Source organism: Pantoea sp. X-Soil-TKNS-1207 (genome assembly GCF_059730485.1).
On sequence record NZ_AP035958.1, the window covers coordinates 2,981,288 to 3,038,958 of the forward strand.

At 57.2% G+C, this 57,671-nt stretch carries 52 protein-coding genes (2 of these 52 running past the window's edge); 13 read left to right on the forward strand and 39 right to left on the reverse strand.

Translation table 11 applies throughout. From position 1 onward, the window contains the following. The 13 genes from nuoM to lrhA form a co-directional block, all read right to left on the reverse strand. Positions 1–842 carry the 5' portion of an NADH-quinone oxidoreductase subunit M gene (gene nuoM, locus AC6I8V_RS13885; RefSeq protein ID WP_497842843.1) on the reverse strand. The gene continues 679 nt to the left of window position 1, outside the view, so 842 of the gene's 1,521 nt are visible here — the first part of the coding sequence; the start codon lies at positions 840–842; its stop codon lies off the left edge, out of view. Between the two features lie 88 nt (positions 843–930). Further along, a complete protein-coding gene (nuoL, locus tag AC6I8V_RS13890) occupies positions 931–2,766 on the reverse strand; it encodes an NADH-quinone oxidoreductase subunit L (RefSeq protein WP_497842844.1) in 1,836 nt (611 codons plus the stop codon). Next, entirely contained in the window at positions 2,763–3,065 is a 303-nt protein-coding gene (gene nuoK, locus AC6I8V_RS13895) for an NADH-quinone oxidoreductase subunit NuoK (RefSeq protein WP_013509877.1), read from the reverse strand. The genes nuoL and nuoK overlap by 4 nt, the downstream gene beginning before the upstream one ends. Next, the gene (gene nuoJ / locus AC6I8V_RS13900) at positions 3,062–3,613 is read right to left on the reverse strand and encodes an NADH-quinone oxidoreductase subunit J (protein WP_497842845.1); all 552 of its coding nucleotides are present in this window, start codon (positions 3,611–3,613) and stop codon (positions 3,062–3,064) included. Before nuoJ ends, nuoK begins: the two co-directional genes overlap by 4 nt. Before the next feature lie 10 nt (positions 3,614–3,623). Beyond that, complete coding sequence (gene nuoI / locus AC6I8V_RS13905) at positions 3,624–4,166, reverse strand: NADH-quinone oxidoreductase subunit NuoI (RefSeq protein WP_497842846.1); 543 nt, start codon at positions 4,164–4,166, stop codon at positions 3,624–3,626. Between the two features lie 11 nt (positions 4,167–4,177). Further along, a complete protein-coding gene (gene nuoH / locus AC6I8V_RS13910) occupies positions 4,178–5,155 on the reverse strand; it encodes an NADH-quinone oxidoreductase subunit NuoH (protein ID WP_497842847.1) in 978 nt (325 codons plus the stop codon). After that, positions 5,152–7,875 (reverse strand): NADH-quinone oxidoreductase subunit NuoG, encoded by a 2,724-nt coding sequence (nuoG, locus tag AC6I8V_RS13915; protein ID WP_497842848.1) that lies wholly within the window; start codon positions 7,873–7,875, stop codon positions 5,152–5,154. Before nuoG ends, nuoH begins: the two co-directional genes overlap by 4 nt. 106 nt (positions 7,876–7,981) lie before the next feature. Further along, positions 7,982–9,322, reverse strand: coding sequence for an NADH-quinone oxidoreductase subunit NuoF (nuoF, locus tag AC6I8V_RS13920; protein WP_497845844.1), 1,341 nt, complete (start codon positions 9,320–9,322; stop codon positions 7,982–7,984). A 2-nt stretch (positions 9,323–9,324) separates the two neighbouring features. Further along, the gene (nuoE, locus tag AC6I8V_RS13925) at positions 9,325–9,840 is read right to left on the reverse strand and encodes an NADH-quinone oxidoreductase subunit NuoE (RefSeq protein WP_497842849.1); all 516 of its coding nucleotides are present in this window, start codon (positions 9,838–9,840) and stop codon (positions 9,325–9,327) included. A 2-nt stretch (positions 9,841–9,842) separates the two neighbouring features. Continuing rightward, on the reverse strand, positions 9,843–11,642 hold the full coding sequence (gene nuoC / locus AC6I8V_RS13930; RefSeq protein WP_497842850.1) for an NADH-quinone oxidoreductase subunit C/D: 1,800 nt from the start codon (positions 11,640–11,642) through the stop codon (positions 9,843–9,845). Positions 11,643–11,758: 116 nt separating this feature from the next. Further along, positions 11,759–12,436, reverse strand: a complete 678-nt coding sequence (locus AC6I8V_RS13935; protein WP_497842852.1) for a NuoB/complex I 20 kDa subunit family protein — start codon at positions 12,434–12,436, stop codon at positions 11,759–11,761. Between the two features lie 15 nt (positions 12,437–12,451). Continuing rightward, positions 12,452–12,895 (reverse strand): NADH-quinone oxidoreductase subunit A, encoded by a 444-nt coding sequence (locus AC6I8V_RS13940; RefSeq protein WP_497842853.1) that lies wholly within the window; start codon positions 12,893–12,895, stop codon positions 12,452–12,454. A 661-nt stretch (positions 12,896–13,556) separates the two neighbouring features. Beyond that, the gene (gene lrhA / locus AC6I8V_RS13945) at positions 13,557–14,480 is read right to left on the reverse strand and encodes a transcriptional regulator LrhA (protein WP_007889314.1); all 924 of its coding nucleotides are present in this window, start codon (positions 14,478–14,480) and stop codon (positions 13,557–13,559) included. 968 nt (positions 14,481–15,448) lie between these two features. Here lrhA and AC6I8V_RS13950 point away from each other — a divergent pair. Both AC6I8V_RS13950 and yfbR read left to right on the forward strand, forming a co-directional pair. Continuing rightward, positions 15,449–16,666 carry a pyridoxal phosphate-dependent aminotransferase gene (locus AC6I8V_RS13950; RefSeq protein ID WP_497842854.1) on the forward strand — a complete coding sequence of 406 codons (1,218 nt, stop codon included), beginning with the start codon at positions 15,449–15,451 and terminating at the stop codon, positions 16,664–16,666. A gap of 69 nt (positions 16,667–16,735) precedes the next feature. Beyond that, positions 16,736–17,335 carry a 5'-deoxynucleotidase gene (gene yfbR, locus AC6I8V_RS13955; protein WP_497842855.1) on the forward strand — a complete coding sequence of 200 codons (600 nt, stop codon included), beginning with the start codon at positions 16,736–16,738 and terminating at the stop codon, positions 17,333–17,335. A 45-nt stretch (positions 17,336–17,380) separates the two neighbouring features. Here the strand turns inward: yfbR and AC6I8V_RS13960 are convergent, their stop codons facing one another. From AC6I8V_RS13960 to yfbV, 3 genes are all read right to left on the reverse strand, one after another. Beyond that, the gene (locus AC6I8V_RS13960; RefSeq protein ID WP_497842856.1) at positions 17,381–18,040 is read right to left on the reverse strand and encodes a sugar phosphatase; all 660 of its coding nucleotides are present in this window, start codon (positions 18,038–18,040) and stop codon (positions 17,381–17,383) included. A gap of 14 nt (positions 18,041–18,054) precedes the next feature. Beyond that, a complete protein-coding gene (locus AC6I8V_RS13965) occupies positions 18,055–18,549 on the reverse strand; it encodes a YfbU family protein (RefSeq protein ID WP_497842857.1) in 495 nt (164 codons plus the stop codon). Positions 18,550–18,700: 151 nt separating this feature from the next. Further along, positions 18,701–19,153 carry a terminus macrodomain insulation protein YfbV gene (gene yfbV / locus AC6I8V_RS13970; RefSeq protein WP_497842858.1) on the reverse strand — a complete coding sequence of 151 codons (453 nt, stop codon included), beginning with the start codon at positions 19,151–19,153 and terminating at the stop codon, positions 18,701–18,703. 339 nt (positions 19,154–19,492) lie between these two features. Here yfbV and ackA point away from each other — a divergent pair, with 339 nt between their 5' ends. Further along, positions 19,493–20,695, forward strand: coding sequence for an acetate kinase (gene ackA / locus AC6I8V_RS13975; RefSeq protein WP_497842859.1), 1,203 nt, complete (start codon positions 19,493–19,495; stop codon positions 20,693–20,695). A 70-nt stretch (positions 20,696–20,765) separates the two neighbouring features. After that, complete coding sequence (pta, locus tag AC6I8V_RS13980) at positions 20,766–22,910, forward strand: phosphate acetyltransferase (protein WP_497842860.1); 2,145 nt, start codon at positions 20,766–20,768, stop codon at positions 22,908–22,910. 145 nt (positions 22,911–23,055) lie between these two features. Here the strand turns inward: pta and AC6I8V_RS13985 are convergent, their stop codons facing one another. Next, on the reverse strand, positions 23,056–24,141 hold the full coding sequence (locus AC6I8V_RS13985; RefSeq protein ID WP_497842861.1) for an ABC transporter ATP-binding protein: 1,086 nt from the start codon (positions 24,139–24,141) through the stop codon (positions 23,056–23,058). A 66-nt stretch (positions 24,142–24,207) separates the two neighbouring features. Between AC6I8V_RS13985 and AC6I8V_RS13990 the strand changes: the two genes are divergently transcribed. After that, positions 24,208–24,339: a hypothetical protein gene (locus AC6I8V_RS13990; RefSeq protein ID WP_497842862.1), complete on the forward strand. Its 132-nt coding sequence runs from the start codon at positions 24,208–24,210 to the stop codon at positions 24,337–24,339. An 80-nt stretch (positions 24,340–24,419) separates the two neighbouring features. Here AC6I8V_RS13990 and pdxR read toward each other — a convergent pair whose 3' ends face one another. Further along, on the reverse strand, positions 24,420–25,919 hold the full coding sequence (pdxR, locus tag AC6I8V_RS13995; RefSeq protein ID WP_497842863.1) for a MocR-like pyridoxine biosynthesis transcription factor PdxR: 1,500 nt from the start codon (positions 25,917–25,919) through the stop codon (positions 24,420–24,422). 122 nt (positions 25,920–26,041) lie between these two features. Between pdxR and AC6I8V_RS14000 the strand changes: the two genes are divergently transcribed. The 4 genes from AC6I8V_RS14000 (at position 26,042) to AC6I8V_RS14015 (ending at position 30,659) form a co-directional block, all read left to right on the forward strand. Further along, positions 26,042–27,301 (forward strand): 4-aminobutyrate--2-oxoglutarate transaminase, encoded by a 1,260-nt coding sequence (locus AC6I8V_RS14000; RefSeq protein ID WP_497842864.1) that lies wholly within the window; start codon positions 26,042–26,044, stop codon positions 27,299–27,301. Positions 27,302–27,418: 117 nt separating this feature from the next. Beyond that, positions 27,419–28,444: an ABC transporter substrate-binding protein gene (locus AC6I8V_RS14005; RefSeq protein WP_497842865.1), complete on the forward strand. Its 1,026-nt coding sequence runs from the start codon at positions 27,419–27,421 to the stop codon at positions 28,442–28,444. A gap of 106 nt (positions 28,445–28,550) precedes the next feature. Next, on the forward strand, positions 28,551–29,819 hold the full coding sequence (locus AC6I8V_RS14010) for an ABC transporter permease (RefSeq protein ID WP_497842866.1): 1,269 nt from the start codon (positions 28,551–28,553) through the stop codon (positions 29,817–29,819). A 12-nt stretch (positions 29,820–29,831) separates the two neighbouring features. After that, entirely contained in the window at positions 29,832–30,659 is an 828-nt protein-coding gene (locus tag AC6I8V_RS14015; RefSeq protein ID WP_497842867.1) for an ABC transporter permease, read from the forward strand. 30 nt (positions 30,660–30,689) lie between these two features. On the opposite strand, the gene yfcD is transcribed toward AC6I8V_RS14015, so the two are convergent. Together yfcD and yfcF are read right to left on the reverse strand one after the other, a co-directional pair. Then, positions 30,690–31,232 (reverse strand): NUDIX hydrolase YfcD, encoded by a 543-nt coding sequence (gene yfcD / locus AC6I8V_RS14020; RefSeq protein ID WP_497842868.1) that lies wholly within the window; start codon positions 31,230–31,232, stop codon positions 30,690–30,692. Between the two features lie 110 nt (positions 31,233–31,342). Beyond that, positions 31,343–31,984 carry a glutathione transferase gene (gene yfcF / locus AC6I8V_RS14025; RefSeq protein WP_497842869.1) on the reverse strand — a complete coding sequence of 214 codons (642 nt, stop codon included), beginning with the start codon at positions 31,982–31,984 and terminating at the stop codon, positions 31,343–31,345. Positions 31,985–32,188: 204 nt separating this feature from the next. On the opposite strand from yfcF, the gene AC6I8V_RS14030 reads away from it, so the two are divergent. After that, the gene (locus AC6I8V_RS14030) at positions 32,189–33,085 is read left to right on the forward strand and encodes a TIGR01777 family oxidoreductase (RefSeq protein WP_497842870.1); all 897 of its coding nucleotides are present in this window, start codon (positions 32,189–32,191) and stop codon (positions 33,083–33,085) included. Between the two features lie 30 nt (positions 33,086–33,115). Here the strand turns inward: AC6I8V_RS14030 and AC6I8V_RS14035 are convergent, their stop codons facing one another. From AC6I8V_RS14035 to dalD, 3 genes are read right to left on the reverse strand one after another with little or no spacing between them, the layout of a single operon-like run. Next, a complete protein-coding gene (locus AC6I8V_RS14035) occupies positions 33,116–34,396 on the reverse strand; it encodes an MFS transporter (RefSeq protein ID WP_497842871.1) in 1,281 nt (426 codons plus the stop codon). 21 nt (positions 34,397–34,417) lie between these two features. Continuing rightward, positions 34,418–35,887 (reverse strand): xylulokinase, encoded by a 1,470-nt coding sequence (xylB, locus tag AC6I8V_RS14040; RefSeq protein WP_497842872.1) that lies wholly within the window; start codon positions 35,885–35,887, stop codon positions 34,418–34,420. Positions 35,888–35,897: 10 nt separating this feature from the next. After that, positions 35,898–37,292, reverse strand: coding sequence for a D-arabinitol 4-dehydrogenase (dalD, locus tag AC6I8V_RS14045; protein ID WP_497842873.1), 1,395 nt, complete (start codon positions 37,290–37,292; stop codon positions 35,898–35,900). A gap of 195 nt (positions 37,293–37,487) precedes the next feature. Between dalD and AC6I8V_RS14050 the strand changes: the two genes are divergently transcribed. Next, on the forward strand, positions 37,488–38,435 hold the full coding sequence (locus tag AC6I8V_RS14050; protein WP_497842874.1) for a sugar-binding transcriptional regulator: 948 nt from the start codon (positions 37,488–37,490) through the stop codon (positions 38,433–38,435). A 44-nt stretch (positions 38,436–38,479) separates the two neighbouring features. Here the strand turns inward: AC6I8V_RS14050 and hisP are convergent, their stop codons facing one another. The 16 genes from hisP to AC6I8V_RS14130 all read right to left on the reverse strand — a co-directional run bounded on the left by hisP (position 38,480) and on the right by AC6I8V_RS14130 (position 55,507). Then, positions 38,480–39,253 (reverse strand): histidine ABC transporter ATP-binding protein HisP, encoded by a 774-nt coding sequence (gene hisP, locus AC6I8V_RS14055; RefSeq protein ID WP_497842875.1) that lies wholly within the window; start codon positions 39,251–39,253, stop codon positions 38,480–38,482. An 8-nt stretch (positions 39,254–39,261) separates the two neighbouring features. Beyond that, the gene (locus tag AC6I8V_RS14060) at positions 39,262–39,978 is read right to left on the reverse strand and encodes an ABC transporter permease (RefSeq protein WP_497842876.1); all 717 of its coding nucleotides are present in this window, start codon (positions 39,976–39,978) and stop codon (positions 39,262–39,264) included. Next, complete coding sequence (locus AC6I8V_RS14065; RefSeq protein WP_497842877.1) at positions 39,975–40,661, reverse strand: histidine ABC transporter permease HisQ; 687 nt, start codon at positions 40,659–40,661, stop codon at positions 39,975–39,977. The genes AC6I8V_RS14060 and AC6I8V_RS14065 overlap by 4 nt, the downstream gene beginning before the upstream one ends. Before the next feature lie 73 nt (positions 40,662–40,734). Then, complete coding sequence (gene argT / locus AC6I8V_RS14070) at positions 40,735–41,517, reverse strand: lysine/arginine/ornithine ABC transporter substrate-binding protein ArgT (protein ID WP_497842878.1); 783 nt, start codon at positions 41,515–41,517, stop codon at positions 40,735–40,737. A 274-nt stretch (positions 41,518–41,791) separates the two neighbouring features. Continuing rightward, the gene (locus tag AC6I8V_RS14075; protein ID WP_497842879.1) at positions 41,792–42,361 is read right to left on the reverse strand and encodes a UbiX family flavin prenyltransferase; all 570 of its coding nucleotides are present in this window, start codon (positions 42,359–42,361) and stop codon (positions 41,792–41,794) included. A gap of 133 nt (positions 42,362–42,494) precedes the next feature. Then, on the reverse strand, positions 42,495–44,888 hold the full coding sequence (locus tag AC6I8V_RS14080; protein WP_497842880.1) for an inverse autotransporter beta domain-containing protein: 2,394 nt from the start codon (positions 44,886–44,888) through the stop codon (positions 42,495–42,497). 660 nt (positions 44,889–45,548) lie between these two features. Further along, the gene (purF, locus tag AC6I8V_RS14085; RefSeq protein WP_497842881.1) at positions 45,549–47,066 is read right to left on the reverse strand and encodes an amidophosphoribosyltransferase; all 1,518 of its coding nucleotides are present in this window, start codon (positions 47,064–47,066) and stop codon (positions 45,549–45,551) included. Positions 47,067–47,102: 36 nt separating this feature from the next. After that, positions 47,103–47,588: a colicin V production protein gene (gene cvpA, locus AC6I8V_RS14090; protein WP_497842882.1), complete on the reverse strand. Its 486-nt coding sequence runs from the start codon at positions 47,586–47,588 to the stop codon at positions 47,103–47,105. 240 nt (positions 47,589–47,828) lie between these two features. Next, complete coding sequence (gene dedD, locus AC6I8V_RS14095; protein ID WP_497842883.1) at positions 47,829–48,569, reverse strand: cell division protein DedD; 741 nt, start codon at positions 48,567–48,569, stop codon at positions 47,829–47,831. Continuing rightward, positions 48,559–49,827, reverse strand: coding sequence for a bifunctional tetrahydrofolate synthase/dihydrofolate synthase (folC, locus tag AC6I8V_RS14100; RefSeq protein WP_497842884.1), 1,269 nt, complete (start codon positions 49,825–49,827; stop codon positions 48,559–48,561). The genes dedD and folC overlap by 11 nt, the downstream gene beginning before the upstream one ends. Positions 49,828–49,891: 64 nt before the next feature. Beyond that, positions 49,892–50,803 carry an acetyl-CoA carboxylase, carboxyltransferase subunit beta gene (accD, locus tag AC6I8V_RS14105; protein ID WP_497842885.1) on the reverse strand — a complete coding sequence of 304 codons (912 nt, stop codon included), beginning with the start codon at positions 50,801–50,803 and terminating at the stop codon, positions 49,892–49,894. A 132-nt stretch (positions 50,804–50,935) separates the two neighbouring features. Next, positions 50,936–51,598 (reverse strand): DedA family protein, encoded by a 663-nt coding sequence (locus AC6I8V_RS14110; protein ID WP_497842886.1) that lies wholly within the window; start codon positions 51,596–51,598, stop codon positions 50,936–50,938. Positions 51,599–51,627: 29 nt separating this feature from the next. Then, positions 51,628–52,434, reverse strand: a complete 807-nt coding sequence (gene truA / locus AC6I8V_RS14115) for a tRNA pseudouridine(38-40) synthase TruA (protein ID WP_497842887.1) — start codon at positions 52,432–52,434, stop codon at positions 51,628–51,630. Further along, positions 52,434–53,444 (reverse strand): aspartate-semialdehyde dehydrogenase, encoded by a 1,011-nt coding sequence (locus AC6I8V_RS14120; RefSeq protein WP_497842888.1) that lies wholly within the window; start codon positions 53,442–53,444, stop codon positions 52,434–52,436. The genes truA and AC6I8V_RS14120 overlap by 1 nt, the downstream gene beginning before the upstream one ends. A gap of 85 nt (positions 53,445–53,529) precedes the next feature. After that, the gene (gene pdxB / locus AC6I8V_RS14125; protein WP_497842889.1) at positions 53,530–54,669 is read right to left on the reverse strand and encodes a 4-phosphoerythronate dehydrogenase PdxB; all 1,140 of its coding nucleotides are present in this window, start codon (positions 54,667–54,669) and stop codon (positions 53,530–53,532) included. Positions 54,670–54,727: 58 nt separating this feature from the next. Further along, positions 54,728–55,507: a helix-turn-helix domain-containing protein gene (locus AC6I8V_RS14130; protein ID WP_497842890.1), complete on the reverse strand. Its 780-nt coding sequence runs from the start codon at positions 55,505–55,507 to the stop codon at positions 54,728–54,730. A gap of 95 nt (positions 55,508–55,602) precedes the next feature. Between AC6I8V_RS14130 and AC6I8V_RS14135 the strand changes: the two genes are divergently transcribed. Further along, the gene (locus tag AC6I8V_RS14135; protein WP_497842891.1) at positions 55,603–56,508 is read left to right on the forward strand and encodes a DMT family transporter; all 906 of its coding nucleotides are present in this window, start codon (positions 55,603–55,605) and stop codon (positions 56,506–56,508) included. Between the two features lie 138 nt (positions 56,509–56,646). Continuing rightward, positions 56,647–57,671, forward strand: partial view of a flagella biosynthesis regulator Flk gene (gene flk, locus AC6I8V_RS14140; RefSeq protein WP_497842892.1) — the 5' portion only. It continues 7 nt past the right edge of the window; the window shows 1,025 of its 1,032 coding nt (coding positions 1–1,025); it begins with the start codon at positions 56,647–56,649; its stop codon lies off the right edge, out of view.

Genomic DNA, 57,671 nt, shown 5'->3' on the forward strand with positions numbered 1-57,671 from the left:
TGGGGGAACAGCGGCAGGCTGAAGCGCAGCAGACCATAGGCCGCGGTTTTCAGCAGGATCCCGGCGAGGTCAACGGAACCTGCGGTCGGTGCCTGACTGTGCGCGTCCGGCAACCAGCCATGCAACGGCACTACCGGCATTTTCACCGCGAAGGCGATGAAGAAGCCCAGCATCAGCAGATATTCCACGGTATGGGACATCGGCGTTTTCAGCAGTTCTTCATAGCTGAATGTCCAGACCCCGGTGGCGTTGTAGTGCACGAACACCAGCGCCAGGATGGCAATCAGCATCACCAGACCTGAAGCCTGGGTATAAATAAAGAACTTGGTCGCCGCGGTAATACGGGTTTTACCGTCCGACGCTTTGTGACCCCAGAGCGCGATGAGGAAGTACATCGGCACCAGCATCAGTTCCCAGAAGAAGAAGAACAGGAACATATCGATGGAGAGGAACACGCCAATCACGCCACCGAGGATCCACATCAGGTTGAGGTGGAAAAAGCCCTGATACTTCTCGATTTCATTCCAGGAGCAGAGCACCGCCATCAGACCGAGCAGACCGGTCAGCACCACCATCAGCAGTGACAGACCGTCAATCGCCAGATGGAAATTGATGCCGAAGCGCGGTATCCAGGCTAACGAGAAGCTCGATTGCCACTGCGGCATTCCCGCTGCCTGCGTTAATGAATAGCCTCCCTGCAACCACAGCTGCAGCGAAAGCGCCAGCGTCAGCCCCATGGTGATCAGGGCTATCCAGCGCGGCACTTTCGCGCCAAGGCGCTCAGCCAGCCAGCACAACAAGCCACCGACGAAGGGGATTATAATTAGCCAAGGTAATAACACGGCGTACTTCCCTTTTTGCTGCCTGACTTCAGGCAATTTTTAGACATTCTTTATTGGAGTGAGCCACGCTCACCCCGCTCATCACTCTTTAGACCACCAGCATCAGCGCCAGCACCACCACGGCACCGACACTCATGGACGCCACGTACCAGCGCAGATAACCGTTTTCGCTGACCACCAGGCCTTTGTTGCCAATGCGCGAAATCAGGGCTGGCAGGTTCATCAGCGAATTCAGCGGATCACGATGCAGCAGCCAGGCGATACCGAGGTACGGCTTAACGAACACTTTGTCGTACAGCCAGTCGAAGCCCCAGGCCGCGAACCACCAGGTACCGAAGAAACGACCCGGTGCGCTGTTAGCAACGCTGGTCACCAGCTGACGTTTGCCCAGCCACAGCGCGGCGGCGATCAGGATGCCGACGATGGCAACCACGCCAGAGGTGATTTCAAGCGCCGTTTTGCCGCCTTCGCCAAACTCGTTCTGCGGCAGTACGCCCGCCAGCGGTGGCGTAATCAGCGCACCGACGAAGGTCGACAGCACCAGCAGCACAATCAGCGGCAGATGATGAGTAATGCCTTTACCGGCATGTGCATGAATTTTCTCTTCACCGTGGAACACGATGAAAATCATGCGGAAGGTATAGATAGAGGTCAGGAACGCCCCTACCAGACCGGCGACCATCAGATTGATGTGTCCATTCGCCAGCGCGCCGAACAGGATGGCATCTTTACTGTAGAAGCCTGCGGTAATCAGCGGCAGCGCAGCCAGCGCGGCGCCACCGACCAGGAAGCAGACATACACCAGCGGGATGCTCTTACGCAGACCACCCATTTTGAAGATGTTTTGCTCGTGGTGGCAGGCCAGAATCACCGAACCGGATGAGAGGAACAGCAGCGCTTTGAAGAACGCATGGGTCATCAGGTGGAAAATCGCCGCATCCCACGCCTGAACACCGAGCGCCAGGAACATGTAGCCGATCTGACTCATGGTGGAGTAAGCCAGCACACGTTTGATGTCGGTCTGCACCAGCGCGGCGAAGCCCGCCAGCACCAGGGTAATGGCACCAACGATGCCTACCAGATGCAGCACTTCCGGCGTCAGCAGGAACAGGCCGTGGGTACGGGCGATCAGATAGACACCCGCGGTCACCATGGTGGCGGCGTGGATCAGCGCTGAAACCGGCGTCGGACCGGCCATCGCATCCGCCAGCCACGTCTGCAACGGCAGCTGAGCCGATTTACCAACCGCGCCACCCAGCAGCATCAGGGTTGCCCATTGCAGCATATGGTTGTCGGCGGTGAAGTGCGCCGGCGCCAGTTCCACCAGCTCGCGGAAGTTCAGCGTGCCGAGTTCGTTGTAGAGAATGAACAGCGCGAAAGCGAGGAACACATCACCCACACGGGTAATGATAAACGCTTTCATCGCCGCTTTGCCGTTCTCCGGGTTGCTGAAGTAGAAACCGATCAGCAGGTATGAACACAGCCCCACCCCTTCCCAGCCGAGATACATCAGCATCAGGTTATCGGCCAGCACCAGAACCACCATGCTGGCGATAAACAGGTTGGTGTAAGCGAAGAAGCGTGAGTAGCCCTCTTCACCGCGCATGTACCAGGAGGCGAACATGTGGATGAAGAAACCCACGCCCGTGACTACCGAAAGCATGGTCAGCGACAGGCCATCCAGCACCAGGTTGACCTTGATGTCGAAGTTGCCGACGTGCATCCAGGTCCATAACGCCTGGGTAAACGGCTGCTGTCCCTGGCTGAAGAAGTCAACGCCAACATAGATAGTGGTCAGGGCCGCCAGACCGACTGAACCCATGCCCACTGCGGCTGACAGGTTCTCCGACCAGCGACCACGGGAAAATGCCAACAGCACAAAGCCAATCAGCGGAAATAAAACGGTTAAGTAGAGAAGATTCATCCGCGCATCTCGCTCACAGTGTCAATGTTCAGCGTCTGACGACGACGATAGAGCTGGAGCAGCAGCGCCAGACCGATACTCGCTTCCGCCGCCGCGAGGCTGATCGCCAGGATATACATCACCTGGCCGTCCGCTTGTCCCCAGTAGCTGCCTGCCACCACCAGCGCCAGCGCTGCGGCGTTGATCATGATCTCCAGACCAATCAGCATAAACAGCAGGTTACGGCGCAGTACCAGTGAGGTCAGGCCAAGAACAAACAGCACAGCAGCCAGAATCAGGCCGTGTTGTAACGGGATCATGCGTGCTCCTCCTTATTCGCTTGCGTCTCAGCCGGGCGATTGCTTAACACCTCGCCCTGACGCTCCTCACGTCCGATATGGAAGGCCACCACCAGGCCAGCCAGCAGCAGCATTGACGCCAGCTCCACCGCCAGAACATAGGGACCAAACAGGCTGATACCCACCGCTTTAGCGTCGATAACCGTGCCATCGATACCCTGATCGTGCGCGGTGCTGATGGCATAAATCATCACCACCAGCAGCAGCAGGGAAACGATGCCAGGACCAATCCACAGCGACGGCTTCAGCCACTCGCGTTCCTGATCCTGCTGAGATTTACCCAGGTTCAGCATCATCACCACGAACACGAACAGCACCATAATGGCGCCAGCGTAGACGATGATTTCCAGCGCACCGGCAAAGTAGGCGCCCATCGAGAAGAACACGCCAGCAATCGACAGCAGCGAAACAATCAGGTACAGCAGCGCATGTACCGGATTGGTGTGAGTGATAACGCGTAGCGTCGTCAGCACCGCCACCAGTCCGCAAAGATAAAACGCAAATTCCATACCTGGCTCCTTAAGGTAACAGGCCTTTGACGTCGATAGGTTTGGCTTCGTTTTCCGCGTCGCCTTTACCCTTGCCGTCAATTGCCATACCCGCCATGCGGTAGAAGTTGTACTCCGGATATTTACCCGGACCGGAGATCAACAGATCCTGTTTTTCGTACACCAGATCCTGACGCTTAAACTCACCCAGTTCGAAATCCGGGGTCAGCTGGATAGCGGTAGTCGGACAGGCTTCTTCGCACAGGCCACAGAAAATGCAGCGTGAAAAGTTGATGCGGAAGAATTCCGGATACCAGCGACCATCCTTCGTCTCGGCTTTTTGCAGCGAAATACAGCCGACAGGACAGGCTACCGCACACAGGTTACAGGCAACGCAGCGCTCCTCGCCGTCCGGATCGCGCGTCAGCACGATGCGGCCACGGTAGCGCGGCGGCAGATACACCGGTTCTTCCGGGTACATCTGGGTTTCGCGTTTGGCGAAGGCATGCATGCCTATCATCCAGATACTGCGCACTGTCGTGCCGAAGCCAACGACAATATCTTTTAAAGTCATCTCAAAACCCCTTACTGCGCGGTGTACAGAATCACTGCCGCAGTCGCCAGCAGGTTCAACAGCGTCAACGGCAGACACACTTTCCAGCCGAACGACAGCACCTGGTCATAGCGTGGACGCGGAAGCGCAGCACGAATCAGAATAAACATCGTCATGAAAAACGCGGTTTTAATGGCGAACCAGATAAACGGCGGCAGGAATGGACCCTGCCAGCCACCGAAGAACAGCGTGACAATCAGCGCTGATACGGTGGTGATCGCCACGTATTCACCCACGAAGAACAGACCGAATTTCATACCGGCATATTCGATGTGGTAACCATCGGCCAGCTCCTGCTCCGCTTCCGGCTGGTCAAACGGGTGACGGTGACACACCGCGACGCCCGCGATACAGAAAGTGATGAAGCCGAAGAACTGCGGAATGATGTTCCACAGGTGCGCCTGACTTTCGACGATGGCATTCAGGTTGAATGAACCCGCCTGCGCCACCACGCCCATCAGCGACAGGCCGAGGAACACTTCGTAGCTCAGGGTCTGTGCCGAAGCACGCATCGCACCGAGCAGCGAGTATTTGTTGTTACTCGACCAGCCCGCGAACAGCACCGCATACACCGCCAGACCGGCCATCATCAGGAAGAACAGCAGACCGATATTCAGGTCTGTCACCATCCAGGTCGGAGAAACCGGCACGATAGCGAAGGCCAGCAGCAGTGAAACAAATGCAATCACCGGTGCCAGGGTAAAGATGAAGCGGTCGGTAAAGGGCGGAACCCAGTCCTCTTTAAAGAACATTTTGATCATGTCCGCTGCTAATTGCAGCGAACCGCCCCAACCCACGCGGTTTGGTCCGTAACGGTTCTGCCAGAGGCCGAGCAGACGGCGCTCGGCAAAACTCATAAAGGCACCGCAGGCCACCACCACCAGCAGGATGACGATGGCTTTGACGATGCTAATCAGGATCTCAATAACGTCCGGTGTCAGCCAGCTCATTGCGCCGCCTCCTGCAGTTTGTCAATTTGCGCACCTGAGAGGAACGGCGGCACACCCGGCATACCGAGCGGCAGACCGATCTGACCGGCCTGCAACGAGGCAGAGAAGCGCACCGGCAGATGCAGGGTTTCACCGGCACACACCAGCTCAACGGCAGCACCGTTATTCACGCCCAGTTTCTCGGCATCGGCGGGGTTAATCACCAGCGTCGCTGGCGCCATACGCTTCTGGAACACCGGCGAGCGCTGGGTCATCTCCTCACTACCGAACAGCTGATAGTAAGGGGCGACGCGCCACTGGCTGCCGCCGACGAAGCTGTCAGGGATGGTGCTAAACCACGGCAGCGAACCGTCAACGGCTTCAAACAGACGCACGCCCGGATCGCCATTGCGCAGCTTGCCGCCCACTTCGGCCTGGAACTTGTTCCATGCCTGCGGGGAGTTCCAGCCTGGCGCCCAGGCAAACGGAATCTGCGAACGCGCTGCGCCCGGCTGGTTGTTACCTTCCATCGAGAAGGCGAACATGGTGTCCTGATCCTGCGGCTGACGCGGTTCGTGCACGCTGATATTGGCGCGCGCAGCGGTACGGCCGCTGGCACGATGCGGAGAACGCGCCAGTTTCTGTCCACGGATACGGAAGCTGGCGTCTGGCGCCGCGTCTTTGATCCCTTTCAGCTGCGGGAGTGCCGCAACCACGGCATCGATCACATGGTCCAGTTGGGTCCAGTCGATGTGACGGCTTTCGACGGTGCTGTGCAGCGAATGCAGCCAGCGCCAGCTCTCCAGCATCACAATGCTGTTGTCGTAGTAAGCCGGATCGAACACCTGGAAGAAACGCTGTGCGCGGCCTTCGTGGTTGATCGAGGTGCCGTCGCTTTCGGCAAAGCTGGCGGTGGAGAACACCAGATTGGCTTTTTCCAGCGTGGCCGTGCGTTGATGGTCAACGACGATCACGTTAGCGGCTTTGGCCAGCGCAGCATCTACGGTCGCTTTCGGCGCATGACGGTAGAGGTCGTTTTCCATTACCACCAGCGTATCGGCGTCGCCGTTGCTCAGCTGCTCCAGCGCGCTATCCAGCGATGCGCCGCCCATCAGGCCAAGGCCGATGCTGTTGGCGGCGGAAGCCAGCAGCGTGATGCCGACATCGGCACCGCGCGCTTTCAGCGCTTTGGCAACGTTGGCGGCCGCTGCAATCATCTCCGTGCTACCTGAGTGGGTACCGGAGATAATCAGCGGTTTCTTCGCCCCTGCCAGCGCCTGGACAACCACGTCCAGTTTGCCATTCAGGCTGCTGTCAAAGTTGCTGACGGCGGGTGCGGTTTCGTCCAGCGCATTGGCGATGGCAAAACCGAGACGCGCCTGGTCTTCCACCGGCGCGCGGTAGCTCCATGCGGCGATATCATCCAGACGGGTTTCATCAACGTTCGTCACGAACAGCGGATGTTTGGCGTGCTGACCGATATTGAGGATCGCCGCAATCTGCCAGTCGGCCACTTTCTGCGCCGCCGCCATTTCACGCGCTTTGCCTTTCACGGCCTGACGCACCGAGAGTGCCACACGGGCGCCGACCTGGGTCAGATCTTCACCCAGTACCAGCACCGCATCGTAGCTTTCGATTTCACGCAGTGACGGAGTGTAGATGCCGCCTTCGCGCAGCACCTGCAACATCAGCTCAAGACGCGCCTGCTCACCTGCGGGCATACCGGTGGAGAAGTTTTCTGCGCCAACCAGTTCGCGCAGCGCAAAGTTGCTTTCAATGCTGGCGCGCGGCGAGCCGATACCGATCACTTTTTTCGCCTGACGTAACACGTCGGCGGCGGCGTTTACCGCCTGCTCGGCATTCAGCGTGACCCAGTCATTACCGCGCAGTTGCACCGGATGGTGCGGACGATCTTTGCGGTTGACGTAGCCGTAGCCAAAGCGGCCACGGTCACACAGGAAATAGTGGTTCACCGTGCCGTTGTAACGGTTTTCGATACGACGCAGTTCGCCATAACGCTCGCCGGGGCTGGTGTTACAGCCGACGCTGCATTGCTGGCAGATGCTCGGAGCAAACTGCATGTCCCATTTACGGTTGTAACGCTCGGAGTGCGTTTTATCGGTAAATACGCCGGTCGGACAGATTTCGACCAGGTTACCGGAGAATTCGCTTTCCAGCGTGCCATCTTCCGGGCGACCGAAATAGACGTTGTCATGCGCGCCGTAAACACCGAGGTCTTTACCGTCTGCGTAATCTTTGTAGTAACGCACGCAACGGTAACAGGCGATGCAACGGTTCATCTCATGAGAAATGAACGGACCGAGATCCTGGTTCTGGTGAGTACGTTTGGTGAAGCGATAGCGACGGAAGCTGTGGCCCGTCATTACCGTCATATCCTGAAGGTGACAGTTACCGCCCTCTTCACACACCGGACAGTCGTGCGGGTGGTTGGTCATCAGCCATTCCACCACGCTTTCGCGAAACTCTTTCGCTTCGCCATCGTCGATGGAGATAAAGGTGCCGTCAGAGGCCGGTGTCATGCAGGACATAACAAGGCGACCGCGGGTATCTTCGGCATTCTGGAATTGCTTCACCGCACACTGGCGGCAGGCACCCACGCTTCCCAGCGCCGGATGCCAGCAAAAATAAGGAATATCAAGCCCCAGGGAGAGACAAGCCTGTAGCAGGTTGTCCGACCCATTCACTTCATACTCTTTACCGTCTACATGGATTGTAGCCATAGTGAATATGCTTCCGTAAGGCCCGTCCTGGGACGAGCGTTAAACATCTCTTTCTTCCCCGGCGCGATACTCTCGCCCCTGAGGTAATCCGTGTTACGGCGGTTGATTACCAGCGCGCTTTCAGCAGGTTCGGCTGGATACCGCCGATGGCACGGGTATTGCCAAACACCTGCGGCGCAATGCCAGCTTCAAACTCTTCACGGAAATATTTAATGGCGCTTTGCAGTGGCTCGACCGCACCTGGCGCATGCGCACAGAAGGTTTTACCTGGGCCAAGCTGGCGGCAAAGCTGTTGCAGGGTTTCGATATCACCCGGCTGACCTTGCTTTTGCTCCAGCGCGCGCAGGATCTTCACGCTCCACGGCAGACCATCGCGGCACGGCGTACACCAGCCGCAGGATTCGCGGGCGAAGAACTCTTCCAGATTGCGCACCAGCGACACCATGTTGATCTCATGGTCAACCGCCATCGCCAGCGCCGTACCCAGACGACTGCCGGCTTTACCAATGCTGGCAAACTCCATCGGCAGGTCGAGGTGTTGATCGGTCAGGAAGTCAGTACCTGCGCCGCCAGGCTGCCAGGCTTTGAATTTCAGGCCATCGCGCATACCACCAGCGTAATCTTCCAGAATTTCACGCGCGGTGATGCCAAACGGCAGCTCCCAGACGCCTGGATTTTTCACGCGGCCGGAGAAGCCCATCATCTTGGTGCCGGTATCGTCACTTTTAGAGATGTTCTTGTACCAGTCCACGCCGTTCAGGAAGATGGCCGGAACGTTCGACAGGGTTTCCACGTTGTTCACACAGGTCGGTTTGCCCCATACACCGGCACTGGCCGGGAACGGAGGCTTGGAGCGCGGGTTAGCGCGGCGTCCTTCCAGTGAGTTGATCAGCGCGGTCTCTTCACCACAGATATAGCGCCCGGCTCCGGTATGCACGATCAGTTCGAAATCAAACCCGGTGCCGAGAATGTTTTTACCGAGGAAACCGGCTTCCGTTGCTTCGGCAATCGCGCGGCGCAGATGCACTGCGGCTTCGATGTACTCGCCACGCAGGAAGATATAGCCACGGTAGGCTTTCAGCGCAAAGGCGCTGATCAGCATACCTTCCACCAGCTGATGCGGCAGTTGCTCCATCAGCAGACGGTCTTTATAGGTGCCCGGCTCCATTTCATCCGCGTTACACAGCAGGTAACGGATGTTCATGGATTCGTCTTTCGGCATCAGGCTCCACTTCAGGCCGGTGTTAAAGCCTGCACCGCCACGCCCTTTCAGACCGGAGTCTTTCACGGCCGCAACGATTTCGTCCTGGCTCATGCCTTTCAGCGCTTTCTCAGCACCGACGTAACCGTTTTTACTGCGATACTCATCGATCCATACCGGCTGCTTGTCGTCACGCAGACGCCAGGTCAGTGGATGGGTTTCGGCAGTACGAATGATCTGTTTGATGGTCATTGATACTGCTCCAGTAAAGTGGCGATACCTTCCGGCGTCAGATGAACGTGCGTGTCTTCATCCACCATCATGGTCGGGCCTTTATCGCAGTTACCCAGGCAGCAGGTCGGCAGCAGCGTAAAGCGGCCATCCGGCGTGGTCTGGCCCGGTTTGATATGCAGATTTTGCTCCAGCGCGGCCTGAATCCCCTGATAACCGGTGATATGGCACACCACGCTGTCGCAATAGCGAATCACATGACGCCCTACCGGCTGGCGATAGATCTGGCTGTAGAAGGTCGCAACGCCTTCAACGTCGCTGGCCGGAATACCGAGTACGTCAGCAATGGCGTTGATGGCGCCATCAGGCACCCAGCCACGCTGCTTCTGCACGATCTTCAGCGCTTCAATAGAAGCCGCACGCGCATCTTCGTAATGGTGTTTTTCGTGCTCGATTGCGTGGTGCTCGGCCTCGCTCAGCACAAAGACCTCATTCGGGTCGATCGTTTGGATGGCAATTTTTTGATCGTGCATAATTAGCGGTCCACGTCTGACATAACAAAATCGATACTACCGAGGTATACGATCAGGTCGGATACCAGACTGCCACGGATCACCGAGGGGATCTGTTGCAGATGCGGGAAGCTCGGCGTGCGCACGCGGGTGCGGTAGCTCATGGTGCTGCCATCGCTGGTCAGGTAGTAACTGTTGATCCCTTTGGTCGCCTCGATCATCTGGAAAGATTCGTTAGCGGGCATCACCGGACCCCAGGAAACCTGTAGGAAGTGGGTGATCAGGGTTTCGATGTGTTGCAGCGTGCGCTCTTTTGGTGGTGGCGTGGTCAGCGGATGATCCGCTTTGAACGGCCCTTCCGGCATGTTCTTCAGGCACTGCTCCAGAATGCGCAGCGACTGCCACATCTCTTCCATTTTCAGCTGCACGCGGGTGTAAGCATCGCTGATGCCCGCGCCGACCGGCACTTCAAAATCGAAATGCTCGTAACCTGAATACGGGCGCCATTTACGCACGTCAAAATCCAGACCGGTGGCACGCAGACCCGCACCGGTGGTGCCCCACGCCAGCGCTTCGTCCATGTTGTATGCGGCAACGCCCTGCGAACGGCCCATCAGCACGGTGTTGCGCAGTGCCGCTTTGTCGTACTCTTTCAGGCGTTTTGGCATCCAGTCGAGGAATTCGCGCAGCAGACGTTCCCAGCCTTTCGGCAGGTCGTGCGCCACACCGCCAATGCGGAACCACGCCGGGTGCATACGGAAACCGGTGATGGCTTCCACCACGTCGTAGATTTTCTGACGGTCGGTAAAGGCAAAGAACACCGGCGTCATCGCGCCGACGTCCTGAATAAAGGTGGAGATGTACAGCAGATGGCTGTTGATGCGGAACAGTTCCGACAGCATCACGCGAATCACATTGACGCGATCCGGCACGGTGATACCCGCCAGTTTTTCCACCGCCAGCACGTACGGCATCTCATTGACGCAGCCACCGAGGTACTCGATACGGTCGGTGTACGGAATGTAGCTGTGCCAGGACTGACGTTCGCCCATCTTCTCGGCACCGCGATGGTGATAACCCACATCCGGTACGCAATCGACGATCTCTTCACCATCCAGCTGCAAAATGATGCGGAATGCACCGTGCGCTGACGGGTGGTTTGGGCCGAGGTTGAGGAACATAAAGTCCTCGTTGGTGGTGCTGCGCTTCATGCCCCAGTCTTCCGGCTTGAAGGTCAGCGACTCCATTTCGAGGTCTTCTTTTTGTTTGGTCAGCGTGAAGGGATCAAACTCGGTCGCACGCGCCGGATAATCCTTGCGCAGCGGATGCCCTTCCCACGTCTGCGGCATCATAATGCGCGTCAGATGCGGGTGACCATCAAAGGTCATGCCAAACATTTCCCAGGTTTCGCGCTCATACCAGTTGGCGTTGGCGAAGATTTTGGTGATGGTTGGCACATGCATATCGTTTTCAGACAAAGCGACCTTGAGCATGATGTCGCGATTGCGTTCAATTGATAGCAGATGATAGAAAACGGAGAAATCCGCGGCAGGTAATCCCGCGCGGTTGGTGCGTAAGCGCTCATCCATGCCATGCAAATCATACAGCATGACGTACGGCTTCGGCAGCTTGCGCAGGAACTCAATAATTTCCAGCAGTTGTTCACGCTTCACCCATACCACCGGAATGCCGGTGCGGGTAGCCTGAACGGTAAAGGCGTCTGGCCCAAAACGGTTACGCAGCTCGCCGATCACCGGGTCGTCCAGGTGGTCGCGGGTTTGCCATGCAGGCTGAGCGAGATCTTGCGTGGTTAAATCTGTCATACGTTACTCACCATTCCGGCCTGTTATCAGGCACTCAAAAGAAGGCGTCAGGATGGCGGCACACATTAAATTGTGGTGTTCTGCTGCTGCCGTGGCTCCATCCGTGTACGGGTAGCTTAAACTTCGTCTGGCGTTCTCAGGTTGGTAACGGCAATACGGTCACCGCGTTTTCTTTCGCGTTCTGACTGCATATTGGCGCGGTAAACGCCCTGATCGCCGACGACCCACGAAAGCGGGCGACGCTCCTTGCCGATGGATTCGCGTAACAGCAGCAGTGCCTGCATGTAGGCTTCCGGACGCGGCGGGCAGCCTGGGATGTACACATCAACCGGCAGGAATTTATCCACGCCCTGTACCACGGAGTAGATGTCGTACATGCCGCCAGAGTTGGCGCAGGCACCCATTGAGATCACCCATTTCGGTTCCAGCATCTGGTCATATAAACGCTGAATAACCGGGGCCATTTTGGTAAACGGCGTACCGGCGATCACCATGAAGTCAGCCTGACGCGGAGAGGCACGCATAACTTCCGCACCAAAACGCGCCACGTCATGCACCGCAGTGAATGACGTGGTCATCTCCACGTAGCAACAGGAAAGACCGAAGTTATACGGCCAGAGAGAGTTTTTACGACCCCAGTTCACCATGTCGTGCAGGGCATGTTCGAGTTTGCCCATGTAGACGCTACGGTGAACGTGCTGCTCCAGAGGATCGGCGACAATCTCCTGTTTTTGCAGCGGATAACGATCGTTATCGCCCCCGTTCGGGTCTACGCGTGTCAGCGTGTAGTCCATCTTATTGCCTCGCTTTTACTGCTTTTGAGGGTTGGTGTGACTGTGGCTGACCGGGCTTGATTTGACCACCACGCGACGACGCGCAGGTGCCCAATCCAGCGCACCGATGCGAACCAGATAAACCAGGCCTGCCAGGAGCACCAAAATGAAAATTGCGGCTTCGACAAAGCCAACCCAGCCGCTTTCGCGGATAGAAGTCGACCATGCGTATAAAAAGAGGGCTTCGACGTCGAAAATTACGAAGAACATCGCAACCAGATAGAATTTTGCAGAGAGGCGAATATGGGTATCACCGACCGAATCGATGCCCGATTCGAACGGGGTGTTTTTGTAGCGTGCGCGTGCACGTCCACCTAACAACCAGCCACCGGTCAACATAAAGACGCAGAGGCCGAACGCGATAACGATAAATACAATAAAGGCCCAGTGATGGGCAATCACTTCAGTGGTTGTCGACATACTCTTTGCTTACTCATCAAAAGTGGCGATGGCATCCTGCACTGTCGCAGCAAACACACCACATCGATTCAAGGGAAGGATAAAAAACCTTATAAACTATGCTGTCATTATCAATTAAGCAGCACTTTTACAGGGGTTTTTACTCCTTTCTATAACCTTTTGTCAACTTTGACAAAAGTATCCAATCATTAATTTACATCTGTAGCATATTATTAACATACAAGGTCCATCATGCCAGCTAAATCGCTTCAGTTTGTGAGGTTAATTTTAGTGTAGCGGGTATTCACATGCATGGATCGTGCATTTAACAATCATATTTTGACAGGTATTAACCGGATTTCCTTGTCCTTTTCATGGCTATTTTTTTGATCCAGGACACATAACAACGCTTTTTGCTGTAAAAAAAGCCAATGACCTTACTCAGACGCCCAGGAAGAGAGGGCACGAAATGACAAAACCGTTCCAGTTAAGATGAAAATGAAACGCATTTCATTTTTTATAGCGGTGGGAAATTGTTCGGAGCTAAATGGTGGCAAAAAAACCAGGTTAAATTGCCATAAAAAAAGCCTTAGCGGGAATTATCCACGCTAAGGCTTATTTATATGTGTTTTAACAATTGGCCGGTATTCTATTTGAGAAAGATTACCAGCACAGATTGTGACTACTCTTCGTCATCCAGCAGCAGAGTCCCATCCGGATTCGCACTCAGATTGTACGGATCGTTGGTTGACTGCATGGCATTGAAGATTGCCAGCGCCAGCTCGTTATCGCTGTCCGGGTTGCGGCACAGCAGATACTGCGTATCCGGCAACACCGGCAAACCTTCCGCCGCACCCATAACGCGCAGTTCCGGGCTCATCATTTCCACCGGACGCGCAGTGACGCCAAGTCCGGCTTTAACGGCGGCACGCACCGCAGCCAGCGTGGAGGCCACATACGAGATGCGCCACGGAATGCCAGCTTCATTGAGATGATCAATCGCCATATCACGGTACGGGCTTGGCTCATCCAGCAACACCAGTGGAATCGCTTCACCGCGCTGGAAGATGTAGTCGGCTGCGCAGTACCACAAGGTCGGCGACGTGCGCAGTACCTGATGGGTGAAGTTACCCGGACTGGAAGTGGTAACCACCAAATCCACTTCACCCTGATTCAGCATTTCCATCATGAATGGATTGCGCTTCACTCGCACATCAATCGCCAGCTTCGGATAGACCGACGTCACGCGATTGAGCAGGAATGGCAGAATGGTGTCTGAGGTGTCATCAGAAGCGCCAATGGTCAGCACGCCCTGAATATTGCTGTACATCAGAGAGGTACAAGCTTCGTCGTTAAAACGAAGGATCTTTCTGGCGTAGCCCAGCAGTTGTATGCCATGCTCCGTCAGCAATTTATTACGTCCATGTCTGGCAAACAGCTCTTTACCTACCAATTGTTCCAGACGCTGCATCTGCTGGCTTACTGCTGATTGCGTTCTGCACACGGCCGCAGCGGCAGCTGCAAAAGTGTTAAGGTCAGCAACGGCGACGAAAGTTCTCAGCAGATCGAGGTCGAGATTCAGTATCGGACGATTTGCATTAGTCATGTTTTTTCTTCACTTATAAGATTTTTTACAAACTACTACCCTGGTGTATTACCTTGCTTATCATAGGGATAAGAGGTAATGGTGCTTAATGACAGTCCTGTGTGGAGACTGTCATGAAAAAACCGTTTAAGGCGGATGCCAGCGATCACGTCACTCTGAAAACAGAGCAGCGGCGTCACGAAGACAGAACAATTCCTGGGCCGAAGGCGTAAGTCGCACAATTGCAGGAAGCTGTGTAGTCGTCTTGTTTCCCGCGAAAAAGCCCTGCGGGTCAAAAAAGTGATAACTGTATGTTATGCTGATGCGAAGAGGTAAAGTGCATCAAATAATAAATTATACTTAATCATTTTTGCGCCAAAAATGGAAATGTTTTTATTGGAATCGCTGTAATTTTTGACCAAAAGCCATTTCCCGCACATCCTGCCACAACCCTGCTCATTTTTTAAGCCCCCCAGGTTCCTAAACTTGATATCGATAGCTTAAGTTTCAGTGCAAATGCTATTTAACGACGATAGCCCGTGCCGCACCACCCCTGCCCTGTCCCTGGTTACGCCTGCTGAAAGTGAATGAGAATCGAGTACAGTTTCTGACGCCAGTCTGGGCTGTACCCGTAATGATTATTTATTCGGCATCTGACAAATATTCTTTAACTATTTCATTAAGTCGCTAATGTCCCGTGACGGCAGTTGTGAATAAAAATTTTCTTAATCCGCCTTTTTGTACCTGGATTGGGGAGTTTACAGTCCCCCCGATTCAACTCAGCATGAAATATCATCCATGATAACTTTACTGGATTATTCATCCAGATTAATCAGTAGAAAATGTCTTTTCACCCAGCGCCAGCCTAAAAAATTGCCAAACGCGCCAAAACCTGCCGTTACCCTTCTTTTGTTACGGGGAGAGGAGTAAATTGGGCGGGTTTGTTTTTTGAGGCAGGTTAATGGACTCTGCCCGTTAAGGCGGTAGCGATGAATTTTCAAATTGATAAATCCGGTAAGCTGGATAATGTCTGCTATGACATCCGTGGCCCGGTACTGAAAGAGGCAAAACGCCTCGAAGAAGAAGGCAACAAAGTTCTCAAACTCAATATTGGCAACCCTGCCCCGTTTGGTTTTGAAGCCCCCGATGAAATTCTGGTTGATGTGATCCGCAACCTGCCCAGCGCACAAGGTTATTGTGACTCCAAAGGTCTCTACTCCGCGCGCAAAGCGATCATGCAGCATTATCAGGCGCGCGAGATGCGCGACATGACGGTTGAAGATATCTATATCGGCAACGGTGTTTCAGAGCTGATTGTTCAGGCCATGCAGGCGTTACTGAACAGCGGCGATGAGATGCTGGTGCCCGCACCGGATTATCCGTTGTGGACTGCCGCCGTTTCCCTTTCCAGCGGTAAAGCGGTGCATTATCTGTGCGATGAATCCTCAGACTGGTTCCCGGATCTGGACGACATCCGCAGCAAAATCACCCCGCGCACGCGCGGCATCGTCATCATCAACCCGAACAACCCGACCGGGGCGGTGTACAGCAAAGAGTTGCTGCTGGAAATTGTTGAGATTGCCCGTCAGCATAACCTGATCATCTTTGCTGATGAGATTTACGACAAGATTCTGTACGACGAGTCCCAGCATCATTCGATTGCGGCGCTGGCGCCGGATCTGTTAACCGTCACTTTTAATGGTCTGTCCAAAACCTATCGCGTTGCCGGTTTCCGTCAGGGCTGGATGGTGCTGAACGGTCCGAAAAAGCACGCCAAAGGTTACATTGAAGGGCTGGAGATGCTGGCTTCGATGCGTCTGTGCGCGAACGTCCCGGCGCAGCACGCAATCCAGACCGCGCTGGGTGGCTATCAAAGCATCAGTGAATTTATCGTGCCGGGTGGCCGCCTGTATGAACAACGCCAGCGCGCATGGGAATTGATCAATGACATTCCTGGCGTCAGCTGCGTGAAGCCGCAGGGCGCGCTGTATATGTTCCCGCGAATCGATGCGAAGAAATTCAACCTGTTCGACGATCAGAAGATGGTGCTCGATTTCCTGTTGCAGGAAAAAGTGCTGCTGGTTCAGGGTACCGCCTTTAACTGGCCGTGGCCGGATCATGTGCGCATCGTTACCCTGCCGCGCGTCGATGACCTGGAAATGGCCATCACCAAGTTTGGTCGCTTCCTGCAAGGGTATCGCCAGTAACTGCACGCGCGTATAATCGCTGTTTTCGGGGAGGGTTCGCCCTCCCCGCCGTGCGAACAGGAGCCGTCCATGACCCGTAGCCACTTTTTCGCCCATCTCTCCCGCCTCAAACTGATTAACCGCTGGCCGCTGATGCGCAACGTGCGCACTGAAAACGTCTCTGAACACAGCCTTCAGGTGGCGATGGTTGCCCATGCGCTGGCGATCATTAAGAACAAAAAATTCAACGGCAATCTGAATGCCGAGCGTATTGCCATGCTGGCGCTGTATCACGATGCGAGCGAAGCGCTGACCGGTGATTTACCGACGCCGGTGAAGTATTACAACGCGCAGATTGCCCATGAATACAAGAAGATTGAGAAGATCGCGCAGCACAAGCTGATCGAGATGCTGCCGCCAGAATTGCAGGATGCATGGCGTCCATTGCTGGATGAACATCTGCACGGCGAAGACGAACAGGCGGTGGTGAAGCAGGCCGACGCCCTGTGCGCGTACGTAAAATGCCTTGAAGAGTTGTCGGCGGGGAATAATGAATTCCTGCTGGCGAAAGCGCGACTGGAAAAAACCCTCGCGCAACGCCGTTCGCCGGAGATGGATTACTTTGTTGAGGTGTTCATTCCCAGCTTCAGTCTGTCGCTGGATGAGATTTCCCAGGATACGCCGTTGTAACAAACGAGGCTATATCCCGGGTCCTCCTGTAGGGGCGGAAATGGCTCAATCTTTCAGCGATAGAGTAAAACCGCCGCGGCCATCACGGGTAATCACCAGCGCTTCCAGCGTGGTGAGACGGAAAGTCACGTCGCCCAGGCGCGGCGTATCTTCCGGCGCGTTAATCGCAATCACCGCGCTACCGGCATTGAGACCTGCCAGCACGCCTGCGGGCGCATCCTCCACCACCACACAGTCGCTGGCGGCAAGCCCCAGCTTCTCCGCGCCCAGCAGATAGGCATCCGGCTCGGGCTTGCCCCGTTGCACATTCTCCGCGGTAATAAACGCGGCAGGCGCAGGCAGTCCTGCGGCTTTGTGACGCGCATGTGCTACCGGGACCGAACCCGAGGTCACAATCGCCCACGGAATCTGCAACTCGTCGAGCGTCGCCAGCAGCGCTTTAGCGCCAGGCAAAGCACGCACGCCGTCAGTATCTTCCGCCTCCGTGCGTTCCAGGCGGGTAAACTCCGCCTGGATCATCTCCTCGCTCTGTCCCGCCAGAAAATGGCGCAGCGAGGTAATCGCCTGTTTGCCATGAATGAAGCCCAGGATCTCTGCCGCCGTAAAACCATGGCGTTCACCCCATTGAGTCCACGCGCGCTCTACAGCAGGCAGTGAATCCACCAGCGTGCCATCTAAATCAAACAGAAAACCCCTGTACGTCACACGTTGCTCCTTCTTCAGGCATTGAGGATCTGCGCGATCTCGTTCGCGCTTAAATGATACTGACGCGGGCAAGTGTGCCACACCGCCAGCATCCGTTGGTATTTTTCCCACATCGGCGTTTGCGCATTGAAGCCGTGGGTGCCGGAATCAAACTGGGTGTAGCGCCCTTCGGTATTGACCATAAAGCGGACATAGCCGAGATAACGCGCTTCGGTGGCGGCATCAAAGCCGAGAAACGCCAGGCGGCGTTCTTCAATCGAGGCAGGATCTTTGAGGTTGGACCAGGAGACATGCAGCGCGTGGTGCATCTCCATAATGTCGATTAAGGTGCGGCAGGTCGCTTCACTCAGCTCACCAAACTCTTTGTCCAGTTCGCGCAGTTGCAGGCCATAGCCACGTTCAATGATGGTCTGATAGCGACGATAACGCTCGGCGTTATCCGGTTCCAGCATCGCCATCATTTTGTATTGATTCGACAGGATGAGTCGCTGTGCGTGCGTCATTTCCATGATGTTCTCCAGGGTCGTTACGACCGTCTAAATTTAAACCAATGGAGAAATGATTGCACAAGGGAGGTGATGCGGGTATGCCCGCACCACTTTTCTTTGATTTGAACCGGGATAATGCGCAAATTCTGTGGCAGCGGAAAGCCTCTGGAGATCAAAGATCGTCGAGGAAAGTGCGATCCAGCTGCTTAAACGCGCGCTTCAGCACATCGGCCAGTGCCTGGTAAGTCGGCTTGCCTTCAACCGGAGCAATCGCCTGTCCGGCTTCTTCCAGTTTGGCGCGTACTTCGTGGAACCATTGCAGTAAGGTTGGCGGCAACGGCGTTACCGAGCGTTTACCCAGCCACCACAGGCCCTGCATTGGCAGGCTACAGGCAAACAGCGCGGTAGCCACCGCCGGCCCCAGCTGTCCTCCGAGCGCGATTTGCCAGCTAAGGGTAAAGATCGCCAGAGGCGGCATAAAGCGAATGGAAAAACGGGTCACCGTCGCCACGCGATTTTCGGGAAACACCGGCGCCAGGCGTTTATCGGCTGGCCAGGTCTTCATATAGTGCTGGCCGCGCTGAAATAAGCCGAACCAGCCGGTATTACCTGTATCATTCGCCATGGTAGACCTCAACTATTACTACAACATTTAAAAAAATTTGATAACTACACAACTTTACGTGACATTCTTCAAAAGTTTTTGTCTTTAAAGGTCACAGTCGGTATTCTGACGCCGTTTTAGCAACATTACCGGAAGCTTCTGCTCAATTAAAGCGCGTTACACAGACATGTTTCGCTAAGCAAATTTCAAAAATTTGCGTAAAATTACTTAAATTTTTTGCGGACCGTTCTCTTTTTGACTACCGCATGATGTTAATCATTAATCTACCAGCATTCATGGGCTACGCTGTTAGTCTGATTGCGTTATTTTTAGCCACTATTTAACAAAATAGGTACTTCCATGTCGACGAAGTTAGTTCTGGTTCTGAACTGCGGCAGCTCCTCTCTCAAGTTTGCCATCCTCAACCCCGCCAGTGGCGACGAATATCTTTCCGGTCTGGCTGAATGCTTCCACCTGCCGGAAGCGCGCATCAAATGGAAACTGGACGGTAGCAAACAGGAAGCCCCTCTGGGTGCAGGTGCGGCGCACAGCGAAGCCCTCAACTTCATTGTTAAAACTATTCTGGCACAAAAACCAGAGCTTTCGGCACAAATCGCTGCAATCGGCCATCGCATCGTGCATGGCGGCGAGCAGCTGACCAAATCCGTGATCATCGACGAAGCCGTGATCCAGGGCATCAAAGATGCGTCTTCATTTGCTCCGCTGCACAACCCGGCGCATCTGATCGGTATCGACGAAGCGATGAAAAACTTCCCACATCTGTCAGATAAAAATGTGGCGGTTTTTGACACAGCATTCCATCAGACAATGCCGGAAGAGTCTTATCTCTACGCCCTGCCGTACAAACTGTATAAAGAACACGGCGTACGTCGCTATGGCGCGCACGGTACCAGCCACTACTATGTGACGCAGGAAGCCGCCAAAATGCTGGGTAAACCGGTGAGCGAGCTGAACGTGATCACCTGCCACCTCGGCAACGGCGGTTCCGTTTCTGCCATCCGTAACGGCGTGTGCGTGGATACCTCAATGGGTCTGACGCCGCTGGAAGGTCTGGTCATGGGCACCCGCAGCGGCGACATCGATCCGGCCATCGTTTTCTTCCTGCACGACACCCTCGGCATGAGCGTTGACGCCATCAACAAACTGCTGACCAAAGAGTCCGGCCTGCTGGGTCTGACCGAAGTCACCAGCGACTGCCGTTACGTGGAAGATAACTACGCGACGAAAGAAGACGCCAAACGCGCGATGGACGTGTTCTGCCACCGTCTGGCCAAGTACATCGGCAGCTACACCTCACTGATGGAAGGCCGTCTGGATGCCGTAGTGTTCACCGGCGGTATCGGTGAGAATGCGGCGATGGTGCGTGAGCTGTCGTTGCAAAAACTCGGCCTGCTGGGCTTCGAAGTGGATCACGAACGCAACCTGGCGGCGCGTTTCGGTAAATCCGGCTTTATCAACAAAGAAGGAACCCGCCCGGCGGTGGTTATCCCCACCAACGAAGAGTTGGTCATCGCCCAGGACGCTGCGCGTCTCACCGCGTAAAATGTTTCTCTCCGTCAGCTCAGGCTGACGGAGTTGTTTTGAGATCCTGCCACACCAGAGAGGTTCTACTGTGTCACGTACAATTATGCTTATTCCTACCGGCACCAGCGTCGGTCTGACCAGCGTCAGCCTTGGCGTGATCCGTGCGATGGAGCGCAAAGGCGTGCGCCTGAGCGTATTCAAACCCATCGCGCAGCCGCGTACCGGTGGCGATACCCCTGACCAGACCACCACCATCATTCGTAAGAACTCCACGATCCCGGCAGCTGAACCGCTGCTGATGTCCCGTGTTGAGTCACTGCTGGGTTCTAACCAGCAGGACGTACTGATGGAAGAGATCATCGCCCGCTACCACGAAAACACCAAAGACGCTGAAGTGGTGCTGGTTGAAGGTCTGGTGCCGACACGCAAACATCAGTTTGCTTCCGCCCTGAACTATGAAATCGCCAAAACCCTCAACGCGGAAATCGTGTTTGTCACGGCGCTGGGCAACGATTCTCCGGCCCAGCTGAAAGAACGTATCGAACTGACGCAAAGCAGCTTCGGCGGCAGCAAAAACAAAAACATCACCGGCGTGATCATCAACAAACTGAATGCCCCGGTGGATGAACAGGGCCGCACGCGCCCGGATTTGTCAGAGATCTTTGACGACTCCTCCAAAGCGAATATCGCCAACATCGATCCGAAGCTGCTGTTTGCCAACAGCCCGCTGCCGGTGCTGGGCTGCGTACCCTGGAGCTTCGACCTGATCGCCACCCGCGCGATTGATATGTGTCGCCACCTGAACGCCGACATCATCAACGAAGGGGATATCCAGACCCGCCGGGTTAAATCCGTCACCTTCTGTGCGCGCAGCATTCCGCATATGCTGGAGCACTTCCGCCCGGGTTCACTGCTGGTAACCTCGGCAGACCGCCCGGACGTGCTGCTGGCCGCCTGCCTCGCCGCGATGAACGGCGTGGAAATCGGCGCCATCCTGCTGACCGGTGGCTATCAGATTGACGAGCGTATTGGCCGTCTGTGTGAACGCGCGTTCCAGACCGGCCTGCCGGTCTTTATGGTGAAAACCAACACCTGGCAGACCTCGCTCAGCCTGCAAAGCTTCAACCTTGAAGTGCCGTCAGACGATACCCAGCGCATCGAAAAAGTGCAGGAGTACGTTGCCAGCTACATCAACAACGACTGGATTGAATCGCTCACCGCCACCTCCGAGCGCAGCCGTCGTCTGTCGCCGCCAGCCTTCCGTTATCAGCTCACCGAGCTGGCGCGCAAAGCGGGCAAACGCATCGTGCTGCCGGAAGGCGACGAGCCGCGTACCGTAAAAGCGGCAGCCATCTGTGCCGAACGCGGCATCGCGACCTGCGTACTGCTGGGCAACCCGGACGAGATCCAGCGCGTTGCGGCGGCGCAGGGCGTCGAACTGGGCAAAGGTATCGAGATTGTCGATCCGGAAGTGGTGCGTGAGAACTACGTACCGCGCCTGGTCGAGATGCGTAAGAGCAAAGGCATGACCGAAGTGGTTGCGCAGGAGCAGCTGGAAGACAACGTGGTGCTCGGCACCATGATGCTGGAAAGAGGCGAAGTCGACGGCCTGGTCTCTGGCGCAGTGCACACCACCGCCAACACCATCCGTCCGCCGTTGCAGCTGATCAAAACCGCGCCGAACAGCTCGCTGGTTTCGTCGGTGTTCTTTATGCTGCTGCCGGAGCAGGTGCTGGTGTATGGCGACTGCGCCATCAACCCGGACCCGAACCCGGAACAGCTGGCCGAAATCGCCATCCAGTCCGCAGATTCTGCTAAAGCCTTCGGTATCGATCCGCGCGTTGCGATGATCTCCTACTCCACCGGTAACTCCGGTGCCGGTAGCGACGTTGAGAAAGTGCGTGAAGCGACACGTATCGCCCAGGAAAAACGCCCGGATCTGGTGATCGACGGTCCGTTGCAGTATGACGCCGCCATCATGGAAGACGTGGCAAAATCGAAAGCGCCGAACTCGCAGGTTGCAGGCCGCGCCACCGTGTTTATCTTCCCGGACCTGAACACCGGCAACACCACTTACAAAGCGGTGCAACGTTCAGCCGACCTGATCTCCATCGGGCCGATGTTGCAGGGTATGCGTAAGCCGGTGAACGACCTGTCACGCGGTGCGCTGGTAGATGATATCGTCTACACCATCGCCCTGACGGCGATTCAGTCGCAGCAGGCTGAAGGCTGATTCCGGTCTTTAAACGCGTTTAAGGCGTCCTGCGGGACGCCTTTTTTATGCCTTGCCAAAAATCCGCGCCCTGGCGCAGGGTCGGCAGTTATGCCGACCAGGAAACCCCGGATTTATCGCGCAATGCCCGGTCGGTGCAATGGGTTTATTGCAACATCACATCCAGCGCGCGCAGATGCTGCGGCTGCCACGACAGCGTCACCTGGGCGCCCGGCTGCCAGCGTTTATCCATCTTCGACGGCGACAGCTTCACCATAAAGTTCTCCTGTCCTGCCACGCTGGTCAGCATACGTACATGGTCGCCGAGGTAGATAAACTGCTGGATCTGCGCCTGCACAATTTGATCGCCCTGCTCCGGCGCGTTGACGTTAACGCGCTCCGGCCGAATGCTGAGCTGGATCTTTTTACCCGGCGAACTGGGACGAACTTTCAGCGCTGCCAGCTCGGTGCCGTCGTCCAGCTTCACCTGATAAAAATCGCCGTTCTGGGCCACCTGGGTCCCGAGTAAGCTATTGTTTTCACCGATAAACTGCGCAACAAACGCATTCTCCGGCTGCTCGTAAAGTTTGTCGGGGCTATCCATCTGCTGGATCATGCCATCGTTAAACACCGCCACCCGATTGGACATGGTCATGGCTTCGCTTTGATCGTGCGTCACATAAACGATAGTCAGCCCCAGCATATCGTGTAACTGCTTGATCTCCATCTGCATATGTTCGCGCAGCTGCTTATCCAGCGCGCCGAGTGGCTCATCCATCAACACCAGTTTCGGCTCAAACACCAGCGCACGCGCCAGGGCCACGCGTTGCTGTTGCCCGCCGGACATTTGCGCCGGATAACGATCCGCCAGCGAGGTGAGTTTGATCATATCCAGCACGCGAGCGACGCGTGATTTGATATCCGCTTTGTTCATGCGGCGGATCGACAGCGGAAACGCAAGATTTTCCGCCACCGTCATGTGGGGGAACAGCGCGTAGTTCTGGAACACCATGCCGATATCACGCTGGTGCGGCGGCAGCGTATGCAGCGGTTTATCACGCAGTAAAATCTCGCCGTCGGTGGGCGTTTCGAATCCCGCCAGCATCATCAGACTGGTGGTTTTGCCGGAGCCGGAGGGACCCAGCAGCGTGAGAAATTCGCCCTCCTCCACGTCAAGATTGAGGTTACGCACCACCAGCTTGTCGCCGTCGTAACTCTTTTTTATGTTCCTGAAACTAACGAAATTTCTCATGACGTTCTCTCGTAAAGCGTGAAGGAAAAATAACTCCGGCACAATTCATGCATGAACAGGGTCAACATGCGCTTGCTGGCGGCTCTTTTTTTAGCACTACCACAACGCATTTCAGGAACACAAGCGAAATTTGACAATTTCAAAACAAAATCAGCAGGCGATGAAAATCGCAGGCTATTGATTTTTATTGTATTTTAAAAAGTGATGTTAATGAATTGTTAGCATTAGGCCGATTGCACTGATTACGTGCCCTGCACCGTGACAGGGCGCCGCATGGATTAAAGCGTGACGGGAAAGGTTTTGAGGTGATGTTGCAGGCGCTGCAAAATCGGCGCAAAGGCAGTGGCCATCTGCGCTTCGTCCACGCAGGCATAGCCGAGCAGCAACCCGCGCCGCAGCGTGCCGCGCTGGTAGTACGAGGAGAGGGGCCGGGTCAGGACGCCGTTTTGCTCCAGCTCGGCGCTGAAGGCGACATCGTCGATGCTCTCCGGCAGACCGAGGATCAGGTGCAGCCCGGCGTTGCTGTTGTGCACCACCCAGGACGCGCCAAGGGTCTCGGTAATCAGCGCCACCAGCGCCGCGCGACGGCGGCTGTAAATCTGACGCATCCGGCGGACGTGCGCCGCGTAATGCCCTTCACGAATAAATTCCGCCAGCGTCAGCTGCACCAGACCGTACCCGCCGCGATACAGCTCGGAATGGGCCATTTTCATGCGCGCCGCCAGCGGCTTCGGCACCACCATGTAACTCAGGCGAATCCCCGGATAGAGCGTCTTGCTGAAGGTGCCGAGATAAATCACCGGCGCATCCGGCGACAGTCCCTGCAACGCCGGAATCGGGCTGCCGGCAAAGCGAAACTCACCGTCGTAATCATCCTCCACCACCCAGCTGCCGGTACTTTTGGCGCGGTTTAATAACTCGTGACGGCGTTGCAGGCTCATCACCGCCCCAAGCGGATACTGGTGCGATGGGGTGACGCAAATCAGCCGCGGCGCCGCGCGGTCGCTCTGCTCCGGCGGCAGCACCAGCCCCTGATCGTCCACTTCGGTCGGGATCAGCTCGATGCCATTGACCGCCAGCACATTGCGGATGCCCCAGTAGCCTGGCTCCTCCACCAGCGCGCTGTCGCCCGGATCGCACAGCATTTTCGCCAGCAAATCGAGCGACTGGTGGGTACCCGCCGTCACCAGCACCTGCTCGGCGGTGCAGTTGACCGAGCGGATCACCCGCAGATACTCGGCCAGCGCCTGTTGCAGCTCGACGCAGCCGCCGTGGTTGGCATAGCTGAGAGATTCCACCGGCAGACGGCGGCTGATGCGCAGCTGGATTTTGCGCCAAATGTCGTGCGGCATATGGCTGACATCCGGTACGCCGGGCATAAACGCCCCCCACTGAAACGCGCCGGCGCCGCTCTGCGACAGCAGCCGGGTGCCGCGTCGCGACAGGCGGATGGTGTTCATCCCGCGCGCACGCGGCGCCGTCTGGACAGGAGCCACTTCCGGGCTTTCCTCCGGCAACACCAGGCTGACGAAGGTACCACTTCCGGTACGCGTCTCCAGGTAGCCTTCCGACTGCAATTTTTCGTAGGCCGCCAGCACGGTATTGCGCGACACCGACAGCTCGCGCGCCAGGTCACGGCTGGCGGGCAGCCGCACGCCGGTGGCAATGGCCCCTTCCTGAATCGCACCCTGCAAAACGTCATACAGGCGCTTCGCCAACGGGCCGCCGGAAAGCTGATTTAAACGCTGAAACAGCAGGTCACCCAGTAAGCTGCGCAAAATTGGTACCTCAAAATAAAAAAAACTGGCTCTGGATTATAAAACCCTGAAAACGCTAAAAAGCAAGCAGGGCAATTTTCCGGCGTGAAGTCAGTCGGCGAATCACATGATGAGGTTGAGCTATGAGTAACAGCGAATTACAGGCACGTCGTTTAAACGCCACCCCTCGTGGCGTCGGTGTGATGTGCGATTTCTATGCCGTGAAAGCGGAAAACGCCACGCTCTGGGATCATCAGGGCCGTGAATATACCGATTTCAGCGCAGGCATCGCGGTGCTGAACACCGGCCACCGCCATCCGAAGGTGATGGCGGCGGTGAAACAGCAGCTGGATTGCTTCACCCACACCGCGTTCCAGATTATCCCTTACGAGAACTACATCAGCCTGGCGGAGCGCCTTAACGAGCGCGTACCGGTTGCCGGTCCGGCTAAAACCACGTTTTTCTCCACCGGCGCCGAAGCGGTAGAAAACGCGGTGAAAATTGCCCGCGCCGCCACCGGACGTCCGGGCATCATCGCCTTCACCGGCGCGTTTCATGGCCGCACCCATATGACCATGACGCTGACCGGCAAAGTGACGCCGTATAAAACCGGTTTCGGCCCGTTCGCCAGTTCGGTGTTCCACGCCCGCTATCCCAACGCGCTGTATGGTCACAGCGTTGAGGCGGCCCTGGAGAGCATTGAGGCGATTTTCCGCTGCGATATCAGCCCGCAGCAGGTGGCGGCGATCATTTTTGAGCCGATTCAGGGTGAAGGCGGTTTCAACGTCGCGCCGCCGGAATTCGTCAGCGCGCTGCGTAAACTGTGCGATCAGCACGGCATTCTGCTGATTGCCGATGAGATCCAGAGCGGCTTCGCCCGCACCGGCAAGCTGTTCGCCAGCGAATACTACGACGTAAAACCTGATCTGATCACTATGGCGAAAAGCCTGGCAGGCGGGATGCCGCTGTCGGCAGTCGCCGGTCGCGCTGAGGTGATGGATGCCCCGCAGCCGGGCGGCCTGGGCGGCACCTACGCCGGTAGCCCGCCAGCGATTGCGGCCGCGCACGCGGTGCTCGACGTCATCGAGGAAGAACAACTGTGCCAGCGCGCCAGCCAGCTCGGCGGCCGGTTAATTGAAACCTTGCAGAGCGCGGGCTGCCGCGCGCTGGCGGAAGTTCGCGGGCGTGGTTCGATGATCGCCGCCGAGTTTAACGATGCCAGCGGCAAGCCGTCGGCGGATATCGCCCGCGCCATCCAGCAACAGGCGCTGGCGCAGGGGTTGATTCTGCTGACCTGCGGCGTGCACGGCAACGTCATCCGCTTCCTTTACCCGCTCACCATTCCGGACGCGCAGTTCAACAGCGCATTGCAACTGCTGACCGGCATTCTGGCAAAACACTAAGTCTCTCCCCCGGTGCGCGACGTCGTTCCCGTCACGCACCGGTACCTGGCATAAAAGCTGCATTGCAAACAATACGCAGGTTCGCCTGCACATCAATAATAATTCAGGAGTTGTGGGATGGTTAAAAAGTTAGCTGTACTCATTTTCGCTGCCGTAGCATTGCAGGCACAGGCAGAAACCCTGACTGTGATCTCTTTTGGCGGCACCAACAAGGACGCCCAGGACAAAGCATTCTATAAACCGTTTACCGCCGCCGGGAAAGGCACCATCGACGCGGGCGAATATAACGGCGAGATGGCGCGTATCCGTGCCATGGTAGAAACCAAACAGGTCGGCTGGGATGTTGTCGAGCTGGAAACCCCGGAACTGCTGCGCGGCTGCGAAGAAGGCCTGTTCGAGACCCTCAACTGGAACAAGCTGGGTAAAACCAGTGACTTTATTCCTGGCAGCGTAAGCGAATGCGGCGCCGGGATTTTTGTCTGGTCCACCGTGCTGACCTACGATGCCGACAAACTGAAAACCGCCCCTACCAGCTGGGCCGATTTCTGGGATGTGCAGAAATTCCCTGGCAAACGCGCGCTGCGTAAGAGCGCGAAATATACCCTCGAAATCGCGCTGATGGCCGATGGCGTGAAGCGCGAAGATGTCTACAAAGTGCTGGCAACCCCGGCTGGTGTCGATCGCGCCTTTAAAAAGCTCGACCAGCTGAAACCAAATATTCAGTGGTGGGAATCCGGCGCTCAGCCGCTGCAATGGCTGGTATCCGGCGATGTAGTGATGGCCTCCGCCTATAACGGCCGCGTCGGCACTGCGCAGGCGGAAGGCCACAACTTCAAAATCGTCTGGGATGGCGGCCTGTATGACCTGGATAACTGGGCCATCGTCAAAGGGTCGAAACACAAGGATCTGGCCGAGCAGTTTATTGCCTTCGCTAACCAGCCGGAAAACCAGAAAGTCTATGCCGAAAATATCCCTTACGGCCCGACCAACATCAAAGCCGGCAAGCTGCTGGCGCCTGAGCGCTTAGCTCAGCTGCCAACCTCGCCGGACAACCTGGCGAAATCGGTACAGGTGGATGCCAATTTCTGGCTGGAGCACGGCGAAGAACTGGAACAGCGCTTTAACAGCTGGGCCGCCAAATAATGTAGGGGCGGCATTTATGCCGACCAGGGTGAGTCCGTTCGGTGCGCATCAATGCGCACCCTACAAAAATCTGTAATCGCGGCCATCAGGCCGCAGGAGTCCTGCCATGAGCCAAAATCCCGTTCTGGATCCCCCAGCACAATCGGTGCGTACCTCGCGCGTCCCGACCCTGCGCCAGCGTCTGCAACGCAGCGAGCTGGCCAGAACCCGGCGTTCGCTGCTGCTGATTGCACCCTTGCTGGTGTTCGTGGTGGTCTGCTTTTTATTTCCTATCGGTTCGATCCTCAGCCAAAGCCTCAATAACCCGGAACTGCCGGAGGCGCTGCCGCAAACCAGCAAAGCGTTGCAGCAGTGGCCGGGCAAAGCGTTGCCGGACGAACGGGTATATGAATTGCTGGTGAAAGAGTTAATCGCCGCCCGCGACCAGGGACAAATCGCCAGCGTGGCCAAACGCCTCAGCTATGAAGATGCCAGCTACCGTCGCCTGATCCTTGCCGTCCCGCGTCTGGCCCCGGCCGATGGCGTGGAGGTGAAAAATACCCTGATTGCCAAACAACCGCTGTGGGGCGATATCACCACCTGGCGCACGCTGCAACGCGCATCGAAGCCGCTGACCAGCCTTTACCTGCTGTCGGTGTTTGACCGCAAAGTGGATATCCAGAGCGGCGCCATCGTCAGCCAGCCTGCCGATCAGGCGCTGTACGTCAACGTGCTGCTGCGCACCCTGTGGATGGCGACGGTGGTGACGCTGCTGTGCGTCGGCATCGGCTATCCCCTCGCTTACTGGCTGGCAAAACAGCCTTCCGGCCGCGCCAATCTGCTGATGATCATGGTGCTGCTGCCGTTCTGGACCTCGTTGATTGTGCGCACCGCCAGCTGGATCGTGCTGCTGCAATCGGGGGGGCTGATCAACCGTGCGCTGCTCGGCATCGGCCTGATTGATCATCCGCTGACGCTGGTGTTCAACCGCGTTGGCGTCTATATCTCGATGACCCACATCCTGCTGCCGTTTATCGTGCTGCCGCTGTATGCGGTGATGAAAGGCATTTCGCCGAGCTATATGCGGGCGGCGATCTCCCTCGGCGCACATCCGTTTCTCGCCTTCTGGCGCATCTATGTCCCGCAAACCTTCGCCGGGATCACCGCCGGGGCGCTGCTGGTATTTATGATGGCGATTGGCTATTACGTCACCCCGGCGCTGCTCGGCGGCCCGGACGATCAGATGGTGAGCTACTTTGTGGCCTTCTTTACTAACAGCACCATGAACTGGGGCATGGCCGCCGCGCTCGGCAGCCAGCTGCTGATTATCGTGATGCTGCTGTATATCGTTTATGTTCGGGTAACCCGTACCCCCGCAGCTGCGGCGGCGCGTTAAGGAGCGATGAAGATGAGACAACAAGGTTCTACCCTGCTGCGCCTGTGGGGCGCACTCTTCAACTTCTATGGTGCGGCGGTGCTGCTGTTTTTAATCCTGCCGGTGCTGGTGATTGTGCCGCTGTCGTTTAACGCCAGCTCGTTCCTCAGCTACCCGCTGAGCGGCTTTTCGCTGCGCTGGTATCAAACCTTCTTTCATTCGCAGGAGTGGCTGGGCGCGCTCGGCAACAGCCTGCTGATTGCACCGCTGGCGACGCTGCTCGCCACGGTGCTCGGCGTGCTGGCCTCAATGGGTCTGGTGCGCGGTGAGTTTCGAGGCAAGGGCATCGTGATGGCGATCATTATCTCGCCGATGGTGGCGCCGGTGGTGATCATCGCCGTGGGGATGTTTTTCTTCTTTGCCCGTCTGTCGCTGCTGAACAGCTATCTCGGCCTGGTGCTGGCGCATACCCTGCTCGGCGTGCCGTTTGTGGTGATTACCGTGGTGGCGGTCCTGAAAAGTTACGACACTAACCTGTCGCGCGCTGCCGCCAGTCTCGGTGCGTCGCCGCTGCTGACTTTCCGCAAAATCACCTTGCCGCTGATTGCGCCAGGGGTGTTTTCGGGCGCGCTGTTTGCCTTTGCCGCCTCATTTGATGAAGTGGTGGTGACGCTGTTCCTCGCCAGCCCGAGCCAGCGCACCCTGCCGATTCAGATGTTCGCCGGTATCCGCGAGAACCTCGATCCGACGATTGCGGCCGCGGCCACGCTGATGATTGCCGCATCGCTGGTGCTGTTGATTGTGATGGAGATCCTGCGGCGGCGGGGTGAGCGTATGCGTCAGTCGCATCCCGCCCATTAACGCAAAAGGCGCCGCAAGCGGCGCCTTTTTTTAGGCTTCGCTCTGCTTTCTGCGCTGCGCTTCGCTATTGCGACTCAGCCACAGCGACAGGGCTTTCAGTGAATCATCGGTGAATTCGTCACAGCGGGCGGTGATCTCTTCCGGCGTCATCCAGAACACCTCATCCACCTCCTCCTCCTGCATGGCAAAAGGACCGTGATAGACGCAGCTGAACAGTCCGCCCCAGACGCGGCAATGTTCATCTTCGAAGTAGAATTTGCCGTGCTCAGCAAAGGGCACATCGGCGATACCCAGTTCTTCTTCCGCTTCACGACGTGCTGATTCCAGCAGATCTTCACCGGTCTGCACCACGCCACCGGCGGTGGCATCGAGTTTGCCGGGCATGAAGTCTTTGATTTCAGTACGACGCTGCACCAGAATTTTGCCCATGCCGTCATGCACCACAATATAAGTGGCGCGATGACGCAAACACTGTGCACGCATCTGTGCACGGCTGGCCTGCGCAATCACTTCATTCTCTTCGCTAACGATATCTACCCATTCAATACCGTCATCTGCAGGTTGATCCACCATCCGTAACCCTTTTCTGTTAGGCGTGCCGGGCACGCGCCTGTTTACTGTTCTTTATTAGAGTGTGCGGTAAGGTAAAGTGTTCTTTTCCCCATCGCAAGCGTTGATCGTGCTTAGCGTTGCCTGCCCGATTCTGCCAGCCACAGCTGCACCGAAGCACGCTGCCACTGGAATTCGGCGTAGTGCTGTAACTTCACCGGCAATGCGTCGCCGTGCAGCGCCAGACGATTAATCATCACCGCCAGATCGGTATCGGCGAGCGACCATTCCCCAAACAGATTTTGTTGCCCATCCGGCAACAGGCGCTGCACGGCGGCGATCAGCTTCTGTGCCGCCTGTTCTCCTGCCGGACTCAAGGGCGCGAAACGTTCACCGGCAAACAACACCTCGGTGGGACGCTCCTGGCGGATTGCCATCAGATCGCTGCGCAGCCAGGCCTGAATCTCGCGCGCATGGGCGCGTTTTTCGCGATCGCGCGGATAGAGGCGTTCATATTCCGGCGCCGGAAAACGCTCCTCGAGATATTCGGCAATCGCCGATGATTCATTCAGGATCAGATCGTCAATTTGCAGCATCGGCACCCGGCAGGTGAGCGACAGCGCACGATACTCGTCATCCCATTGCGCATTGCGCGATAAATCAACGCGTTTCAGGGTAAAGGGGATGCCCTTCTCGGTCAGCGCTACGTAGACCGACATGGCATAAGGGCTAAAGAAAGAAGCATCGGACCACAACGTCATGTTCGGGTAATTCATCGGCTGCCTCGGATGTGCGTCAGGTGTGCTTCATGTTTACCGATTTTTATTTATGAAGGCAATGCCAGGCAGGTCGGATCTGCGTGCGGTACGACCAGCGCAGACTACGGTTTTTTCATCGTAAGCGTCGCCGCGGTCACGTCAGCCGGGCGCTTCTCTTCTATGCTGAAACTGAGCACATAACAAGGCATAAGGAGGCTCAACATGCATCTGCTTATTACCGGCGGCACCGGATTAATTGGCCGCCATCTGATCCCGCGCCTGCTGCAACTCGGTCATCAGGTCAGCGTGGTGACGCGGGATGTGGCAGCGGCACGCGAAAAGCTCGACCCGCGCGTCGCCTGCTGGTCCGGCCTGGCGCAGCAGCAGGATCTCAACGGCGTGGATGGCGTCATTAACCTCGCTGGCGAACCCATTGCCGACAAGCGCTGGACCGCCGAACAAAAACAATTACTGTGCGAAAGCCGCTGGCAGATTACCGAACGGCTGGTATCGCTGATCAATGCCAGCAGCCAGCCGCCACAGTTTTTGATCTCCGGTTCCGCCACCGGTTTCTATGGCGATACCGGCGATCTGGTGCTGACCGAAGACGATCCCGGCCATGAAGAGTTCACCCATACGTTATGCGCGCGCTGGGAACAGCTGGCACTGGCGGCGCAAAGCGATCGTACCCGGGTCTGCCTGCTGCGCACCGGCGTAGTGCTGGCGAAAGAAGGAGGTGCGCTGGCGAAGATGAAGCTGCCGTTCAAACTTGGCGTTGGTGGCCCGATTGGCAGCGGCAAACAATATCTGCCGTGGATCCATATTGATGACCTGGTGAACGCCATCTGGTGGCTGATTGATAACAGCGCGCTCCAGGGACCGTTCAATCTGGTGTCGCCGTACGCGGTACGCAATGAACAGTTTGCCGCCACCCTCGGCCATGTGATGCACCGTCCGGCGTTTATGCGCACCCCCGCCAGCGCCATCAAACTGATGATGGGCGAATCCGCGGTGCTGGTGCTTGGCGGTCAGCATGTGCTGCCGAAACGGCTGGAGGAGTCCGGTTTTGGCTTTCGCTGGTATGACCTGGAGGAAGCCCTACAGGATACCGCAGCCTAACGACGGGGAGCCGGCTGGCTCCCCGCTTTTTTAGCTGCGTTGCTGCGCCACGCGCGATTTCACCGCGGCTGGTGCATGGGTATGACCCGGCTGCGGCACCCGGATAATAAAGGTCAGCACACCGGCAAACAGATACAACCCGGTGTAGGCCCACACCACGCCGACAATATCGAAGAACGGCAACAGCACCGAGGCAATGGCAGGCGCGACAAAGTTGCTCAGCCCGGCCGACAGGTTGTAGATCGATACCGCCGCCCCTTTATGCTGCGGCTCCAGCGTCGGGAACACTGCCGTCATCGGCACAAAGGCGGCGACAAAAATCCCCAGCAGCACCGCCGGAATCAGCGCGACCCAGAAGTTATGCCCGGCATACAGCGGCAGGTAGTAAAACGCCAGGCTGGAGATCGCCATACCAAGACAGCCGAACCAGCGCACCTGACGGATCCAGCCCAGCTTCTCGCCGGTAATGCCCCAGAAGATGTTGGTGAAGATGGTGACAAAGAAGAACACCGCCCAGATTTGCAGCCACTCCGAGATGGTAAAGCCCAGGCGATCGACAAACAGCAACGGCATGATAATGGCGAAGCCGAACAGCGACAGCGTGTTGATAATGCGGATCAGGCAGGCATAAAACACATGCTGATTGGTGAACAGGATGGTGACGGCGCGCGACATCTCAGTCATTTTATCGCGCAGCGGCAGATGCACCCGCGAACGGTCCACCGGCACATTGCGCAGGCTAAAGAACGCCAGCACCCCGCCGCACGCCACCCAGCCGATGGCCAGCCACAGCGTACCGGTTTCACCCAGCATCGGGATGGTCAGGCTCGGCAGGTAGCTGCCGATCACGCCAATCCCCACCGAATACATCGCCCAGAACCAGCCGGTGGCCGCCGCCAGTTTTTCACGCGGCAGCACCTGCACCAGCATCATCATGAACGAGTAGATAAACAGCGGATAGGCCAGGCCGCGGATACCGTAGAACAGCACCATCAGCGGATAGTTACGCATCCCCAGGCCAAGCGACATAAACAGCGTGTGCATCACTATCCACAACACAAAACCGATTAGCATCGCGCGCTGCGGGGTGATCAACTCCGCCACCACCCCGGATGCCCAGGCCGCCAGCGCCGCCGCCAGGCCATAAAAGGTAAACACCACCGCCGACTGCGCCGGTGAGAAGCCCATATCGGTGATATGGCGCGAGAGAAACGCCATTTCGAAGCCGTCGCCCGCCATAAAAATGGCGATGGCGAGGAAGCCCCAGAACATTTTTTTCGGCAAGCCAAACCAGTATTCGTTCGATTGCATCACCTGTATCCTTCTGTTCGGTTAGTCAGGCAGCAGCGCACGGATCTGCTGCTGTTGGGCATAGAGTTCGCGGAACAGGCGCAGCCGCTGTTGCAGCAGTGCCCCCCGCGCGGCATCCGGCTGGTAACGCGCCTGCACCGGCGGTTTCAGGCACACCTGCGCTTCATCGCCGCCTGCGGCCAGCCACGCCAGACGTGCCGCCCCGAGCGCGCCAGCTGCACTGGCCGGATGGGTGACAATCGGCAGATCCAGCACATCGGCGATCAGCTGCGCCCACAGCGTGCTGCGCGCACCGCCCCCGGTCAGACTGCATTCGCGGATCTGCCGACGCGCATCGCCCAGCACCGCCATACCATCCGCCAGCCCAAACGCCACCCCTTCAATCACCGCGTACCCCAGCAACGCCCGCGGCGTTTCGTGGCGCAGCTGGAAGAAGGCGCCGGACGCCTGCGGATCGTTGTGCGGCGTACGTTCGCCGGACAGATAAGGCAGAAACAGCGGCGCGCGACGCAGCTGGTCTGGCGTGAGCTGCGCCATCTCCTCCATCAGCTGCGCCTCGCTGACCGACAACAGATTGCACAGCCAGCGCAGGCAGCTGGCGGCGCTCAGCATCACGCTCATCTGATGCCAGCGGCCCGGCAGCGCATGACAAAAGGCGTGCACGCCAGATTGCGGATCGGCCTGTAGCCGGTCGCCGACGACAAAAATCACCCCGGAGGTACCGAGGGAGATAAAGGCGTCGCCCGGATTCACCGCGCCAACCCCCACCGCCGAGGCGGCATTGTCACCGCCACCGCCCGCCACGATGACCGACGCCGATAAGCCCCAGCGGCTTGCCAGCGGCGGCGACAGGCGGGCGCTGATGGCGCTGCCTTCCACCAGCGCTGGCATATTGGCGCGCGTCAGACCGCAGCTCGCCAGCAGCGCATCTGACCAGTCACGCTGCGCCACATCGAGCCACAGGGTGCCCGCCGCATCGGAAGGTTCGCTGACAAAGCGCCTGGTCAGACGCCAGCGCAGGTAATCCTTCGGCAGCAGCACTTTATCGATGCGGCGGAAGATGTCCGGTTCATGCTCGGCCACCCAGCGCAATTTGGGCGCGGTGAAACCGGGCATGATCATATTGGCGGCGACAGTCATCATCTGCGGATGCTGGCGGCGCAGCGCGTCACACTGCGCCGCGCTGCGGGTGTCATTCCACAGGATGCAGGGACGCAGCACCTCGCCCTGCGCATCCAGCAGCACCGCGCCATGCATCTGGCCAGACAGACCAATGGCGCGAATTGCGCTCCAGGCGTCAGGTTGCTGCTGACGTAACGCCGCCACCACCTGTTCACACGCCTGCCACCAGTGCTGCGGCTCCTGCTCCGCCCAGTGCGGATGCGGGCGCTGCACGCTCAGCGTGGCGTGCTCTGAGGCGACGATATCGCCCTGTTGATTGATGATCAGCGCCTTCAGCTCTGAGGTGCCAATATCGATACCGAGATACATGTCGCGCTCCTTACACCGTGGTCAGCTGCTGTTCGGGCTGGCGCAGCCAGCGTTGTAGCGCTGCCACGCTCTGCTTCATCAGCGCGTGGAATGCGCCATCCTGTGCCAGCTCGCCAAACAACGCGCTGTCGCTGACATAAACGTGCAGCGGATCGGCGCTGGCAAACTGCTGGCGCAGGCTCTGAACCTGCAACACGCCATCCTGATAGGGATAAGGCAGATCGTTATTCGCCCAGCGTTGCAGGAACAGGAAGAACAAGGCGGGCAGCACCGCGGTGGCGTGCGGCGTGACGCCACGCTGATAACATTCGCGCAGGGTTGGGGTGACCATGCCGGGGATTTTTGACAGGCCATCAGCACCGACGCGCTGGTTGGTGTCTTTGATGTAGGGATTGCTAAAGCGCGCCAGCACCACATCCCGATAATCGGCAAGGTCGAGCGGACTGGGCGACAGCGACGGGATCACATCCTGGGTGACGTAGTCGTACGCCAGCTGATAAATGGCGGGCTGGCGTGTGCTGTCGTCAATGTAGTTGTGGCCGGTCAGTGTCCCTGCCCAGGCAATGGCGGCATGGGTGGCGTTGAGGATGCGGATTTTCGCCTCTTCCCACGGCAGCACCGACGCCACCAGCTCCACCCCCACCTGTTCCAGCGCCGGACGCCCGGCAATAAAGTCATCCTCAATCACCCACTGAATAAAGGATTCCGCCATAACCGGCACCGCGTCCTCTTTACCGGTGGCGGCTTTGACCCGTTCTGCCACCTCCGGCGTCGGGCGTGGCGTGATGCGATCCACCATGGTGTTCGGCGAGGTGGTGTTGTCACGGACCCAGCGGGCCAGCGCCTCATCCCCTTTGGCGGCGAGGAAGGCGAGGAAACCGTGGCGGAAGCGTTCTCCGTTATGGCGCAGGTTGTCGCAGTTGAGCAAGGTTACTGGCGCCCCGCCCTGCGCGATGCGCTGGGCCAGGATACGCGCCAGCGCGCCGTACAGGGTGCGGATATCTCCTTGCAGATCCGCCCGGATATCGCTCTGGCTGAGGTCCAGCTCATGTTCCGGCGTCAGGTAATAACCGGCTTCAGTCACGGTGAAGCCAATGACGCGGGTGTCCGCCTGCGCCCCCTGGGCCACCAGCGCGCTGATGTCGCTGTCCCACGGCAGAATTTTGCGCAGCGAGGTGATGGTTTCGTACTGCCGCTCCCCCTCCGGCGTGACCGTTTCCAGCACATATTCGCCGTTCTGCGCCGCCAGCTGCGTCAGCAGCGGTACCGCATCATTGCGGATGTTGCCAAGGGCGATGCTCCAGCTGTCGTCGCCCTGCTCGCGCAGTTTATGCAGATACCACGCCTGATGCGCCCGATGAAAAGATCCTGCTCCGATATGCATCCACACCGATTTATTGCTCATAGTCGCCTCGAATTAAACATTTGCCACAAGTGAGGGCATTTGCCCGATTGCGTGTAGCATAGTCGTCGGCTTAGCGATCATTCTGCGAACCTCATCACAATTAATACTTTTGCCCATAATTAGGGCTTTTGCTCAATTAACACCTGAGCCACGACACGCGCTAAACTGGCGCATCAGCTACTACGGAATGCCGCGATGAACAGAGAAGAGAAAAAACAGGAACTGGCGGCCCGTGCGGCCTGGATGTATTACGTGGCCGGGGTGACGCAGCAGGAGATTGCGCGCGCCCTGGGTTTATCGCGTCAGGTGGCGCAGCGGCTGGTCTCCAGCGCGCGTGAGATGGGGATGGTCAGCGTGAAGATCGACCATCCGGTGACGCACTGCCTGCATCTGGCGCGTGAGGTGCAGGAGAAGTTCGGGCTGGAGCTGTGCCGTGTGGTGCCCTCGGCGGGCCTGGATGATGAGGCGATTCAGCAGATGCTGGCGGTGGCCGGCGCCGAGGTGATGGCGCAATTTATCAGCGAAGAAACTCCGCAGGTGTTCGGCATTGGCTCCGGGAAGACGCTGCGTTCAATGATCGATACCCTGCCGTGGGTCGAGCGACCGCAGCATCAGTGTGTCTCGATGATTGGCGCGATTGCGCGTGACGACTCCGGTACCCGCTATGATGTGCCGCTGAAGATGGCGGAGAAGATGCAGGGTAAATATTTCTTTATCCCGGCGCCGCTGTACGCCGATACGCCGCAGGATAAAGCCATGTGGTGTCAGCATCAGGTATATCAGCGCGTGACCCAGCGTGCCTTACAGGCTGATGTGGCGTTTGTCGGCATTGGCGAAGTGGAGCCGGGCTGTCCGCTGAACGCCGAGGGATTTATCACCGACGCCCAGGTGGCGGCGCTGAATGCCCGCGGCGTGGTGGGTGAAATGCTGGGCCATTTCTTTAATCAGCAGGGCCAGCGCGTGCTGGGCGAAACCGACGAGCTGCTGACCAGCGTGCTGCTTGAGAGCCAGACGCAACGGCGGATTATTGGTTTTGCCGGCAGCGAGCGCAAATATCCGGCGATCCGCGCGGCATTACATGGCGGCTGGGTGCGTGGATTAGTCACCGACGAAGATACGGCATTGAAGTTGTTGCGGGAATAGCGGGGGCAGTCCGGGCCGCCCCTGATGGCGGCCCGGACGCGATATTATTTCAGTGAACCTTTGAGGAACTGCTGCAAACGCGGGCTTTTCGGATTGCCGAACAGCTCATCCGGCGCGCCCTGCTCCTCGATTTTGCCCTGATGCAGGAAAATCACATGGCTGGAAACGTGACGGGCGAACTCCATCTCGTGGGTCACCACCACCATGGTTTTGCCCTCTTCCGCCAGCTTCTGCATGATGCGCAGCACTTCACCCACCAGCTCAGGATCGAGCGCGGAGGTCGGTTCGTCGAACAGCAGCACTTCCGGTTCCATCGCCAGCGCACGGGCGATTGAGACACGTTGCTGCTGGCCGCCGGACAGATGCACCGGGTATTTGGCGCGTGCGCGCTCATCGATGCCGACTTTGTCGAGGTATCTGATGGCGCGATCGCGCGCTTCCGCTTTGCTCAGGCCCAGCACCTGAATCGGCGCTTCCATCACGTTCTCCAGCACCGTCATGTGGCTCCACAGGTTGAAGTGCTGGAACACCATGGTGAGACGGGTGCGCAGCGAGCGCAGCTGCTCTTTGTTGGAGACCTTCAGCTGACCATCGGTGTCGCGCACCAGGTTAATCTGCTCATTGTTCACCGCGATGGTGCCTTCGCTCGGTTTTTCGAGGAAGTTAATGCAACGTAAAAAGGTACTTTTCCCGGAACCGGACGAGCCAATGATACTGATAACGTCACCCGCATCAGCCTGTAATGACACACCTTTCAGAACTTCATGTTCACCGTAACGCTTATGCAGTTCGGTAACGCTTAATTTGTTTTCAGCCATAGTGATACTCAATGCGACGAAGAGGGTTTCACGTGTGCCAGCCAGCGGCTTTCCGCTTTGCGGAACAGGCTAATCAGCACGTAAGAAATAATCAGGTACAACACCGCAGCCAGGCCGAACGCGGTAAAGGGCTGATAGGTCGCGGAGTTGATATCACGCGCGATTTTCAGCAGGTCCGGCACCGTGGCGGTAAACGCCAGCGCGGTGGAGTGCAGCATCAGGATCACTTCATTACTGTAGGCGGGCAGCGCGGTGCGCAACGCCGACGGCAGAATGATGCAACGATACAACTTAAAGGTGGAGAAACCGTAGGCACGCGCCGCCTCAATTTCGCCGTGCGGCACAGCGCGAATGGCCCCGGCGAAGATTTCAGTGGTGTAGGCGCAGGTATTCAGGGTAAACGCCAGCAGGGTACAGTTGAGACCGCTGCGGAAGAAGGCGTTCAGCAGCTCCGATCCTTTCACCACTTCCAGCGTGTACATGCCGGAGTAGAACACCAGCAACTGAACATACAACGGCGTGCCGCGGAAGATGTAGGTAAACAGCCACACCGGCGTGGAGACGAAACGATTGGGCGATACGCGGGCAATCGCCAGCAGCACCGCGAGGCAGCCGCCAATCGCCACCGAAATAATCAACAGCCACAGGGTGATGGCGACGCCGGTAAAACGGTAACCATCGGTCCAGAGCAGGGATTTCCAATACTCGTGAATAATATCGATCATAACTCTGCCCTTTTCACACCTACTGAGTAGCGGCGTTCAAGCCACCACAACACGCCGTTCGACAGCGTGGTAAACACCAGATAAATCACGCCGGCAACAACCGCGAAGTAGAACGGCTGCCAGGTACTTTTGCCTGCCAGCTGCGTGGCTTTCACCACATCTTCCAGGCCAAGCAGCGAAACCAGCGCCGTCGCCTTCAGGATAACCTGCCAGTTGTTGCCGATGCCCGGCAGCGCAAAACGCATCATCGCCGGAAACAGAATGCGGCGGAAAATTTGCGATCCGGTAAAACCGAAGGCGGTCGCCGCTTCAATCTGCCCTTTCGGCACCGCGAGGAAGGCGCCACGGAAGGTTTCGGTGAAGTAGGCACCGTAGATAAAGCCCAGCGTGATGATACCGGCCACCATCGGGTCGATATCGAACTGCGCCATGCCCAGCGCATCGGTCAGGGAGTTCAGGGCGATCTGCAAACCGTAGAAAATCAGCAGCATCAGCACCAGATCCGGCACGCCACGGATCAGCGTGGTGTAGCCTTCAAACAGCATCGCCAGCGGGCGATTGCGGGAAAGTTTGGCGCCAGCGCCAATTAAGCCAAGCACGACCGCGAGCACCACGGAACTGAGTGCCAGCTCCAGCGTGACCAGGGTGCCTTTAAGAATGACGTCAGAATAGCCATACAACATGAATTAGATCCTGTCGTGGAGAAATTAACGAAGCACTGCCCGCACAGGGCGGGCAGCCTATTAGACAGGACAATTAGTCACCGTACACATTGAAATCAAAGTATTTCTTCGCAATTTTATCGTAAGTACCGTCTTTGCGCATCGCCTCAAACGCTTTGTCGATGGCCGCTTTCAGGTCCGAATCTTCTTTACGCAGGCCCATACCGGTACCGACGCCAAAGATTTTGTCATCTTTCACTGACGGACCAGCAAAGGCGTAGTTTTTGCCTACCGGTTGTTTCAGGAAGCCTTCACTCGCCTGAACTTCGTCCTGGAAGGCAGCATCGATACGACCCGCATTCAGATCCTGATACACCAGGTCCTGGTTAGCATACGGGGTTACGGTTACACCCTGCGGACGCCAGTATTGGTTGGCGTAAGTTTCCTGCGTGGTGCCCTGCAACAGGCCGATGTTTTTGCCTTTCAGCGATTCGATAGTTGGCTGAAGCGTGGAGCCTTTCGGCGCAACCAGGCGGGCGTTGGCGGCGTAGAGTTTATCAGAGAAAGCAATCTCTTCCTGACGTTTCTCGGTAATCGAGAGTGAAGAGATGATGGCATCGATCTTCTTCGCTTTCAGCGACGGGATCAGCGCATCGAAATCGCTTTCTACGTAGGTACATTTGGTTTTAATGCGTTTGCAGATCTCGTTAGCCAGATCGATGTCAAAACCCACTAACTGTCCTTGCGCGTTTTTCGATTCAAACGGCGGGTAAGTCGGGTCGGTCCCGATGCGTACGGTATGCGGTACCGCCGCGAACACACTCGCGGCGCTGGACATTGCCAGCATCAGAGAAAGAGCCAGAACTCGCTTTTTCATAGGTAACCCTCAAGTGAAGTGCTTTTTGTTATGTAGTACGTGATGTGTTTGCGCTGTTTAATGTGCATGTTTCATGCCAGTTGTGCAAATTGGCGAAACCCTGTACAGGCGCACTAAATACTGCGTCCGCCAGGGGCGCAAGCACTTAGTTTGTGAGGGAAATATAACAGCGGAGTGAGCAGGAAAAAGCGACATTGTTAACTTTTGGTGCATGAAATGCACGAAGAGTGATCGTGCGCGCGATTCTGCACCACATTTGTGCACGCTTGCACCATTATGCACCCTGCCAGCGAGCAAACAGATCCTGCGGCAGCTCAATATCGAACTGATCGACGACGCGGTTCACCGTTTGATCCACCAGTTCCGCGATAGTTTGTGGACGATGATAAAACGCCGGGACCGGCGGCATAATCACCGCACCGAGTTCTGCTGCGGTGGTCATCATGCGCAGATGCCCGACGTGTAGCGGCGTTTCACGCACGCACAGCACCAGTTTACGCTGCTCTTTCAGCACCACATCGGCGGCACGCGTCAGCAGGCTATCACTGTAGCTGTGCACAATGCCGGAGAGGGTTTTCATCGAACAGGGCAAAATCGCCATACCGAGGGTTTTGAACGAACCGGAAGAGATGCTGGCGGCAATATCGCGCACGTCATGCACCACATCGGCCAGCGCCTGCACGTCGCGCAGGTTGAAATCGGTTTCCAGCGCCAGCGTCTGGCGCGCTGCCAGGCTCATCACCAGATGGGTTTCAATCTCCGCCAGCGGTTGCAGCACTTCAAGCAGGCGCACGCCGTAGATGGCGCCGCTCGCGCCGGAGATACCAATAATGAGTCGTTTCATAGTGATTTTGCTATGCAGGTAAAGCGTTAATCATAACCTGCTGCGTGAAAGGATGACAAACTGAGGCGATAAGTGTGGAAAAAAGGCAACCGCCGCAGCGATTGCCTTTTATTATGAGGAGCAATCCACAAAATTATTCGGCATCAAAAGTGATGTCAAAAGTACTGGTTCCGGCACGAACACCATTGAACAGCGGATAGAGTTTATAGAGGGTCTTATCGTTATTTGCCGTATGGCCAGCCGCCATTTTTACGCGACCAACAATCATCCCGTTAACATCCGTACCCGGATAAGCATCAATCACCAGCTGGCTGTCGTAACCATTGGCCTCTTTCAGACTGAAGCCTTGTAGTTTTCGCAGCTGATTGCCATATTTATCGACTACTTCCAGAGCGAATTGTGCATCTTTTGTTGAGCCAGGCTGGCCCGACACAAACGTCCCGCTTCTTGCAATAACAGAGTTCGGCTTAATCATTGCTGAGTCCACATCTGGGCTATAGACCACAGTTAATTTATTCGATGCTAACTCACCAACGTAAGATGTCAGAATAAAGGTTCCCGCCTGCCCGGTATTAAGCAGTGTCCCATTTGCTATACCATTTTTGCTGGTTTTACCATTATTGCTTAAGGACCAGTTGCTACCGTCTTCGTCAGCAAACCTGACTGCAATGCCTTCCATCGGATTGCCATACTGATCAGTGACTTTCGCAGCATAGGTTGAGTTATTACCGGCGATAAGTTTTACGCTTATCAGTTCCAATTCTATTTTTGCAGGCACCGCGACTTCAGCTTGCTGAGCCTTCAGCGTCAGCTGCTGCTGTCCCAGTTGGGTGCTGCCATGATAAAGCGTCAGGGTCACCACACCGGCTACGTTTCCCGCCGTCACATCCGCCAGATAACGCCCTGGGGCATCTTCCCTGAACTGTCCAACCGTGACACCCGCTTCCGCGCTTCGCAGCATACTCTGCATGGTCGCGTCCAGACGCAGGCTGTTTGCTTCGCCACTCAACGGGTTACCATCTTTGTCTTTCAGCTCTACCGCCACTTCTGCTTTTCCACTGCCATCCGCAATCAGCTCACCGGTACTCAGGTTGACAGTGGTCTTTCCGGCGTCAGGCTGCCCAGGCTGTCCCGGTTCTTCCGGCTGTCCCGGCTCGTCCGGCTGCTGTGGTTCTTCAGGTGGCAACGGCTCATCAGGCAGAAGCTGTTTTTCTACCGTGATCTGCACCTGTGCACTCGGAGAAGCCTTGCCTTTGGTGTCATACGCCACGGCACTGAGGGTATAGAGGTTGCTGGCGCCCTCCTGATAAGCCGGCAGTACCAGCTGAGAATTCGCGCCCGTACCGATAATTTTGCCACCCGCAGCGACCAGCATCGCATCATCCCAGACGATCCTGCCCAGACCATGCTTCGCCCAGACGCTCACGCCGAGCGACTGCGTGGAACCTTCGATACCCTCCACCTGATGTGCCAGAGAGAAGGTGATGACGGTCTGCTCACGGTAATCCATCACGATCTGGTTATTACGCGAAACCAGTTCATAGCGGGAACCGGCCAGGCTGCGCTGGTCGGCCACGGCATCCGACGACAGGTGCCAGTCAAGTGAACGCCCGAAGTTCCAGTTCAGGTTCAGGCCAACGGTGTTATCTGAACCGCTCTGCATACTTTTGCGATGGCCCGCGTCAATTGAAACCAGCGGTACCGGTGTCCAGTTGGCGCCCAGCGTTACGGCAGAAGGATTCTTCTGCTGGCTGCTGCGGCTCATTAACGCCACGTTATCGCCATAATATTGTTCATATTTGACCTTGCCGCCTAACTGCGGGTAGATCGGCAGCCAGCTGGCCAGTTCGATATCCCAGCCATTAGCCGGGCGTTCGTCATAGTCGGCCAGCAGTTTAGATTCATGCCAGCCGTTCAGGCGGTAATAACCATTCGCCGCCAGTCGCAGTGCTTCGGTCCAGATTTCGGCCCCCACACCAACGCGGCGGTTGTTGCCGGTGAAATCGTTATCATAAAAGGCGTTGTTGCCCAGCATCCAGCCATCAGCAAAATAACGCACGCCCAGACCAAAATTGCCGGTGGTACGATCGTCAGCGCGACGGCCTCCCAGCTGGCTGAAGACTAACAGATCGCGACTGTCCCAGAAGGGCACCAGCACATCCGCGGCATAGCTGTAGTTAGCGAAGTTTTCGTCCGCGCCAATGGCAACGCGCGAAGATCCGCCAAAACCATTTAGCCAGGCTTCAGCCTGCTGGCCTGCCTGAGAAGTGAGCTGGCTTTGACTGAACTGACGTGCATCGGTGGTCTTATCGTTTACTTTGGCGTCCGCCTGCCGATCCGCCTGGCGTGCTTTCTTAACCGGCTGAGTGGTTTTTGCCTTGGGCTGAGCGGCGGGTTTCACAACCGGCAGCCAGATCGTCTCCCCAGTGGAAGCCGCGAGGAAAGTGGCTTTATCATTGAACGCGAAAGAGTTGATTTCCCATAAGTGATCGAGCGACAGGTTGTTCTGACGGGCAATATCCGCCACACGCTCACCCGGCTTTAATATCAGGGTCTGTACATTCAATTTCTGTGAGCTGTCAATGCTCGCGTGGGCAATATCTGACATAACCAATGATGCAAGCGGAAGCTGCAAAATCATTGCAGTATAAATAGCGGAGAACTTAAATTTCTTAAATCTCATTTTCTAATCACCCCAGTGAATTAAAAGACGCGGCTAAAAAAATGCACAGAACAGGACCCGCACTTGCTCCATGTTTTTCGCCCGCCATTTTCAATTCACTGTCAGAAAAACAGGTAATGAGATTGTTCGTAATTCTTCAGCCTCAGCAAATCCACTGCCCTGCCTTTATTTATTCAGATACATCTGTTCTGATATCAGGCCGCCTGACGCGCTGAAGGTTAGCTATAAAAGGCATGACAACCAGCCTGAAATCAGGAGATTTAAATGAATTATTAAATAATCAAAATAGGATTTAACAAAAAAACAAAAAGAACGTCATTTTTGGTTGATATAAAATCGATAACACATTGAATGTAAATTCAGACGGCATTCATTTAACTGACTTAACTTTGTCAGCTTTATAATAAAATTTAATCTGAGAGCAGTTGTAGCAAAGAAGGGAATAAACGATGAGACGAGAGAGATGCCCGCTTTTAATCATGCATTAAAAGCGGGCGGCAGAACTTAACCTTCGTTATGCAATTCCAGACCTTCCACTTCGGTCTGACGCGCGATGGCTTTCGCGTCGTCATTACGCAGCGACTGGAGATAGTCGAGATAACGCTGGTCAACGTCTTTGGTGACGTAAATACCGTTGAAGACAGAACATTCGAACTGGGCGATATCCGGGTTCTCTTCGCGAACCGCTTCGATCAGGTCATCCAGATCCTGGAAAATCAGCGCGTCGGCTTTGATCAGCTGGCGAATCTCTTCCACTTCACGCCCGTGAGCGATCAGCTCGGTGGCGCTTGGCATGTCGATGCCGTACACATTCGGGAAACGAATTTCCGGCGCAGCAGAAGCCAGATAAACGCGTTTTGCGCCCGCTTCACGGGCCATCTCGATAATCTGCTCCGAGGTCGTGCCACGTACGATGGAGTCATCCACCAGCAGCACGTTTTTGCCACGGAATTCGGCACGGTTAGCGTTCAGCTTACGGCGAACCGCGCTGCGGCGCAGATGCTGACCCGGCATGATAAAAGTACGGCCAACGTAGCGGTTCTTCACAAAGCCCTGACGATAGGGTTTATCGAGAATTCGCGCAATTTCCAGCGCCACATCGGTGGAGGTTTCAGGAATCGGGATCACGACGTCGATATCCAGATCTTCCCACTCGCGTGAGATCTTTTCGCCCAGCTTGGTGCCCATACGGACGCGTGCGCTGTAGACGGAGATCTTATCGAGGAACGAGTCAGGACGAGCAAAGTAAACGTACTCGAACAGGCACGGATTGCTTTTCGGGTTCTCGGCGCACTGGCGCGTCGACAGCTGGCCTTTTTCGGTGATGTACACCGCTTCACCCGGCGCGACGTCACGGATAAATTCAAAGCCCAGCGTATCCAGCGCCACGCTCTCGGACGCCACCATATACTCGGTGCGGCCATCAGCAATCTGACGTTTGCCCAGCACCAGCGGACGGATACCGTTCGGGTCGCGGAACGCCACCATGCCATGACCGATAATCATCGAAACCACCGCGTAAGCGCCACGCACCTGCTGGTGCACTGCGGCTACTGCGGCAAAAATGTTGTCTGCTTCCAGCGGGTAGTGCTGAAAACGGTCCAGCTCCTGCGCAAAGATGTTGAGCAGAATTTCGGAATCTGAGGTGGTGTTAACGTGACGGCGACCCACTTCGAACAGCTGTTTACGCAGCTCGTGCGCGTTGGTCAGATTACCGTTATGCGCCAGCGTAATGCCGTAAGGTGAGTTCACATAGAATGGTTGCGCTTCAGAGGCGCTGGAGCTGCCTGCTGTCGGGTAGCGTACGTGGCCAATCCCGATGTTGCCCTGCAAACGCTGCATGTGGCGTGCTTCGAAGACGTCGCTCACCAGACCATTGGCTTTGCGCAGGCGAAAGCAGTTAAGCGCATCGATGGTACAAATGCCGGCGGCATCCTGCCCGCGGTGCTGCAGCACCGTTAACGCGTCATAGATCGACTGGTTTACTGGCATAAAACCGGTGATACCAACAATACCGCACATGTTGTCATTTCCTCATTAGCCGCACTCCCGGTGGCGTCACCGGGGTATAAAACTCGACGTGCTTTTCAGATAGTCGAAGAACCATCTGATGATGTAACTGAACTGGGGAATGAGTTGGGACTGCTGCCAGTCCGGGCTTTTCGAGAAGCCGGTGAATGTATCAAGGAAGAACAGCATGGCGGAAACAATCAGCACGCCACGCAACGCCCCGAAACAGACCCCCAACACCCTGTCGGTTCCCGACAGGCCGGTCTTTTCAACCAGCGAGCCGATCACATAGTTCACGATGGCACCCACAATCAGGGTGGCAACGAATAACACCGCGATGGCGATGCCGTTGCGAACCAGTTCGTCGTCAAAACCTGTAAACCAGACTGCAAGGTAGGCGTAGTAGTGACTGGCGACAAAAAACGCACATCCCCAGGTAACGAGAGATAAGGCTTCCCGGACAAACCCACGAATCAGGCTGACCAGTGCCGAAAAACTAACTACCGCAATAATGACGTAATCAATCCAGATCATGAACTCTTCCAGCGCCAGCGCGATTGCACCCCTGCATCCAGTTCGGGGCGCATTCTAACAGAAAAAGAAAACGTTTGCGTAGGGTTTTCCGGTTCTGCATCCATAAAAAGGGCGATGAAAAAAACTTTCCTCGCCCCCAGCCATCTCAGCAACATAACCCGCTGAAATAAAATAATTTTTTGTTATCTTCCTGATGAAAAGCCACGCCTTTTTCTGCTATTGGCGCGGCTTATCAATGGTTTAACGCGTGCTATACGGCTTCACCACTCCACCGAGGCCGGAAAGGCTTTTCAGCTCACCGACGGCGGCCTGCATCTTCGCTTTCGAGGCGTCCGGGCCGACATAGATGCGGGTAATCTGTCCCTGTACCGGCGTGGACGGCACGGTAAAGGCGCGATAACCCGACAGACGCAGCTGCGCGACGATCTCATTCACCTTCGCCGCGTTTTTCAGCGCGCCGAGCTGCACCACATAGGCCTGGCCTTTTGGCGCTTCCTCTTCGTTCTGCTGCGGCGTTTCCACCGGCTTCGGCTGCTCAACCTGCTTCGGCTGCTCAACCTGCTTCGGCTGCTCCACCGGCTTCGGTTCTGCCGGTTTCGGCTTCGGTTTGGGTTGTTCGATCGGTTTCGGCTTCGGCGTCTGTACCGGCGCGGTTTGATGCACCGGTGGCGGCGTCACCACCGCCGGTTCGCTGTTATGCGTCGGCTGGGTTGTGCCGTTCTCCACCGGGCTGGTGGTTTTGCTGTTGGTTTCGCTCTGCGCTGCGCCCGCCCCTTCCGGCGGCTGGGCCGGCAGCGACTGCGTCACCGGCGGCACCATCTCGCTGTCCTGCTGGTCGTCCGGTTTCGGCACCAGCGGAATCGCAGCGAACTCCTCTTTATAGTGCTTTTTCTTACCGTCCAGCAGACCGGGCAATACGATGACGCCAACCGCCACCAGAATCACCGTGCCGACCAAACGGTTCTGAAACTTACTTGCCACTGCCGTTCTCCGCTGCCATCGATTCCATTACCTGTGCCACGGTGTGGAAAGAACCACACACCAGAATCACATCCTCGGGCTGAGCCTGCTGGCGCGCCGCCTGCCAGGCAGCATCGACGCTCGCAAACGCCTCGCCGCTCGCCAGATGGGCGATCAGCTGCTCCGCTGTCGCACCGCGCGGCCCTTCAAGCGGGGCGCAGTACCAGCGATCTACCTGCGGCGCCAGCGCCGCCAGCGTGCCAGCGATATCTTTATCATGCAGCATACCAGCCACTGCATGAACCTTGCCCGTCCGCGGCAACTCCGCCAGACGTGAAGCCAGATAATAAGCGGCATGGGGATTATGCGCCACATCGAGGATCACACGCGGTGATTCACTGACCGTCTGAAAACGCCCCGGCAAAATGGCCAGCGGCAGATGCTGACGAATAATCGCTTCGCTGACCTGCAACCCTGAGGCGCGCAACGCGACCAGGGCGGTCGCGGCATTGGGCAACGGCACCTGCGGCAACGGCAGATCGCGCAGTTCACCCTGCGCATCCTGCAATGACCAGCTATCGCCGTGCTGCTGCCACTGCCAGTCGCGGTTACGCTGCATCAACAGCGCGCCCTTCTCCGCCGCCACGTCGGCAATGGTATGCGGCATGTCAGGTTCGCCCACTACCGCCGGTTTGTCGCCACGGAAGACACCGGCTTTTTCGCGGCCAATGCTTTCACGATCCGGTCCCAGCCAGTCGGTGTGATCGAGCGCAATGCTGGTGATCACCGCCACATCGGCGTCGACGATATTGGTGGCATCCAGCCGTCCGCCGAGGCCGACTTCGAGGATCACCACGTCAAGCCCGGCCTGACGGAACAGATTAAAGGCAGATAAGGTGCCGAACTCGAAGTAGGTCAGCGAGGTGTCGCCGCGCCCGGCTTCAATGGCGGCAAAGCTGGCGCTGTGCTGCGCTTCATCCAGTTCGGCACCCTGAATACGCACCCGCTCGGTGTAGCGCACCAGATGCGGCGAGCTGTAGACGCCCACGCGATAACCGGCGGCCATCAGCAGGGTTTCCAGCGTACGGCAGGTGGTGCCTTTGCCATTGGTCCCGGCAACGGTGAAGACAAACGGGGCAGGTTTTAGCAGGTCAAGGCGTGCGGCGACGCGGTGAATACGATCCAGACCCAGTTCGATGGTCTGAGAGTGCAGGTGTTCAAGATAATGAAGCCACGTGGCCAAAGGCGACGTGGCTTGAGGAAGGTGAAGAGTGTCCATGTGTCCCGTTAACTTTTACGGTGCATTGGTGAAAAGGCGCATTGCTGCGCCTTTCCGTTGCCTGTCAGGCCTCATTGCTCTCCGGCTCAGCCGCAGTGTCCGGCTGATCACCATCCTGCAGCGGCGCTGGCAGGTTCATCATTTTCGCCAGCAGGCTTGCCAGCTTAAAGCGCATTTCCGGGCGACGGATGATCATGTCGATCGCGCCTTTTTCAATCAGGAATTCACTGCGCTGGAAGCCCGGCGGCAGTTTTTCGCGTACGGTCTGTTCGATAACACGCGGACCGGCAAAGCCGATCAACGCCTTCGGTTCCGCCACGTTAAGATCGCCCAGCATCGCGAAGCTGGCAGAGACGCCACCCATGGTCGGGTCAGTCAGTACCGAAATATACGGCAGACCGCGTTCCTGCATTTTCGCCAGCGCTGCGCTGGTTTTCGCCATCTGCATCAGCGACATCAGCGCTTCCTGCATACGCGCACCGCCACTGGCGGAGAAGCAGATCATCGGGCAGTTGTCTTCCAGCGCCTGCTCAACCGCACGCACGAAACGTGCGCCAACCACAGAACCCATTGAGCCGCCCATAAAGGAGAACTCAAAGGCGGCAGCTACGATCGGCATACCGTGCAGCTGGCCTTTCATGACGATCAGGGCATCTTTCTCGTCGGTCTCTTTCTGAGCCGCAGCCAGACGATCTTTGTACTTTTTCGAGTCACGGAACTTCAGCAGATCCTTCGGTTCCAGCTCGCTGCCCAGTTCTACCAGCGATCCTTCATCCAGCATGCTATGCAGGCGCTCACGGGCGTGCATGCGCATGTGGTGGTCGCACTTCGGGCAGACCTCAAGATTACGCTCCAGCTCGGCGCGGTACAGCACCTGGCCACAGCTGTCGCACTTGGTCCAGACCCCTTCCGGGATGTTGGCGCGGCGCGTCGGCGTAATATTGCTTTTATTAAGTATGCGTTCAATCCAGCTCATTGATGACCTTTCTGTTTAAATCTGACCTGGTCCAGTCTTCTCATTGCTGCTGAAATCGCCTTCAGCAGGCCGTAAATGTCGCTCATTAAACCACAACCGGTTCTCGCTGTGGATAAAAATCTGGTTACGGGCTTACCGGGACTTCTGCTGGCGCGCCTGACGACGATGACGCCAGACCTCAATCACCCCTGGCAGCACCGACACCACAATAATGGCGACGATCAGCAGTTTCAGGTTCTCCTGCACCACCGGCAAATCCCCAAACAGGTAGCCAGCGTAGGAGAACAGCAACACCCACAGCAGCGCGCCCGCAACGTTAAAGAGCGCGAAGTGGCGATAAGACATATGTCCCATCCCTGCCACAAAGGGGGCAAAGGTTCGCACGATTGGTACAAAGCGCGCAAGTATAATGGTTTTGCCGCCGTGACGATCGTAGAACGCGTGCGTCTTGTCCAGGTAGCTGCGACGGAAAATCTTCGAGTCAGGCTTGCTGAACAGCCGCTCACCGAACACCCGGCCAATAGTATAGTTGACGGCATCGCCGAGAATCGCGGCAATCACCATCAGCGCGACCATCAGATGCACATTAAGGTCATTGCCGGGCAGCGCCGCCAGCGCACCGGCAACAAACAGCAGCGAATCGCCCGGCAGGAAAGGCGTTACCACCAGACCGGTTTCACAGAACAGAATCAGGAACAGAATGGCGTAAATCCAGATGCCGTACTGCGCCACCAGCTCGGCCAAATGCACATCAATATGCAGAATAAAATCGACAATAAAGTGGATGAACTCCATACAACTCCCCTACATCCTTCGATTAACGGTTAATCCGCGAGGAACAATGGTCCCAACGCAGGCTGAGGTAACGCAAAGTGGGATGGATAATCCACCGCCACCAGATACAAACCCTCGGCTCTGGCCGTCGCTGCTGCCAGGGTACGATCTTTGGCTGCCAGCAACGTCGCCATCCACTCTTCCGGCTGATTGCCGCAGCCGATCTCCATCAGACTGCCGACGATATTGCGCACCATATGGTGCACAAAAGCATTGGCCTTAATATCCACGATCACGTACGGCCCCTGACGCGTGACGTTCAGATGCATCACGTTGCGCCACGGCGTGCGTGACTGGCACTGCACCGCGCGAAACGAGGTGAAATCGTTTTCGCCCAGCAAACATTGTCCGGCACGCTGCATCTTTTCCACATCCAGCGGATGGTAGAAATGGGTGACGCCGCTCCCCAGAATCGCCGGACGCAACCGCTGGTTATAAATCACATAACGATAGCGACGCGCCGTAGCGCTGAAGCGGGCATGAAACTCATCCGGCACCGCTTTGACCCAGCGCACCGCGATATCCGGCGGCAGATTGGCATTGACGCCCAGCGTCCAGGCGCCGTCGGCGCGCTGGGAGGTGGTGTCGAAATGCACCACCTGTCCGGTGCCGTGCACCCCGGCATCGGTGCGTCCGGCGCAGAACACGCTGACCTGATGGTTGGCCACCTTCGACAGCGCTTTTTCCAGCTTTTCCTGCACGCTGCGCACTTCCTGCTGCCGCTGCCAGCCGTAATAGCGGCTGCCGTCATACTCAATGCCCAACGCCAGCTTATGCGTGTTTTCTTCAGACAACATTAATACAGATACTCCTGCACCAGCCTCTCGGCGGTTTTCACCGCCATCAGCGCGCCGCCGAAACGAATGTTGTCGGCCACCGACCAGAACTGCAACAGCTCGGGGATGCCGTAATCGTTGCGCACGCAGCCGACGCTCAGCTCACCGTTGCCGGAGGCATCCGCGACCTGCGTCGGGTAATCGTCTTCATCGCTCAGGCGGATATCATCGGCACGCGCCAGTTCGTCACGCGCTTCTTCGGCCGACAGCGGACGCAGGTTTTCCAGATGGACGATCTGCGCATTGCCGTAGAACACCGGCGCCTGCACGCTACTCACCGCAATCGGTAAACCTTCGTCCTGCAACACTTTACGCACCTGATCCACCAGGCAGCGTTCGCTCGCGACGCTGCCGCTGCTGTCCACCTGCTGCGGCAGCAGGTTAAACGCCAGCTGACGGCCATAGTAGTGGTCATCTGCCGGTACGCCGTTCAGCAGACGGGCGCTCTCGCCCGCCAGCGCATCCACCGCTTTCTTGCCGTGGCTGGAGACAGAGATCAGGTTGGTGACCTGCAAACGTCCAAGACCGGCGGCGTCAACCAGCGGTTTGATGGCGCTCAGCAGCTGGCTGACCAGGCTGTCGGCCACGGTGATGATGTTGCGATTGCGGTAATCCGCCAGTACCTGGGGATTCACATCCGGTACCACCAGCGGCACATCCGGCTCCAACGCAAACAGGTCGCTGCTGTCGATCACCAGGCAACCCTGGCTGGCAGCCTCTTCGGCATAACGCGCAGACGCATCGCGTCCGGCGGTGAAGAACGCCAGCTGCGCCTGTGACCAGTCGAACTCCGCCGCGTCCTGCACCTGCACGGTGCGACCCTCAAAGCGCTTATTCTCCCCGGCACTGTTCTCGCTCGCCAGCAGATATAACTCACCAACCGGGAACTGGCGTTCCGCCAGCAATTCCAGTACAGCGTTCCCTACTGCGCCTGTCGCGCCCAGTAGCGCAATATTCCAGCCGTCAGACATGTTGGTTTACTCCAGACAATGACATAAAAACAGAAGGCGGTGACATTCACCGCCCGTTAATTCAGACAAATCAGGCGTTACCTGCTCAGGCATTATCCGCCTGGAGACTGGCGCGAAAGCCCAGCTGATTCAGCATCGCCGCCGCATCGGCATCATCGCAAATCACCTGCAACGACGACCATTCGCGGCGTTCTTCATATTGCTTACGCAGGCGATCGAACTCGCCCGGCTGCGCGGCCACTTTACGCAGCGGCGCATCATCGCGGCGCACATCATACACCAGGTGCACCAGACGTTTCAGCGTAGGTTGATCCAGCTTGCCATGCAGCGTGATGGTGCCAAATTCCGGCGCGGGCAGCAGGCTTTCCAGCGGCACCTGTTGCGGCTGGCCGAGGAACGCGCACCAGGCTTCAAACACCTGGGTGGTGCCGCGCGCTTTACCTTCCAGCGTGTAACCGGCGATATGCGCGGTGGCGATATCGACGTTATCCAGCAGCTCCAGCGACAGCTCCGGTTCCGGCTCCCACACATCCAGTACCACGCTCAGATCCTGACGCATCTTCAGCACCGCAAGCAGCGCGGCGTTATCCACCACCGGGCCACGGCACGCGTTGATCAGAATGGTGTTGGGTTGCAGCGCCATCAGCAGCGCGGCATCCGCCAGATGCCAGCTTTTATAAGGGCCGTCTTTAAACAGCGGGGTGTGGAAGGTGAGGATATCGGCCTGCGCCACCAGCGTGTCCAGCGAGTGGAACGCTTCCGCATCGCCGCGATCGGCGCGCGGCGGATCGCACAGCAGGGTTTTCACGCCCCATGCCTGCAAACGTTTTTGCAGACGGCCGCCGACATTACCCACGCCGACGATACCCACGGTGCGATCGCGCAGGTCAAAGCCGTCACGCTCCGCCAGCAGCAGCAGCGAGGAGAAGACATACTCCACCACCGCGATGGCGTTGCAGCCCGGTGCCGCGGAGAAGGCGATACCCGCCTCCGCCAGCGAGGCTTCATCGATATGGTCGGTGCCCGCCGTGGCGGTACCGACAAATTTCACCGGCGTACCGGCCAGCAGCGCGGCATTCACTTTAGTCACCGAACGCACCATCAGTCCGCTGGCATCGGCCAGTTCCGCTTCCGGCAATGGACGTCCCGGCACCGCCAGCACCTCGCCGGTGCGGCTAAAGAGTTCACGGGCGTACGGCATATTTTCATCGACGAGAATTTTCACCACGGCTGTCCTGTCTGCTAACGATTGAAAGGGGCATATTCTGGCACAAAGCCGTTGATTAACCTAACCGGCTGCGATAGCGATCCGGCGTCGTGCCCGCCTGCTGCTGAAACATCACAATCAGCGCCGAAGCGGAGCTATAGCCCAGATCATGGGCGATGGCCTGTACGCTCATCCCCTGCTCCAGCAGGGCGATAGCGCGCAGAAAGCGTAAGCGCTGGCGCCACTCGCTGAACGACATATTCAGTTGCTGCTGGCAGCGCCGCGCCAGCGTACGCTCGGTGGTGAACACGCGTTTAGCCCATTGTGCCAGCGTGGTGTTATCACCGGGATGCGCCTGCAAGGCATACAGAATTGGCGCGAGAAATTTGTCATCAGAGGTGGGAAGATAGCTTTTGTGTGGCGGCGCAAGGCGGAGCCGGTCACATAACACCTCGCAAAGACGCCAGTCCGCCACACTTTGCGGCTGCTCAAGCTCCTGACGGGCAAACTCGTCCATAATGGCATGAACGATAGCATCCACATTCAGCAGGCAGGCCTGCGGCGGCATCCCGTCACACAAATCCGCGGCGAGGTTAAAGGTACGAAACTGCGCCTGACGATGGTTATAGCTGCTGTGGAAATGGCCGGGAGGGATCCAGATCGGCATATCGGCCGGGGTCAGCAGACGCTCGCCCTCCACCTCCATCTCCAGCACATGGCTTTTGACAAAGATCACCTGCCCCCAGTCGTGGGCGTGCGGCAGGTATTCGGTTTTGGCATTGGCCTGTTCAAAACGCATGAAATAGCGCAGCAGCGGCGCATCGATCGGCGGCTGATACTCAACCTGTAGATTCATTCTGTCCGGTCATTAATGATTTTTGTCCGATTTTAATTATCTGTTCCAAACCGGTCAAACGTAAACTGTTCGCGTTTATTTTCAGGAGCCGTACGATGAATTTTCTTTTTCCGCTGGTGGCGGTGCTGATCTGGTCGATCAACACCATCGTGAGCAAACTCTCCGCCGCGAGTATCGATCCTGCCGCCATCTCGTTTTATCGCTGGATTCTGGCGCTGGCGGTACTGACGCCGTTTGCGCTGCCAGGGGTGTGGCGTCATCGCCAGCAGATTGTGGCCAGCAGCGGACGTTTGCTGGTCCTCGGCCTGCTTGGCATGGTGCTGTATCAAAGCCTCGCCTACTACGCGGCGCACAGCGTGTCGGCGGTGATGATGGGGATTCTCGGCGCCACCATTCCGCTGCTGACCATTCTGCTCAGCCTGGTGGTGTTGCGTCTGGCGCCGACGCGCGGCATTTTGATTGGCGGGCTGCTGTCATTTGCGGGCCTGGTCTGGCTGGTGAGCGAGGGCAATCCGGCGCAGCTGCTGGACCAGCGCCTCGGCAATGGCGAACTGATGATGCTGGCCGCTTCAACCTCGTACGCGCTGTATGGCGTGCTGACCAAACGCTGGGCGATTCCGCTGCCAACGTGGCAGAGCCTGTATGTGCAGATTTTCTTTGGCGTACTGTTGCTGCTGCCGGGCTTTCTGCGCACGCCGGACGTGTCGCTTAATGCGCACAATATCCCGCTGGTGCTGTTTGCCGGGCTGTTTGCCTCGATCGTTGCGCCGTTCCTGTGGATCCTTGGCGTGCAGCGTCTCGGCGCCAGTACCACCAGCATCTTTATGAATTTTGTCCCGGTGTTTACCGCCATCGTCGCGGTGCTGTTCCTGCATGAACAGCTGCACGGCTATCACTGGATTGGCGGCGGAATGACGCTGCTGGGGGTGATTCTGGCGCAGCGACTGAAAACACCGTTGCGTCGCCCCCGCGCTGCGGCGCCCCCCATCGGCGAAAGCTGAGGCAGGCCAGAGCAAAATAATTTTCAGTGGATGCCGGTTCTCCCTGCTGCCCCCGTGGATTTCCTGGGGGCTTTTGCTATCATATGGCCTCGTTTTTCCGGCGCACCCGGATCTGACCCGTTTCTAAAGGATTCCGCCATGCAACCTGTTAGCGGTCCCGGTGTGCCCGCGGGCGATCGTTCCCCTCTCACCAATACAACTGGCCCTGCCCGCCCCGGCGGATCGGCTGGCGATCAACCGTTATCCCCGGCCCAGCGCACCACGCTGGAACGCCTGATTGTCCGCATTATGTCGCTCAGCACCCTGAAAGCCCCGGAACTCTGGGCTGGCGTGCGTCATGAAGTGGGGGTGAAAAACGATGCTGAACTGCAATCACGTCACTTTCCCGCCGCCGAGCAGCATCTCAATAGCCGCCTGACCCAGGTGCAGGACAGCCACGCCACGCGTCAGCTGTTGCAGCAGCTGCTGGAAAAACTGCCGCAGGGCAACAACCGCCAGGCGGTGAGCGATTTTATTCGCCAGCAGTTTAATCAGACGGTGCTGAGCGCGCTGTCGCCCGACCAGCTGCGTCAGGTGCTGACCATGTTGCAGAACGGTCAGATGGCGATCCCCCAGCCGCAGCAGACGCGCGTCAGCGATCGCACCCTGCTCCCGGCCGAGCATCAGGCGCTGAATCAGCAGGTGACTCGCCTGGCCGCCAGCACCGGTGAATCGCCGGTGAAACTGCTGACCGAGGTGCTGAAGCTGGTGAATCTGAAGAGTGGCGACCCAATCCCTTCGCGCCATTTCCCGCTGCTGACGCAATATTTACAGGCGCGGCAGACGCTGAGCCAGCACAGCGCGCCGACGCTGCAAATGCTGGAAAGCTCGCTGAAGCAGCCGCTGACCAGCAACGAACAGCGCCTGCTGGAGGATTACAGCGAGCAGCGTTTCCAGGCCACGCCGCAAACGGTGCTGACCCCGGCGCAAACTCAGGACTTGCTCAATCTGTTGTTCAGCCGTCGCGCCGAGAAAAACGTCGAGCAGCCGCTGGCCGCCAGCCAGCAGCGTCCGCAGCCGATCTGGGCGCCAATTTTCAACCAGCTGCCTGCCCCGCTGGCGCAGCGCCCGGCGCTGACGCTCAGCCTTGCGCTGCTGGTGTTTATTTTCCTGCTGTGGATTTT

What these genes read in the sequence shown, in the direction of transcription:
- AC6I8V_RS14050 (WP_497842874.1), top strand. Translation starts at nt 37,488, where the DNA reads ATGAACAGAGAAGAGAAAAAACAGGAACTGGCGGCCCGTGCGGCCTGG.
- purF (WP_497842881.1), bottom strand. Translation starts at nt 47,066, where the DNA reads ATGTGCGGTATTGTTGGTATCACCGGTTTTATGCCAGTAAACCAGTCG.
- lrhA (WP_007889314.1), bottom strand. Translation starts at nt 14,480, where the DNA reads ATGACTAATGCAAATCGTCCGATACTGAATCTCGACCTCGATCTGCTG.
- nuoL (WP_497842844.1), bottom strand. Translation starts at nt 2,766, where the DNA reads ATGAATCTTCTCTACTTAACCGTTTTATTTCCGCTGATTGGCTTTGTG.
- nuoJ (WP_497842845.1), bottom strand. Translation starts at nt 3,613, where the DNA reads ATGGAATTTGCGTTTTATCTTTGCGGACTGGTGGCGGTGCTGACGACG.
- AC6I8V_RS14135 (WP_497842891.1), top strand. Translation starts at nt 55,603, where the DNA reads ATGAATTTTCTTTTTCCGCTGGTGGCGGTGCTGATCTGGTCGATCAAC.
- nuoK (WP_013509877.1), bottom strand. Translation starts at nt 3,065, where the DNA reads ATGATCCCGTTACAACACGGCCTGATTCTGGCTGCTGTGCTGTTTGTT.
- ackA (WP_497842859.1), top strand. Translation starts at nt 19,493, where the DNA reads ATGTCGACGAAGTTAGTTCTGGTTCTGAACTGCGGCAGCTCCTCTCTC.
- AC6I8V_RS13990 (WP_497842862.1), top strand. Translation starts at nt 24,208, where the DNA reads ATGCGCTTGCTGGCGGCTCTTTTTTTAGCACTACCACAACGCATTTCA.
- AC6I8V_RS14060 (WP_497842876.1), bottom strand. Translation starts at nt 39,978, where the DNA reads ATGATCGATATTATTCACGAGTATTGGAAATCCCTGCTCTGGACCGAT.
- nuoC (WP_497842850.1), bottom strand. Translation starts at nt 11,642, where the DNA reads ATGACAGATTTAACCACGCAAGATCTCGCTCAGCCTGCATGGCAAACC.
- AC6I8V_RS14005 (WP_497842865.1), top strand. Translation starts at nt 27,419, where the DNA reads ATGGTTAAAAAGTTAGCTGTACTCATTTTCGCTGCCGTAGCATTGCAG.
- AC6I8V_RS14015 (WP_497842867.1), top strand. Translation starts at nt 29,832, where the DNA reads ATGAGACAACAAGGTTCTACCCTGCTGCGCCTGTGGGGCGCACTCTTC.
- nuoI (WP_497842846.1), bottom strand. Translation starts at nt 4,166, where the DNA reads ATGACTTTAAAAGATATTGTCGTTGGCTTCGGCACGACAGTGCGCAGT.
- nuoH (WP_497842847.1), bottom strand. Translation starts at nt 5,155, where the DNA reads ATGAGCTGGCTGACACCGGACGTTATTGAGATCCTGATTAGCATCGTC.
- hisP (WP_497842875.1), bottom strand. Translation starts at nt 39,253, where the DNA reads ATGGCTGAAAACAAATTAAGCGTTACCGAACTGCATAAGCGTTACGGT.
- accD (WP_497842885.1), bottom strand. Translation starts at nt 50,803, where the DNA reads ATGAGCTGGATTGAACGCATACTTAATAAAAGCAATATTACGCCGACG.
- truA (WP_497842887.1), bottom strand. Translation starts at nt 52,434, where the DNA reads ATGTTGTCTGAAGAAAACACGCATAAGCTGGCGTTGGGCATTGAGTAT.
- AC6I8V_RS14075 (WP_497842879.1), bottom strand. Translation starts at nt 42,361, where the DNA reads ATGAAACGACTCATTATTGGTATCTCCGGCGCGAGCGGCGCCATCTAC.
- nuoG (WP_497842848.1), bottom strand. Translation starts at nt 7,875, where the DNA reads ATGGCTACAATCCATGTAGACGGTAAAGAGTATGAAGTGAATGGGTCG.
- yfbR (WP_497842855.1), top strand. Translation starts at nt 16,736, where the DNA reads ATGACCCGTAGCCACTTTTTCGCCCATCTCTCCCGCCTCAAACTGATT.
- AC6I8V_RS13935 (WP_497842852.1), bottom strand. Translation starts at nt 12,436, where the DNA reads ATGGACTACACGCTGACACGCGTAGACCCGAACGGGGGCGATAACGAT.
- AC6I8V_RS13950 (WP_497842854.1), top strand. Translation starts at nt 15,449, where the DNA reads ATGAATTTTCAAATTGATAAATCCGGTAAGCTGGATAATGTCTGCTAT.
- AC6I8V_RS14120 (WP_497842888.1), bottom strand. Translation starts at nt 53,444, where the DNA reads ATGTCTGACGGCTGGAATATTGCGCTACTGGGCGCGACAGGCGCAGTA.
- AC6I8V_RS14110 (WP_497842886.1), bottom strand. Translation starts at nt 51,598, where the DNA reads ATGGAGTTCATCCACTTTATTGTCGATTTTATTCTGCATATTGATGTG.
- AC6I8V_RS14030 (WP_497842870.1), top strand. Translation starts at nt 32,189, where the DNA reads ATGCATCTGCTTATTACCGGCGGCACCGGATTAATTGGCCGCCATCTG.
- dalD (WP_497842873.1), bottom strand. Translation starts at nt 37,292, where the DNA reads ATGAGCAATAAATCGGTGTGGATGCATATCGGAGCAGGATCTTTTCAT.
- AC6I8V_RS14010 (WP_497842866.1), top strand. Translation starts at nt 28,551, where the DNA reads ATGAGCCAAAATCCCGTTCTGGATCCCCCAGCACAATCGGTGCGTACC.
- argT (WP_497842878.1), bottom strand. Translation starts at nt 41,517, where the DNA reads ATGAAAAAGCGAGTTCTGGCTCTTTCTCTGATGCTGGCAATGTCCAGC.
- AC6I8V_RS14130 (WP_497842890.1), bottom strand. Translation starts at nt 55,507, where the DNA reads ATGAATCTACAGGTTGAGTATCAGCCGCCGATCGATGCGCCGCTGCTG.
- AC6I8V_RS13965 (WP_497842857.1), bottom strand. Translation starts at nt 18,549, where the DNA reads ATGGAAATGACGCACGCACAGCGACTCATCCTGTCGAATCAATACAAA.
- yfcF (WP_497842869.1), bottom strand. Translation starts at nt 31,984, where the DNA reads ATGAATTACCCGAACATGACGTTGTGGTCCGATGCTTCTTTCTTTAGC.
- yfbV (WP_497842858.1), bottom strand. Translation starts at nt 19,153, where the DNA reads ATGGCGAATGATACAGGTAATACCGGCTGGTTCGGCTTATTTCAGCGC.
- folC (WP_497842884.1), bottom strand. Translation starts at nt 49,827, where the DNA reads ATGGACACTCTTCACCTTCCTCAAGCCACGTCGCCTTTGGCCACGTGG.
- AC6I8V_RS13985 (WP_497842861.1), bottom strand. Translation starts at nt 24,141, where the DNA reads ATGAGAAATTTCGTTAGTTTCAGGAACATAAAAAAGAGTTACGACGGC.
- AC6I8V_RS13940 (WP_497842853.1), bottom strand. Translation starts at nt 12,895, where the DNA reads ATGTCGACAACCACTGAAGTGATTGCCCATCACTGGGCCTTTATTGTA.
- nuoE (WP_497842849.1), bottom strand. Translation starts at nt 9,840, where the DNA reads ATGCACGATCAAAAAATTGCCATCCAAACGATCGACCCGAATGAGGTC.
- AC6I8V_RS14035 (WP_497842871.1), bottom strand. Translation starts at nt 34,396, where the DNA reads ATGCAATCGAACGAATACTGGTTTGGCTTGCCGAAAAAAATGTTCTGG.
- yfcD (WP_497842868.1), bottom strand. Translation starts at nt 31,232, where the DNA reads ATGGTGGATCAACCTGCAGATGACGGTATTGAATGGGTAGATATCGTT.
- AC6I8V_RS14000 (WP_497842864.1), top strand. Translation starts at nt 26,042, where the DNA reads ATGAGTAACAGCGAATTACAGGCACGTCGTTTAAACGCCACCCCTCGT.
- AC6I8V_RS14065 (WP_497842877.1), bottom strand. Translation starts at nt 40,661, where the DNA reads ATGTTGTATGGCTATTCTGACGTCATTCTTAAAGGCACCCTGGTCACG.
- xylB (WP_497842872.1), bottom strand. Translation starts at nt 35,887, where the DNA reads ATGTATCTCGGTATCGATATTGGCACCTCAGAGCTGAAGGCGCTGATC.
- cvpA (WP_497842882.1), bottom strand. Translation starts at nt 47,588, where the DNA reads ATGATCTGGATTGATTACGTCATTATTGCGGTAGTTAGTTTTTCGGCA.